We start from the raw sequence: 57,004 nt of genomic DNA, 5'->3' as shown, positions 1-57,004 counted from the left end.
TGGACGGTGTCGTCGAGGGCGCCGCGAACGTCACCCCGCTGGTGTTCGCCGAGGAGCAGGGCTCCTTCCTCGCCGGTGTCATCGCCGCCTACCAGTCGAAGACCTGCCACGTGGGCTTCGTCGGCGGCGTGAAGATCCCGCTGATCGGCAAGTTCGACGCGGGCTTCGAGCAGGGCGCCAAGACCGCCGCGCCGGACATCAAGATCGAGAAGAAGTACCTGACCCCGGCCGGTGACTTCACCGGGTTCCAGGACCCGACCAAGGGCCAGGAGGCCGCCAAGGGCCAGATCGATGCCGGCGCGGACGTGCTCTACCACGCCGCGGGTGCCTCCGGCAAGGGCGTCTTCTCGGCCGCGAAGGCGGCGAACGTCAAGGCGATCGGTGTCGACTCCGACCAGTACAACCAGGCCACCGTCGCCGAGTCCAAGGACGTGATCATCTCGTCCATGCTCAAGCGCGTCGACGTCGCCGTGTACGACTTCGTCAAGGCCGTCGCCAAGAACGACCTGGCCACCCTGCCGAAGGTCTTCGACCTCAAGGTCGACGGCGTCGGCTACGCCACCTCCGGTGGCAAGATCGACAACGACCTGAAGGCGGTCCTGGAGGGCTACAAGGCCCAGATCATCGAGGGCAAGATCAAGGTCTCGGACAAGCCGACGAGCTGATCCTCGCCGTGCGCATGGGCCTCGCGAGCACCCACTCGCGAGGCCCATTGCGTGGTTTTAGGAGCCTGAATGAGCACTAGCACCCCTGCCGCCACGCCCGCCGTCGTGCTGTCGGGCATCACGAAGCGGTTCCCCGGCGTGGTCGCCAACAGCGACGTGCACCTGACCGTGCGGGCCGGCGAAGTGCACGCGCTGTGCGGTGAGAACGGCGCGGGCAAGTCCACGCTGATGAAGATCCTGTACGGGATGCAGCAGCCCGACGAGGGCACGATCGAGGTCGACGGCAAGCCCGTCCGCTTCCGCAGCCCGGCGGACGCGATCAAGGCCGGCATCGGCATGGTGCACCAGCACTTCATGCTCGCCGACAACCTCACCGTGCAGGAGAACGTCGTCCTGGGCGCCGAATCCCTGCACGGCATCGGCGGCAAGGCCCGCAAGGTCATCCAGGGCCTCGCCGAGTCCACCGGGCTGACCGTCGACCCCGGCGTGCTGGTCGAGCGGCTCGGTGTCGCCGACCGGCAGCGCGTGGAGATCCTGAAGGTGCTCTACCGGGGCGCCAAGGTGATCATCCTGGACGAGCCGACGGCGGTGCTGGTGCCGCAGGAGGTCGACGAGCTGTTCGCCACCCTGCGCGGCATGCAGGAGCAGGGCTTCACGTTCCTGTTCATCTCGCACAAGCTGGACGAGGTGCGCGCGATCGCCGACTCCGTGACGGTGATCCGGCGCGGCACCACGGTCGGCACGGCCGACCCGAAGACGGTCAGCTCCCGCCAGCTCGCCGAGATGATGGTCGGCAGCGAGCTGCCCAGCCCGGAGACCCGCGAGTCCACGGTCACCGACAAGGTCGTGCTCCTGGTGGAGAACCTGGGCCTGGTCGCCGAAGAGGGCACCCGGCCGGTGCTCGACGGGATCGACCTGGTGGTGCGCTCCGGCGAGGTCGTCGGCATCGCCGGCGTCGAGGGCAACGGGCAGACCGAGCTGGTCGAGACGATCATGGGCATGCGCAAGGCGCACCACGGCCGCGTGCTGCTCGGCGACCGGGACCTGACGAAGCTGGGGACGCTGGCGCGGCGCGAGGCCGGCATCGGGTACGTGCCCGAGGACCGCCACCGGCAGGGCCTGCTGCTCACGCAACCGTTGTGGGCCAACCGGATTCTCGGCTACCAGACCCGCACGCCGGTGTCCAAGGGCCAGTGGCTGGACCTCCCGGGCGCGAAGAAGGACACCCAGCGGATCGTCGACGAGTTCGACGTCCGCACGCCCGGCATCGACGTGCCCGCCGCCGCGCTGTCCGGCGGCAACCAGCAGAAGCTCGTGGTGGGCCGGGAGCTGTCCGGTGACCCGGTGCTGCTCATCGCCTCGCACCCGACGCGCGGCGTGGACGTCGGCGCGCAGGCGCTGATCTGGGACGAGATCAAGCGCGCCCGGGCCCGCGGGCTCGCGGTGCTGCTGATCTCGGCGGACCTCGACGAGCTGATCGGCCTGTCGGACACCATCAAGGTCATGCTGCGCGGCCGGCTGGTCGCCGACGCCGACCCGAGCACGGTGACCCCGGAGGACCTCGGCAGCGCGATGACCGGCGCGGGCGCCACGAGCCCCGCGGTGGAAGCCGTGCCGGGCGCGGAAGTGGAAGGCGAGTAATGGGAATCCTGCGCGGCAAGCTGCTGCCGCCCGCCCTGGCGATCCTGTTCTCCGCACTGCTGTGCGGCGTCGCGCTGGTGGTGTCCGGCGCGAACCCGGCGGAGGCGTTCGGCGCCATGGTGTCCCAGGTCGGCGAGGGCACGACCGCCGTGGACATCATCAACAGCACCGGCACCTACTACATCGCGGCGCTCGCGGTGGCGATCGGGTTCCAGATGAACCTGTTCAACATCGGCGTCGAGGGCCAGTACCGGGTGGCCGCCGTGGTCGCGGCGGTGTTCGGCGGCTCGTTCGCCCTGCCGCCCGGCCTGCACGCCCTGGCGATCATCCTGGTGGCCGCGCTGGTCGGCGCGCTGTGGGCGGCGATCCCGGCGATCCTCAAGGTCACGCGCGGCGTGAACGAGGTCATCTCCACGATCATGATGAACGGCCTGGCGCTGGGCCTGGCCGCGTACCTGATCCGCGAGGACGTCTTCGGCGAGCTGCGCGGCAACAACATCCGCACGCCGGAGATCCACGAGAGCGGCTGGGTGCCGGGCATCTCGTTCGGCGCCTCGGGCACGGTGTTCGGCCTGGTGTTCCTGGCCGCGGCGCTGGGCATCGGGTACTGGGTGATGATGAACCGCACCCGGTTCGGCTTCGAGCTGAAGGCCTCCGGCGAGTCGTCGACGGCGGCGGCGGCCGGTGGCGTGTCGGCGAAGAAGATGGTGCTGATCGCCATGCTGCTCTCCGGCGGCATCGCGGGCCTGGTGTCGATGCCGGAGATCCTGGGCCGCGACCACACCTACAACCTGAACTTCCCGGCGGGCATCGGGTTCTCCGGCATCGCGATCGCGCTGCTGGGCCGCAACCACCCGGGCGGCATCGCGTTCGGCGCGCTGCTGTGGGCGTTCCTGGACAAGTCGGGCCTGGCGTTGGACAACGTCGGCGTGCCGAGGGAGATCGTGACGATCATGCAGGGTGCGATCGTGCTGTCGGTCGTCGTCGCGTACGAGGTGGTCCGCCGGTTCGAGCTGGCCGCCGAGCAGCGCCGGGTCGGCAAGGAGTTGGGGACGGTGGCGGCGTGAGCGACCTTGCGAGCGAACCATTGAACACAGTGCTTTGTGCTCTTGATCCGGCGAGCGTCAGCGAGGCGGCATCATGAGCACGTCCTTGATGAACCCGTCCGAGGCTCCGACCACAGTTCCGCCGCCGCGCAAGGCTCGGCGCCTCCCGGTGTGGGCCACGGCGATGATCGGTGTGGCGGGCGCGGTGGTTCTGCTGTCCACCACGTCCTACCTGACCGGTGTGCCGCAGTTGACGTCCACGGGCACCATCCAGACCGCGGTGCGGTTGGCGCTGCCGATCCTGTTGGCGGGCTTGGGTGGTCTGTGGGCGGAGCGCGCTGGTGTCGTGAACATCGGCCTCGAAGGCATGATGATCATGGGCACGTGGGGCGCCGCGTGGGCGGGCTACCAGTGGGGTCCGTGGGCCGCGCTGCTGTCGGCGGCCGTGTTCGGCGCGCTGGGCGGCCTGCTGCACGCCATCGCCACGGTCACGTTCGGCGTCAACCACATCGTGTCCGGTGTGGCCATCAACCTGCTCGGCGCGGGCCTGACCAAGTACCTGTCGACGCTGATCTTCTTCCCGCTGTCGCACAACCCGCGCGAGTCACCGGCCGTGCCGAAGTTCGACACCTACTCCGCCGCCGGGTTCTCCGACTGGCTGGGCGAGCTGGAGGCGGAGCAGCGGGTCGGCCTGTCCGACGTGGCGGGCATCCTGCGCGGCCTGGTGACCGGCGTGTCCCCGTTGACGATGCTCGCGGTGGCGCTGGTGATCGGCAGCTACCTGGTGCTGTGGAAGTCGCGGTTCGGCCTGCGGCTGCGGTCGTGCGGCGAGAACCCGGTGGCCGCGGAGTCGTTGGGCGTCAACGTCTACCTCTACAAGTACATCGGCGTCATCGGCTCCGGCGCGCTGGCCGGCATGGGCGGCGCGGCGCTGGTGCTCAACCCCGGCCAGCCCGGCTACCTCGAAGGCCAGACCAACGGCCGCGGCTTCATCGGCCTCGCGGCCATGATCTTCGGCAACTGGCGGCCGGGTGGTTTGTTGGGTGGCGCGGCCCTGTTCGGTTACGCGGACGGGTTGCAGTTGCGCAGCGGCGGCAAGACGTTCCTCGCGCTGATCTACGGCGCGGTGCTGCTGCTGGCCGTGATCGTGATCTGGCAGCTGATCCGGCGGCGCTGGTTCGCGGCGGCGGGCGGGGTGGTCTCGGCGATCGCGCTCTACGCGGTGTACTACAGCTTGGACGAGGTGCCCAGCGAGCTGACCACCTACGCGCCGCACCTGGTGACGTTGATCGTGCTCGCGGTCGCCTCACAACGATTGCGGATGCCCGCGGCGGACGGCGTGGTGTACCGCCGTGGTTGACGTCGACTGGGACGACCTGAGGTCACGGGCGGTCGCCGCCGCGCAGGCGGCGTACTGCCCGTACTCGGGCCTTCAGGTCGGATCGGCGGCCGTGTGCGACGACGGGCGCGTCGTCACCGGCTGCAACGTGGAGAACGCGTCCTACGGCGTCGGCCTGTGCGCCGAGTGCACGATGGCGGGCCAGTTGCAGCTGACCGGCGGCGGGAAGTTCGTCGCCGTGGCGTGCCGCAGCGGCACGGGCGAACTGCTCATGCCGTGCGGGCGCTGCCGCCAGGTGCTCTACGAACTGGGCGGCCCGGACTGCCTGGTGGACACGCCCTCGGGCGTGCTGCCGATGAGCCGCGTGCTGCCCGACGCCTTCGGACCAGGGGATCTGCCATGAGTTTTGCCGCGGTCGACGTCATCCGGGCCAAGCGGGACGGCGGTGCGCTGTCCGACGAGCAGATCGACTGGGTGGTCGACGCCTACACCCGCGGCCTGGTCGCCGACGAGCAGATGTCGGCGCTGGCCATGGCGATCTTCCTCAACGGCATGACGCCCGCCGAGACCGCGCGCTGGACCCGGGCGATGGTCCAGTCGGGTGTGCGCCTCTCGCTGGACGTCGGCCGGCCGACCGTGGACAAGCACTCCACGGGCGGTGTGGGCGACAAGATCACCCTGCCGCTGGCCCCGCTGGTCGCGGCGTGCGGTGCGGCCGTGCCCCAGCTGTCCGGCCGGGGTCTGGGGCACACCGGTGGCACGTTGGACAAGCTGGAGTCCATCCCGGGGTGGCGTGCGCAGTTGTCCGTGGACGAGGTGACCGCGCAGCTGCGGGACGTCGGCGCGGTGATCTGCGCGGCCACCGAGGGCCTGGCCCCGGCGGACAAGAAGCTCTACGCGCTGCGGGACGTGACGGGGACGGTCGAGGCCATCCCGCTGATCGCCAGCTCGATCATGTCCAAGAAGATCGCCGAGGGCGCCGAGGCGCTGGTGCTGGACGTGAAGGTCGGCTCCGGGGCGTTCATGAAGACCGAGGAGCAGGCGCGGGCGCTGGCCGAGGCGCTGGTGTCCATCGGCGTGCAGCACGACCTCGCCGTCTCCGCGGTGCTGACGGACATGTCGGTGCCGCTGGGGCGGGCCGTGGGCAACGCGGTCGAGGTCGCCGAGTCGGTGGACGTGCTGCGCGGCTCCGGTCCGGCCGACGTCGTGGAGCTGACGTTGGCGCTGGCGGCGGAGATGCTGGCGCGGGCCGGTGTTTCCGCTGATCCGGCGGCGGTGCTGGCCAGTGGTGAGGCGTACGAGGTGTGGTGCCGGATGATCCGGGCGCAGGGTGGCGACCCTGAGGCCCCGTTGCCCGTGGGTGCGCACAAGCACGTCGTGGAGGCGCCCGAGGACGGGTACCTGGTGTCGCTGGACGCGTATGCCGTTGGTGTGGCGGCTTGGCGGCTGGGCGCGGGGCGTGCGCGCAAGGAGGACGCGGTGCAGGCCGGTGCCGGGGTGTTGTGCCTGGCCAAGCCAGGCGACCGGGTGTCGAAGGGGCAGCCGTTGCTGGAGCTGCGGACGGACACGCCGGATGCTTTTGGAGCGGCGTTGGCGTCGTTGGAGGGTGGCTGGTCGATCGGCGAGTCGCCGGCTCCCGGGCGTCCCCTGGTGATCGACACCGTCCGGGGGTAGTCGGGGGCCCGCGACCGACCCGGCGACCTCGAACGCTGTGGCGAACCCGCATCCGGCCGAACGCCAGACGATCGGCAACCCGCTGACCGGCGAAGCGGTGCAGGTGCGGCCGGCCCTCACGACTCACCCGACCTCGCTACCGCCGCGACTGCTGCCGCCCTGACCAACCACCGCACACCCCTGCCACCGCCCGCTGCCGCGCCAGCCGCCGCCGCCCGCCGCTGCCGCTGGCCGCCTGCTGCCGCCGCTGCCGCTGGCCGCCCGCTACCGCCCGCCGTCCGCCGCCGCCGCGTTGTCACCGGTCGCCGGTTGGTTGCGGGTGGCGCGGGCGCGGTTGCGGGGGCGGGGGTTGCGGGGGTGCCGGTTGTTGCTCTTCGGTCGCTGGGCGCGCGGAATTGTCGGTGGTGCGTGGGACGATGGAAGCGGGGGCCGGAGGCCACGCCGTGACACGCGAAAGGCCCGGCTGCTCCCCTCCCAGGGATGCCGGGCCTTTCCTCGCGCCGCGGGCCGGTCAGGCGCCTTCGGCGGTCAGGTCGTCGTCGTCCACGTTGCGGTTGTCGGTCGGCTTCGGGCCGTTCTTGCGGGTGCGCCGCTGCGGGCGGGGCAGGGCGGTGGGCGGCGGGGGCGGGGTGGGGGAGCCGCCGCCGAGGATCAGCTCGGCGAAGGTCGCCATGGCCTCGTCCAGCTGGCCGCCGATGCGCAGCTCGGACTCCTGGTTGCTCTTGCGCACCATCTGCGCGAGCGAGTCCGAGTCCGGCCGCGCGGACAGGGTGCCCTCGACCTTCGCGATGCCCTGCTCCACCACGCCGGTCAGCTCGCCCAGGCGCGCGGCGAAGTCGTCCTCGACCGCGTCCAGGCGGGTGGTCATGGTGTCCAGGCGCGAGGTGACCTGCTCCAGGCGCTGCGCCAGCGCCTCCAGGCGGTCGGTCGCGTCGACCTGGTCGCGGGTCTCGTCCAGGGCCGCGTGCAGCGCCTCGCGGGCCTCGTCGAGCTTGCCGTGGACGGTGCTGCGGGTGTCGGCCAGCGACGCGGCGAGCGTGTCGCGGGTCTCCGCCACCGAACCGGCCAGCGTGTCGCGGGTCTCGGCCACCGAACCGGCCAGCGACTCGCGGGTCTCGGCCAGCGAGCCGGCCAGCGACTCGCGGGTCTCGGCCAGCGAGCCGGCGAGCTGCTCGCGGGTCTGCTGCAGCGAAGCGGTGAACGACTCGCGCGTCGAGTTCAGGTTGTCGCGGGTCTCGTCCAGGCGGCCCTGCAGCGCCGACGACGAGTCCGCGACGGAACGGGCCAGCGCCTCGCGGGTGCCGTCGAGGTGCTCGTGCACGCCCTCGTCCACCTCGTCCAGGCGACCGCGCAGCGCGACCTCCAGCGCCTCGATCCGCTCCCGCAGCGGACCGGTCACCGCGCCCGGCACGGCCTCGACCTTGCCGTCCTGCTTGTCCAGGTGCAGTTCGAGGTCGTCGAGCCGCTTGTGGATGTGCGAGAGCTTGTCCTCCAGGCCGTCCATGCGGCCCGCGACGCCCTCGAACCGGCCGGCGACGCCGTCGAGGCGACCGTCGAGCTGGGCGAACGGCTTGGCCAGCTTGTCGACCAGCCCGTCCACCGCGCGGCCGATGCCCTGGACGGCGTTGTCCTGCGCCTCCAGCTTGGCCAGCGCCTCGTCCAGGCGCTCGGCCAGCACGCTGACCTCGGTGCGGTCGGGCAGCTCCGACAGCCGCTTGCGAACGGAACCCAGCGACTCCAGCGGGGACATCCGCGCGTGGATCTCGTCCAGTGCATCGAAGATCTGCTGCTGTTCGCTCTCACGGATCTCCGCGGCGCGCGTCAGCATGTTGCGCATCCGATCGAAGGACATCGTGGAGTTGTTGTTCTCGTTCACGGCTTCGAATGCCTTCGTCCAGGGGAGGGGAGACCTCCGGGAGCCTAACCGCGTCGGGGGTCCCGGCTGTACCACCCCCCGGCCCGAAGTGCCCCCTCGACGCAAGTTCGTAGTCCGTTCGGGTGACGCGAGCCGACCCTACTCGAAGGTAACCCGCGGCGCACCCCTGAGCGCTGTCGGTGACCATCCGCCGTGTGAGTGACCCAAGCTGGGGGATCGGTCGCGGAAAGTTGTGCATCACGAGTGCACAACACCGCCGGAGCCATCCGAGAGAGTGGTTCTCGCCACGTGGGATGACTCCGGAGTGATCGTACCGGGCATGATCATCGCCACGGCGAACCGGTCACGGCGTGTCGCGGGTACGGTGACCGCCATGCCAACCCCGCTTTCCCCGGAGGCCCTGCGCCGCGCGCCGAAGGTCGTGCTGCACGACCACCTCGACGGCGGCCTGCGCCCCCAGACGGTGATCGAGCTGGCCGAGGCGTCCGGCCACCAGGGCCTGCCGACGACCGACCCGGTCGCGCTGGGCGACTGGTTCCGCGACAACGCCAACTCCGGCTCCCTGGTCCGCTACCTGGAGGGCTTCGCGCACACGTGCGGGGTCATGCAGGACGAAGAGGCCCTCGTCCGCGTCGCCGCCGAGGCCGCGCAGGACCTGGCCGAGGACGGCGTCGTCTACGCCGAGATCCGCTACGCGCCCGAGCTGTTCACCGAGAAGGGCCTGTCCCTGGAGCAGGCCGTCGAGGCCGTCCAGGAGGGCTTCCGCCAGGGCGAGGCCGCGACCGGCAACCGCATCCGCGTCGGCACCCTCCTGTGCGCGATGCGCCAGAACGACGGCTGGCAGCGCATCGCGGAGCTCGTCGTCCGCTACCGCGACCAGGGCGTCGTGGGCTTCGACATCGCGGGCCCGGAGCTGGGGTTCCCGGCCGACCGCGAACTCCCGGCGTTCGAGTGGCTGCGCGAGCAGAACGCCCACTTCACCATCCACGCCGGCGAGGCCGACGGCCCCGAGTCGATCTGGCGCGCGGTGCAGCACTGCGGCGCCGAGCGCCTGGGCCACGGCGTGCGCATCACCGAGGACATCAAGGACGACCAGGTCGGCCACCTCGCCGCGTACGTGCGCGACCGCCGCATCGCCCTGGAGATGTGCCCGACCTCCAACATCCAGACCGGCGCCGTGGCGTCGCTGGCGGAGCACCCGATCAAGCGCCTGTCGGACCTCGGTTTCCGGGTCACGGTGAACACCGACAACCGGCTGATGAGCGACTGCTCGATGTCCGGCGAGTTCGGCATGGTCGTCGACCAGTTCGGCTTCGACTGGAGCGACCTCCACCGCTTCACGGTGAACGCGGCGGATTCGCTGTTCCTGCCGCTGGACGAGCGCCGCGCGCTGATCGAGGACGTGATCAACCCGGGGTACGCCGCGCTCCAGCAGTGATCCGGGAAGTTCTTCGGGCGAAGGGCCGGACGCCGTGCGCGTCCGGCCCTTCGCTTTTCGGTCGAGCGCGTTGTGGCTGGTACCGGGACATCGGCGTCTTCGATCGTCGTATCGACGAAAGCGGCCGTCTCGGATCTTGTTGCCCCGCCTGCCCGGCAATACCTTCGGACCAGAACGTGATCACCCTCGCCGTGGGAATGGCGACGGAAATGTCATCGACTGGACCCGAGAAAGGAACGTCGTGGCGGACGTCGTGCTGCGCCCCGAATTGCACGTGGCCATCGTGGGCGCCGGGCCGAGAGGGCTTTCGGTCCTTGAACGACTATTGGTGCAGTTATCGGAGTCACCCGCGAGCGGACCCGTCCGCATCCACCTGTTCGAGCCCGGTGAGGCCGGCGCGGGGCGGATCTGGCGGACCACGCAGGCGCCCTGGTTCCTGATGAACACGGCGGCCGGTGAGGTTTCCGTGTTCTCGAACAGCGCCGACGGCGGGCCGACGCGTGCGGGGTACGGGCCGTCGTTCGCCGAGTGGCTCCGGGAGCACCCGCGTTGGTCGGGGATCGGGCCGAACGACTACGGGCCGCGTGCGGTGTACGGGGAGTACCTGCGGCACGCGTTCGAGGCGATGGCGGCGAACGCGCCGTTGGGTGTGACGGTTCGGCACGTGGCGGAGCGGGCGGTGCGGTTGACCCGGCAGAACGGGCGGACCGTGGTGACCGGGTCGGGTGGGACCGTTGTCACCGCCGACAAGGTCGTGTTGACCACCGGGCATCCGCGGGTGACGCCGGATGACGCGGAGAAGGCGTTGCTGACTTTCGCTCGCCAACGGGTCGGATTGGCTTACGTGCGCGGGGATTCGGCAGCGGATCTGCCGCTGTCGGCGATCGGGCCCGGCGAGCAGGTGGGCGTGGTCGGGCTGGGGTTGACGTTCTTCGACGTCATGGCGGAGCTGACCGAGGGCCGTGGTGGTCGGTTCGTCGAGCGGGACGGGCGGACGGAGTACGTGCCCAGCGGGGCGGAGCCGCACCTGGTGGCGGGGTCGCGCAGCGGGTTGGTGATGCTGGCGCGGGGGCGGAACCAGAAGTCGCCGACGTACCGGTACCGGCCGGTGTTCGTGACGGAGGAGGCGATCGTCGAGGCGCGGCGCCGGGCGCAGCGGACGACCGGGTCGGCTCAGCTGGACTTCGCGCGGGACGTGTTGCCGCTGCTGAAGCTCGAGGTCGAGCACGTCTACTACACCGCGCACGTGCGGCGGCGGTTGTCGGAGGAGGCGGCGCAGCGGTTCGCGGCGATCCACGCGAAGTCGACCGATCGTCGGGGGTTGTTGGAGGCGTGGGGGTTGGCGGACGTGCCGCCGCCGGACCTGGAGCGGTTGGCGCGGCCGTTCGGGGACCGGGAGTTCGACTCGCCGCGTGCGTTCCACGGGACGTTGCTGGACCTGCTGGAGCAGGACATCGCCGAAGCGCGGCAGGGCAACGTGGACAACCCGTTGAAGGCGTCGTTGGACATCCTGCGGGACACGCGGGCGGTGGTGCGGCAGGCGGTGGACTTCGCGGGGTTGCGGCCGGAGTCGCACCGGATGTTCCTGTCGTGGTTCAACCCGATCAACACGATGGTGTCGGCGGGTCCGCCGGCGGTCCGGGTGGCGCAGGCGTGCGCGTTGATCCGGGCCGGGTTGCTGACCGTGGTGGGGCCGGCGACGGAGGTGGTGGCGGACCACGCGGCGGGGGCGTTCGTGCTGCACTCGCCGTTCGTGCGGGGGTCGCGGCGGGAGGTGACCACGTTGGTGGACGCCCGGATCCCGCGTCCGCAGCTGGCGGCGACGGCGGATCCGTTGATCAGCCAGGCGTTGGCGGACGGGTTGATCACCGAGCTGGTGAACGTCGACAGCGCGACGGGGCAGCGGTTCCCGGCGGGGAGCATCGCGGTGACCCGCAAGCCGTTCCACGTGGTCGACGCCCTGGGCAACCCCGACCCGGACCTGTACGCGCTGGGGGTGCCGACGGAGAACACGCGGTGGTTCACCCAGATCGGCAACGGCCGGCCGGGTCCGATGACCGGGTTCCACCACGACGCCGACGCCATCGCCGCCGACGTGCTGCGCCACCGGCCGGCCGTCGCGCCGGTCGTCCTGTCCGCCCGGCCGCGTGCGGCCGTCGCGATCTGAACGGGGGTTGTGATGAACGCGAACACCGAGAAGTTCCGCGCGGCCAGGGATCTGCTGCTGGAGTTGCGCGACGACCCGGACCGGGCGCACGCGGAGTTCCGGTGGCCGGAGTTCACCGAGTTCAACTGGGCGCTGGACTGGTTCGACGCGGTCGCGCGGGGCAACGACCGGACCGCGCTGCACGTGGTGGGCGGCCGGGTCGAGGAGCGGGTGTCGTACGCGGAGCTGGCCGAGCGGTCGGACCGGCTGGCCAACGGGTTGCGGTCGGCGGGCGTGCGGCGCGGGGACGTGCTGCTGCTGATGCTGGACAACCAGCTCGCGGTGTGGGAGGCGTTGCTGGCCTCGATGAAGCTGGGTGTGGTGGTGGTGCCGACGTTCACCACGGTCGCGGCGGCGGACCTGGCCGACCGGGTGTCGCGGGCGGATGTGCGGCACGTGCTGACCACACCTGAGCTGACGGGCTCCTTTGACTGGCTGCCCGCGCACGTGACGCGGATCTGCGCGGGTTCGGTGCCGGGGTGGCTGGCGCTGGACGACCTGCGGTCGGCGCCGGCGGTGTTCCGGCCGGACGCGCCGACCCGCGCCGACGAGACGTTGTTCCTGTACTTCACCTCGGGCACGACCTCGCGGCCGAAGCTGGTGCGGCACACCCACGTCAGCTACCCGGTCGGGCACCTGTCGGGCATGTACTGGAACGGGGTGCGGCCCGGTGACGTGCACCTCAACGTGTCCGCGCCGGGGTGGGCCAAGCACGCGTGGAGTTCGTTCTTCGTGCCGCTCAACGCCGAGGCGACCGTGCTGAGCGTGACCACGCCCGGTGGTCGGGACCTGCTGGACCGGATGGTGGCGCACGGGGTGACGACGTTCTGCGCGCCGCCGACGGTGTGGCGGATGCTGATCCAGGAGGACCTGCGCCGGTGGCCGGTGCGGCTGCGCGAGGCCGGCAGCGTCGGCGAGCCGCTCAACCCCGAGGTGATCGACCAGGTCCGCGCGGCGTGGGGGGTGACCGTCCGGGACGGCTACGGCCAGACCGAGACCACCGCCCAGATCGGCAACAGCCCCGCCCTGCCGGTGCGACCGGGGTCGATGGGCAAACCGTTGCCGGGCTACGAGATCGTGCTGGTGGACCCGACCACGGGCGCGGTGGGCGACGAGGGCGAGGTGTGCGTCGACCTGTCGCGGCGGCCGGTGGGGGTGATGCCCGGGTACGTGGACGACGAGGAGAAGAACGCGCGGACGTTCGCGGGCGGGTACTACCACACCGGCGACATCGCGCGGCGGGACGCGGACGGGTACCTGCACTACGTGGGGCGGACCGACGACGTGTTCAAGTCCTACGACCACCGGATCTCGCCGTTCGAGCTGGAGAGCGTGCTGCTGGAGCACGAGTCCGTGGCGGAGGCGGCGGTGGTGCCGGCGCCGGACCCGGTGGGTTTGGTGGTGCCCAAGGCTTACGTGGCGCTGGTGGCCGGGGCGTCGGCGGACGAGGACACGGCGCGGCGGATCCTGGAGCACACGCGGGAGAACTTGGCGCCGCACCAGTGGATTCGGCGGTTGGAGTTCTTCGCGCTGCCCAAGACGACGTCGGGGAAGATCCGGCGGAACGAGCTGCGGGCTCGGGATGTCGAGCGGGCGGCGGGGGTGGCGTTCCCGGACGCTGTCGAGTACTTGGCCGACGAGCTGCTGGACGCGGCAATGCCGGCGGCACCCGGCATCGGCTGAGCCTGCGGTCGAGCTGGGCCAGGGGCGATCGGGATCGGCTGAGCCCGCCCCGGCGGCGCTTGGCTTCGGGATCGGGATGGGCTGAGCCCGCCCTGGCCGCGCAGGCATCGGGACAGCCGGCGGCTGAGCCAACCTCTTCGCCAGCCGGCGTCGGCGACGGCGGCCGAGCAACCCCGCTGGGCCGGCGTCGGCGGCACTGGCGTCCGCGTCGGCCCGTCCGGCGGCGGCACCGGCGTCCGCATCAGCCCCGCCCGGCGTCGCCACCACCGGCACCGGCGTCCGCACCAGCGTTGGCTTGGCGAAGGCGGCCCTGCTTCAAACCCTTCACCGCGCTGAAAATTATTCCTTCACGAAGCAAAAATTTTCCTGATTGGGGAGCAACGACATGCGCGACATCAAGATCTACTCGTCCCTGTTCACCGGCGGCCTGCACAACGGCCAGATCAAGTGGTCCGAGTACGTGCAGCCGGGACGCAACCAGGTGGACGTCGAGTGGCTCTACACCCAGGCCGAGACCGGGCCGTCCGGTGCGGAGGCGTACATCGCGCACTTCAAGCCGGGCTCGCACGGGGACCTGCACGAGCACCTCGGATACGAGCTGCTGCTGATCCTCGAAGGCGAGCTGCACAACGACAACGGTGACCGGTACCCCGCGGGCACGCTCTTCATCGAGAAGCCGGAGAGCGTGCACCAGGTGTCCTCGCCCAGCGGGTGCTTCGCGCTCGTGGTGCGGGAGAAGGGCACGCGGCCGGTCACCACGGCCGAACTCGAGACGATGACGACGGCGGCGGCGGGCAACTGACCGGGAACCGGCCGACAACCGGCCGAAACCGAACGAGAACCTGCCGAAACCGATCACCAAGCTGAGCCGAACGGGTGGCGGGGCCGTCCCGAAGGCGCGCCCCGCCACCCAACCCCCTTGTCGACCAACCCATCCCTCCGTCAGCATGTAATGGGTTGAAGCCATTACAGGAACCAGGAGCCGGTACCCGATGTCCCAGCAGACGCAGGACCGACCGCACCCCACCGCACCCCCGCCCGGCCGCGAAGTCCTCGTCGGCCGCACCGGCAAGCAGCACTCCCCCCGCTACCGCTGGGGCATCCTCGGCATCGGGATCTTCGCCCAGGCCGCCTTCAGCGCCGCCTTCCAGGGCATCCCCACCTCGGGCTCGATCCTCGCCGCCGCCTACGGCTACTCCCTGTCCGAACTCGGCCTCGTCCTCGCCGCCGTCACCGCCGGCATCTTCGTCACCGACGTGTTCTGGGGCATCCTGTCCGACCGCATCGGCGAGCGGAACGTCCTGATCATCGGCCTGGCCGGCACCACCGCCACCCTCGCCTACGTCACCGCGTTCCTCGTCCCCTCCGACGACGTCGCCCCCGCCGCCTGGGCACTCGCCGTCGTCCTCTTCCTGTCCGGCGCGCTCGGCGGCTGCGTCAACGGCGCCTCGGGACGAGCCGTCATGGGCTGGTTCCCGCCGGACAAGCGCGGCTTCGCGATCAGCCTCCGGGTCGCGGCCGTGCCCCTCGGCGGCGCGCTCGGCGCGGCGATCATGCCGCCGCTCGCGCTGGGCGCCGGGTTCCGCTGGGTCTTCCTCTTCCTCACCGCCTTCATGCTCGCCGCGACGATCGCCGTCGTCCTCTGGCTGGACGAGCCGCCCATCGCGCGCACCAAGGCCGCCGGCGGGATCGCCGCCACCACCCTGCCCAACCCCCTGGTCCGCTGGGACATCTGGCGCGTGGCCATCACCGCCTTCCTGCTCGACCTGCCCCAGTTCACCGTCCTGACCTTCGGCACCGTCTTCCTCACCACCGCCCTCGACCTCGACATCACCGCCGTCGTCATCGCGCTCGTCGTCGTCCAAGTCCTCGGCGGCGCGTCCCGCGTCCTGTCCGGCCGGTGGACCGACAAGAAGGGCGGCCGGTACCGGCGCACGCTCGTCCGCGTCTACAGCTGGCTGATCGCCGCCGCCTTCGCCGGCGTCGCGCTCTACCAGGTGGCGCCCGCGTGGCTGGTGGTCGGGCTGTTCGTCGCCGCCGGGTTCCTCGCCTGCGGCTGGCACGGCGTCCACTACGCCGAGATCGCCACCATGGCCGGCGCCGAGCGCTCCGGCACCGCGCTCGGCCTGGAGAACACGATGGTCTTCGGCGGCGCGTTCGTCACCCCGCTGCTCATCCCGATCGTCCTCGACGCCTCGTCGTGGCCGGTGGTGATGCTGCTGGTGGGCGCGCTGCCGGCGGTAGCCTCGGCGCTGCTGATGCCCCGGGAGCAGCCGGTCTGAGCCCGGTGGAGAACCCCGACGGCGCGCGGCGGACCAGGCCGCGCGCCACGGCCGTGGAGGAGCACCTGAACGCGACACCCGAGCACCCGAGCCTGGCGCTGGTGGCCACCGTGCGCAGCCGGCTCGGGCAGCCGCGCGACGAGCTGGGCGACGCGCCTTCGCTGACCGCCTGGCTGACGCGCCACGACCTGCCGCCCGCGACCGACCCCGACCCGGTCGACGTGGGCGAGTTCCGCGCGCTGCGCGAGGCGGCCTACCGGCTGCTGGCCGACGTCACCGCGGGCCGGGCGCCCGCCGACGCCGACGTCGAGCTGGTCAACCGGTGCGCCGCGCACGCCCCGCCCGCCGTGTCGCTGGTCGCCGAACCGGACGGCGTGCGGCGCGTGCGGGAGCGGCCGACCCCGGCGCAGGCGCTCGGACTGGTGGCCCGGGACCTGGTCGACCTGGTCGGCGGGCCGCGGCGGGACCGGCTGCACCAGTGCGAGGCGGAGGTGTGCGGGACGTTCTTCGTCGACACCTCCCGGGCGGGCCGGCGGCGCTGGTGCTCGTCGGCGACCTGCGGCAACCGCGTCCGGGTCGCCGCGCACCGCGACCGCGCGGCCGGACCGTGATCGACCGGAGGACCGCCGATGATCTACCTGCACACCTCCACCCTGGTCAGGCTGGCGCGGTGCGGTGACCCGCGGCCCGTGCTGCGCGACTGCCTGGTGGCCGTGAGCGAACTGAGCCGGGCCGAACTGGCCGGCGCGCAGCTGCCGCCCGAGGTGCGCCGCCGGGCGCACGCCGTGCTCGACGCGGTCGGCGTGCTGGAGGTCTCCGTCTCGGAGCTGATCCGCGAACTCGCCGAGTCGCGGCCCGAGGCGCTGGACGCCGACCAGGCCGTGCACCTGGCGACCGTGCTCAGCCTGGGCACCGGGGTCACCGCGTTCGCCTGCGACGACCCGGTCCTGGCCGCCGCGCTCACGGAGTGCGGCGTGCCGGCCGTGGTACCGCCGTTGGGGGTACCACGGTGACCGCGTGGAATGGCCTCAATTGCAGAATCGAATACCGATTCGGCATACCCTCGCAATCGGTGTCGATCACCCGAATGGCACACCCCAATTCAGTTGAAAGCTATACAATCGCGGCGGTCGAGGCGCGCGATCCGTCTTGTTTGACCTGAACGGAGCCTCCAGCTGGGGGAGTAACAATGGACATGAGGCAGTTGAATGCCTTTCGAACCGTTTCGCAAACGGGCAGCATCACCCGCGCGGCGGCTGTTCTCGGTTACTCGCAGTCCGCGGTCACCGCGCAGATCAAGAACCTCGAGGCGGCGGTGCGGACCCGTCTCTTCGAGCGCAGGCGGGAGGGCGTGCGGCTGACCGCCGAGGGCGAGCGGTTCCTGCCCTACGCCAACCGGCTGCTGCGCCTGTCGGAGGAGGCCCTGTCGGCGCTCGCGCCGGAAGCGCCGCCTGCCGGCCGCCTCACGATCGGCGCGAGCGAGTCCATCACCACCTACCGGCTGCCGGGGGTCATCCGCCACCTGCACGCCGCGTACCCGGAGGTGCGGCTCGCCCTGCGCACCTACCACGAGGGGCCGGCGCGGATGACGGAGGCGATGGAGCGCGGGGACATCGACCTCGCGCTCATCCACTTCGTCGACCCCGGGCCGACGGGCCGCCCGTCCCGTCGCCTGGCCTCGGAGGACCTGGCACTGGTCGCGACCCCGGACCACCCGCTGGCGGGCCGGGACGTCGTCGAGGCGGAGGACCTGTGCCGCGCGCGGACGCTGATCGTCCAGCCGACGTGCGTGTACGACACGGCGCTGCGGACCTCGTTGCCCGGCCCGCGGACCGTGGCGCCGTTGCAATTCGGCACCCTGGAGGCGGTGAAGATCGCCGCCCGGTCGGGGCTGGGCGTGGCGCTGCTGCCGCACGTGGCGGTCACCGACCTGCTGCACAGCGGTGAACTGGTCGAGCTGGCCTGGGCGCCGCCGGTGTCGGTGAGCAGCTACGTGCTGTGGGGCGAGGAGCGCGACGACTCGCGGCTGTTCACCGCGCTGGACCGGGTGCTGGACCGGGCCGTCGCCGAGTGGCGCCAACCGGTGCCCGCGATCAGCGAATGACGAAGGGCCTCCCGCCGGCCACGCGATGGGGCCGGCGGGAGGCCCTTCTCAAGGTGCCTCCAGCGAACGCGTCCAGCGGACGCGCAGGCGGTCTAGTGGACGCGCAGGCGGTCTTCGAAGGCCGCGACCAGCGCCCGCCAGGCCGCCACCTCCTTGTCGAACGGCGCGCTCGGCGCGAGCCGCGTCGGGTCCGGCTTGAGCACGTAGGACACCAACCAGCCCAGCGACTCGGACTGGTTGAGCGCCACCTTCACGGTGTCGTCGTGCGCCCAGTCGCCGGCGTCCTCCAGCAGCTCCACCGCCAGGTCGAGCTGGGTCGGGTCGACCGCGTCCGGGCCCTCGGCGATGTCCTCGTCCAGGCCGGTGAACACGTAGACGTTGTCCGGGTCGACCTCGACCTCCAGGTCGCCTCCGGTCGCCTTGACGACCAACTCGCCCCACGTGGACACCTCGGCCAGGTCGCTGTCGTCGGCCTCGACCACGAACCGGGACAGCGCGCGCGGCGAGCCGAACACGTCGATCTTGCCCTTGCGGCCCAGGAACAGCGGCTGGTCGTCGAGGTAGCAGCGCAGCGTGTAGTACTCGCCGGCACCGGTGATGATCTTGATCGGGTCGATGCCGACCTCGCCCCAGAACCCGATGGGCTCGTCGGCGTCCTCGTCGTCTTCGTCGTCCTCTTCGCCGTCGACGTCGACCGCGTTCTCCGCCTCGAACGCCGCCAGCTCCTCCTGCGCGACCTTCAACGCCGGCTCGTCCACGTCGGGCGTGGTGACGACCCCGTCGATCGCGTCGAGGACGTCGTCCCACTTCTCCGCGACGACCTCGGCCAGCTCCGTCCACAGCGCCTGGCCCTCGCGGCCGGTGAACGGCAGCGTGCCCTGCGGCAGCAGCGCGAAGCCCTCCGCCGAGTCCAGCACCTCGTGGACCTTCTCCAGGTCGCACACGTCCGCCAGGGACCGCACGATCGACACCACGTCGGCCAGCTCGCCGATGACCCAGGTGTCGGGTTCCTCGGCGACCAGCTCCGGCACGCCCACCAGGTCGAACTGGTGGTTGTCGTCGGGCGACAGCTCGCCGACGGACAGGCCCGGCACCACGTGCCACGCCGGGTGGTCGGTCAGGTCGTGCTCCTGCGCCGTGCGCACGAAGGCCGCGAGGTGCGCGGCGTCGGGGAAGGCGTAGAGGTCGTCCTCGTGCCCGAGGAAGGCCTCCCACTCCTCGCCCTCTTCCCGCCAGCGGGGAGCCCACAGGGTGACCACATCACCCTGGGTGAGTCCCAGCTCGATCGGGACGATGTCCTGAGCCATCCGACCTCCCGGTCACGCCATGCCCCTTTGCGATGCGGCCAAAGCCTACGGGGTCGAGATCCACCTACCGCCGTTGACCACGGAAAGGGTCGGCGAAGAAGTCGTCATCGTCGTCGTCCTCGGGCGGCGGCGCCGGTCGGGACCTCGGCGCACCGGTCCGCTGCCCGGCCCACGGCGGCGTCGGCCGACCCGGCTGCGGGGGCGCAGCCCGAGGCGGATCACCCGGAATTGTCGGTGTCGGGCGAGACGATGGTTCCGGGGGCCGGAGGCCGCCGCGCGGTGCAGAGCCCGGCTGGGGCGCGGACCCCGGCGTCGGCGGGCCGGCGTGCTGCTCGGCTTCGGCTCGGCGGGCGAAGGGGGATGGTCCGGCGAAGTCCTCGATGGCCATCGCCATGCTGTCGCCCAGCGACTTGGCCAGCTCGTTGTAGCTGGTCTGCACCGCGGCATCCACGGCGAGCCCCGCGGTCTCGGTCACCATCCCGCCCACCGCGTCCGGTCCCTGACCGAGGGCCGCCGGCTGGATGCGGACCGCCTTCAGCGCGCCCACCGCGGACGCCGTCACGGTCACCAGCCCGGACGGGTGGGTCGCCGTCCCGACCACCCGCGCCAGCACGTCGGTCAGCCGGTCGGCCGCCGAGATCCGCTCCTCCTGAACGCTCACCGCGGCCCCCGCAAGTACGTGTCACCGAAGTCGTCCTCGATGCCGCCCGCCGGGAAACCGATCTCGGTCAACGCCTTCGACGTCGCCGGGTCCGTCAACCGCGCCAGCGACTGGTGCATCCGCGCCGCCGCGTCGGCCGACGCCCGCGCCGCCACCCGCACGATCTCCGCGCCCAGCGCGTCCGCGCCCATGTTCAGCGCGCCGGGGGAGATGCGGATCTCCCGCGGCGGTGCGCCGGGTGCGGTCACGACGGTCACCGCGCCGTCCGAAGAGGACGCCCGGCCGAGCACCGGCCCGGTGCGCGCGATGTGCTGCGACACCTGTGCTTCCACGTCCGCGACCCGCCGGGCCGCGCGCTGCGTCTCGTCCACGTCCTCAGCCCGTCGGTCGGTAGAAGCCCATGAAGCCCATGCCGATGTTGTCCGTGCGGATCGGGTTCACCTGGACCGGGTCGCCCGCCTCCACCATCTGCCCGTTGCCGATCACCATCGCCACGTGCCCGTCCCACACGACGAGGTCGCCGGGCAGCAGCTGGCCCGGCGGCACGGACGCGCCCATCGCCTGCGAGGACGCGGGCCGGGGGATGTCGAACCCGGCCTGCCCGTACGCCCACTGGGTCAGGCCCGAGCAGTCGGTGCCCTGCGGCGGGTTCGCGCCGCCCCACACGTACGGGGTGCCCAGCGCGGACAGCGCGGCGCGCACGGCCCGCGCGGCGGTCTCGTTGGGCGCTTCGGCGCTGCTGCCGTCCGGCAGGTTCACGCCCACGCCGGTGCCGGGCTGCGGCGGGATCGCGACCGGCAGGCGCGGACCCGACGGGCCACCACCCCCACCGCCGCCTCCGCCACCACCGGAGCCGCCGCCACCGCCTCCTCCGCCACCGCCGCCGGGGCTGCCGGGCGAGGACGGGTCGCGCCCGCCGCCGTCGACCGACGACACCTTGGTGTCACCGCCGGAGTCGACGCCCAGCGGGTCGCCGAGGCCCTTGAAGTCGGGCTTGGGCAACGCCTTCAGCTGGTTGGCCACGTTCGTCAGCTCGGTGCGGACGCGGTCCAGCTCCTGCTTCGACCTGCCCTCGTACTCGCGCGCCTTGGCCACCACGTCCGCCGCGACCGCGAGCACCGCGCCGATCCCGCCGAACAGCGACGCGGCGACCGCGGCGGCCAGCCGGGGCTGCGCGTAGCCGGTGAAGTCGTCGATCAGGCCCTGGATGGTGCGCTTGCCGGCGTTGACCGCGTTCACCGCCGTGGTGGCCGCGTTCTGGGTCGCGGTGGCGTTGCGGGACAACAACTGCACGCCGCTGGAGAACGACGCCACGCGCCCCTGGAACGCGGTCGCCTTGTCCCCGTACCAGGTGCCGAGCACGGTGTTGGCGGCGCCGGTGTGCCGCCCGTCGACCTCGGCCAGCGCCGAGGCGGCCCGCCCGAAGGAGTCCGCGGCGCGGGTCGCGCCACCGGTGTCGCCCTCCAGCTTGGCCAGGTCGTCCTTCATGGGTTGGACCAGGGAAGCCAGGAACCCGGCTACGTCGAACATCGCTAGACCCGGTACGCGCGGTTGAGGGAAGCGCCCTGCTGCGCCTCCTGCTCGGTGTAGGCGGTGGCGGCCTTGGACACGGCGGTGGCGAACGCCGACAGCCCGCTGGACGCGGCGGCCACACCGTCCACTTGGGTCTGCGCGGCCTGCTGGAACGCCGCACCCAGACCGACCTCGTCGCCGATCTTGCCGAAGCTGCCCGCCGCGAGCGACGTGGTCCCGGCCAACGTGGACGTGCCGATCGCGCCGACCTCGCCCGCGAGGCCCGAAGCGGTGCCGCTGTAGGCCGTCAGCGCCGCGGTGTCGACGGCGAAACCCGAGTTCACCCAAGCCCCCCTCTGGTACTGCCTGACGCCCCGATCCTGCCCGATCCGCAAGCCTTTCGTACCTCGTTCGGGCAGATCCTCCCCTGATGGGCGGTACCCCACGAGCCGTCCTCACCTGATCATGGGTGTGTGGGAGCACTGCGCCATTGGGAGCGGATCGTGGCGTGGCTCGCCGACCACGCCCCCTCGACCGGTGCCGCGTTCATCGCCCCCGAGGACGCCGCCGCCGTCGAGGCGCTGGAGGCGGCGAGCGGCCTCGCGCCGCCCGAAGACCTCCGCGCTTGGTGGGCCGTGTGCGGCGGCACCGAGAACCTGGCGTTCGCCGAAGTGCTGCCGCCCTTCTACACCCCGCTCGGCCCGACGAACGCGTTGCGCTCGTGGCGGCTCAAAGAACGGTTCTGGCCGGTGGACCTGGACTCCGAGGCGGGCACCCCCACGGTCGGGTTCCACCCCAAGTGGCTGCCGATCGCGTTCGACGGCTGCGGCGACGCGCTCGCGCTGGACCTGCGCCCCGGCGTGCTGTCCGGGTGCGTGGTCGAGTGGGACCGCGAGCGCGGCGAGATGCTCAAGCCCGAGTGGACCAGCCTGGACGAGATGCTGGACCAGGTGGCGACGGCTCTGGAGCACCGCAGCCGGCTGGGCCACTGCGAACCGCTCGTCACCACCGACGGCCGGTTGGGCTGGCGGACGGACTGACGGCGCAGGCCACGTTCCGGTATCATGATGGTCACGGGTTTTCGCTGGTCAGGCGCTGTGGGGGCGGGTATGGCGGACGTGCACGACGTGGCCGCGGCGGTGTTGCACGCCACCGGCCCGGAGTCGCCGATGAAGCTCCAGAAGCTCCTGTACTACGCCCAGGCCTGGCACCTCGCCAAGTACGACGAACCCATGTTCACCGCGCGCATCGAGGCGTGGCGGCGCGGACCGGTCGTGCCCGAGGTGTACTACCGGCACCGCTTCCAGACCGAGGTCGGCGAGTGGGACGAAGGCGACCCGCGCGGCCTGTCGGAGCGGGAACGCGCGGTGGTGGAAGACGTGGTCGACCGCTACGGCAAGTTCAGCCGCCACGAGCTGAGCGACATGGCGCACGCCGAGGGACCGTGGCGCGAGGCGCGCGGCGACCTGCCCGAGTCCGAGCCCAGCAGCGCCCCGCTGTCGAACGAGGCCATGGCACGCTACTTCCGCCGGCTGTTCCGCGACCCCGAGCAAGCGTTTGCGGACGCGGTGGCCAGCGTGCGACTGGAGGGCTTGGACGTGCCGGCCGAGACCGAGCGCACGATGCGGGAGGTCGCGGCGGGCGAACTGGACATCGAGGACGCCATCGCTCGCGAAATCGAGGCCATCCGCCGCCGGTGACCTCGGACGACCCCTACACCGACCCGACCACCGGCGTTCTCCGCAACCACTTCGGCATCACCGACCGGCACGAGTGCGACCGGGCCGAGGCCCGGCTGAGCGCCCTGCGCCTGGGTGAACTGGCGATCACCCCGTTACCCGGGCTCTACGACCTGGCCCACCTGCGGAAGTTCCACCGGCACATCTTCGGCGACCTGTACCCGTGGGCGGGGGAGGTCCGGCGGGTGAACATCGCGAAGACGGTCACGTTCGCCGCGTGGCAGCAGATCGAGCCCTACGCGGACTGGCTGTTCGGCGAGCTGAAGAAGGAGCAGTACCTGCGGGAGTTGGCCGAGCAGGCCTTCCTCGACCGCTTCGCGCACTACTTCGCCGAGGTCAACGCCCTGCACCCGTTCAGAGAGGGCAACGGCCGCACGCAACGGGCGTTCTTCGGGCAGTTGGCGCTGGAGGCGGGGTGGGTCGTGGGTTTCGGCTCGCTGGAGGCGGAGGCGTTCACGTCGGCGTGCCGGGAGTCGATGAGCGGGTCGCTGGCACCGTTGCGGGGGTTGCTGGCGGCGGTCACCCACCCGGCATAGCCGCCATTTCCTCCCGGTCGCCCCTGGCTTTTTGCCGCGCAGCGGCTGCTTTTCGCTTTTCGCCGCGCTCCGCGCGGCGGGCCGGCTATCAGCCACAGGCGGGGCTTCGGTTCCCCCACCGTATGGCCTGCCCTTCGGGCAGGCCATACGGAGATGACACGAGCAAGAAGCCCGGGTTGAGTTGTGTCCCCCGGAGGACTGCCCACTCGGCGGCTTCGCCGCCGGGCGGCTGGGTGGCGGGTGGGGTGGGCGGTGGGGCGACGCGGGGCAGAATGATCGTCATGCCGAAGGTCTTCGTCGCCGGACCCGTGTCGTGGAACCGCCTGGTGAAACTCGACCGCCTGCCCGAGCCGCGCCCGCACACGGTCTTCGCGCGCGGCCACCGTGCCGTCCTTGGTGGCACGTCCGCCGGCAAAGCCCTGAACCTGGCCTACCTGGGCGCGGAGGTCACCCTGCGCACGGTCATCGGGGACGACGAGGAAGGCCGCCTGATCACCGAGGTGTTGACGGCGGCGGGGATCGAGCTGATCGCGGAGACCGCGCCGGCCAGTGAGCAGCACCTGAACCTGATGACCCCAGAGGGCGGTCGGCTGTCGATCTACCTCGAACTACCGTCCCTGACTGCCCCCGAGCACGACTCGCGTGCGCTCGCAGCCCTGGCCGCTGCTGACGCGGCCGTGATCGACCTGGCCGACCCGGCTCGCCCGTTCCTCGCGGCGGCCCGGGAGCGTGGCGTCCCGGTGTGGTGCGACGTGCACGACTACGACGGGAAGTCCGAGTTCCACCAGGACTTCGTGGACGGTGCCGACTTCTTGTTCATGAACGACGACGGCATGTCCGAGGCCGAACTGCTCGCGTTCCTGCGGAAGCACGGCCAGGCCGTGGCGACCCAGGGCGCGAAGGGTGCGACGGCGGTGGTGGACGGCGAGACCTACCACGTGGACGCCGTGCCGGTGCCCGAGATCGTCGACACCAACGGGGCCGGGGACGCCTTCTTCTCCGGCTACCTCGTCGCCCACCTCGCCGGCGCGGACACCCCGACGGCCCTCCGGGCGGGCGCGGAGCATGCCGCGCGCTGCCTGGCGTCCCCCGACCTCGCACCAGCGAAGCCGGGGGACTGAGCGATCACACCCCGATCGGGTGCCAGACGGTCTTCGACTCGACGAACGCGCGGATCCGGGACAGGTCCGGCTCGCGGGTGAAGTCCTCGGACGGGCGGGTCCGCAGGACGCGCTTCACGGTGCCCGCCGCCGACTGCTCCAAATCCGCTCGCAGCGCCTCGGGCGCACCGGTCAGGTCGAGGGCGTTCACGTCGGCGTGCGAGGCCAGCCACGGTGCGATCTCCGCGGTCCGCCCGGTCAGCACGTTGACCACCCCGCCGGGCAGGTCGGACGTCGCCAGCACCTCGGACAGGGTCACCGCGGGCAGCGGCCGGTCCTGCGAGGCCACCACGACCGCCGTGTTGCCCGCCGCGACCACCGGGGCGACCACGCTGATCAGGCCCAGCAGCGACGACTGCTGCGGCGCGAGCACCGCCACCACGCCGGTCGGCTCCGGCACGGAGAACGAGAAGTACGGCCCGGCCACCGGGTTCGACGCGCCCAGCACGGTGGCGATCTTGTCGGTCCACCCGGCGTACCAGACCCAGCGGTCGATCGCCGCGTCCACCAGCGCCTGCGCCTTCTTGACCGCCACGCCCTCGGCCGCGCCGACCTCGGCGACGAACTGCTCGCGCCGGCCCTCCAGCACCTCCGCCACCCGGTACAGCACCTGGCCGCGGTTGTACGCGGTCGCGCCGGACCAACCCGGGAACGCCTTGCGGGCGGCGGCGACCGCGTCCCGGGCGTCCTTGCGGGACCCCTGGGCCGCGTTGGCCAGGAAGGCGCCCTTGGTGTCGGTCACCGGGTACGACCGGCCCGACTCCGAGCGCGGGAACGCGCCGCCGATGTAGAGCTTGTAGGTCTTGGCCACGGAAATCCGCTCAGACATCGAGGTACGCCTCCAGCCCCGTGCGACCGCCCTCGCGGCCGAAGCCCGACTCCTGGTAGCCGCCGAACGGGGCGGTGGGGTCGAAGCGGTTGAACGTGTTGGCCCACACCACGCCGGCGCGCATCTTCTGCGCCGCCCACAGGATGCGCGAGCCCTTCTCGGTCCAGATGCCCGCGGACAGCCCGTACGGCGTGTTGTTCGCCTTGGCCACGGCCTCGTCCGGGGTGCGGAAGGTCAGCACCGACAGCACCGGCCCGAAGATCTCCTCGCGCGCGATCCGCATCGCCTGCGACACGTTGGAGAACACCGTCGGCGCGAAGTAGAAACCCTTGTCCGGCAACGGGCACGCGGACGTCCACCGCTCCGCGCCCTCGGCCTCGCCGGACGCGGTCAGCTCGTGGATCTTGGCCAGTTGCTCGCGCGAGTTGATCGCGCCGATGTCGGTGTTCTTGTCCAGCGGGTCGCCCACGCGCAGCGTCGACACCCGCACGCGCAGCTTCTCCAGCAGCTCGTCGGCGACGGACTCCTGGACCAGCAGGCGCGACCCGGCGCAGCACACGTGGCCCTGGTTGAAGAAGATGCCGTTGACGATGCCCTCGACGGCCTGGTCCAGCGGGGCGTCGTCGAACACGATGTTCGCGGCCTTGCCACCCAGTTCGAGGGTGATCTTCTTGTTGGCGCCCGCGAGCTGCCGCTGGATGATCTTGCCGACCTCGGTGGACCCGGTGAACGCCACCTTGTTCACGTCCGGGTGGTTCACCACGGCCGCGCCGACGTCACCCGCGCCCGGCAGGATGTTCACCACGCCCGGCGGCAGGTCCGCCTGCTGGATGATCTCCGCGAGCACCAGCGCGGTCAGCGGCGTCGTCTCGGCCGGCTTGAGCACGACCGTGTTGCCGCACGCCAGGGCGGGCGCGATCTTCCACGCGGCCATCAGCAGCGGGAAGTTCCACGGGATGACCTGGCCGGCCACGCCCAGCGGACGCGGGTCGGGGCCGAGTCCCGCGTAGGCCAGCTTGTCGGCCCAGCCGGCGTGGTAGAAGAAGTGCGCGGCGGCGGTCGGGACGTCGACGTCCCGCGACTCCTTGATCGGCTTGCCGTTGTCCAGCGATTCCAGGACGGCCAGCTCGCGCGCCCGCTCCTGGATCAGCCGGGCGATGCGGAAGATGTACTTGGCGCGCTCGGCGCCGGGCATCCTGCCCCAGACCCGGTCGTAGGCGCGGCGGGCGGCCTTGACGGCCTTGTCCACGTCGGCGGTCGAGGCCGTGGAGACCTCGGCCAGCACCTCCTCGGTGCCCGGGTTGACGGTCTTCAGCGGCTCACCGCCGCCCTCGACGAACTGCCCGTCGACGAACATCCGGTAGTTCGGCTTGAGGTTCGCGATGTCCCGCGACTCGGGCGCGGGCGCGTATTCCCACATGATCAGTCCACCGTCACGTAATCGGGGCCGCTGTAGTGGCCTTCCAACTGGGTGCGCCGCTGCATCAGCAGGTCGTTGAGCAGCGTGGACGCGCCGAACCGGAAGAGGTCGGGCGTCAGCCACTCGGGCCCGGCGACCTCGTGCACCGCCACCAGGTACTTGATCGCGTCCTTGGTGGCCCGGATGCCGCCGGCCGGCTTCACGCCGCGCAGCTGCCCGGTCTGGGTCCGCCAGTCCCGCACCGCCTGGAGCATCACGTGCGTCACCGGCAGGGTCGCGGCGGGCGTCACCTTGCCGGTGGAGGTCTTGATGAAGTCGCCGCCCGCGAGCAGCGCCAGCCAGGACGCGCGGCGGACGTTGTCGTAGGTGGCGAGTTCGCCGGTCTCCAGGATGACCTTGAGGTGCGCGTCCCCGCAGGCGTGCTTGACCTGCACGATCTCGTCGAACACCTGGCCGTAGCGGCCGGACAGGAACGCGCCCCGGTCGATCACCATGTCGATCTCGGTCGCACCCGCGTCGACGGCGAAGGCGGTGTCCTCCAGCTTGACCTTCAGCGAGGACCGGCCGGACGGGAACGCGGTCGCCACCGACGCCACGTTGATCCCCGTGCCCTGGAGTTCCTGGACGGCCGTGGCGACCATGTCCGGGTACACGCACACCGCCGCGACCTTCGGCACCTCGGGCCGCTCCGGGTCGGGCCGCCGCGCCTTGGCCGCGAGCGACCGCACCTTGCCGGGCGTGTCCGCGCCTTCGAGGGTGGTCAGGTCGACCATGGAGATCGCGGTGTCGATGGCCCACAGCTTCGCGGCCTTCTTGATGCTGCGCGTACCCAACCCGGCCGCGCGCTGTTCCACCCCGACCTGGTCGACCCCGGGCAATCCGTGCAGGAAGCGGCGCAGCGAGGCGTCGTCGCGCACCGCGTCCGCGAGCGCCGGCGGCAGCGACGGCGCAGTCGATGTGGCAGCCATGGCCCGAGTCTAAGCGGATTGGGACGCCCGTCCTAAGTGAAGCTGTTTCGGCTGGTCACAGTGCTAGGGCTGGCGGATGGCGGTGGTGGCGGGGTCTTCGAGGAGAGGCTCCGGGGCGGCCTGGGCGGCCGTGCCGGTCCGCTTCAGCTTCTGCCAGGGGAGCCGGGCGCCGGCGATGGCGGTCACCACCGACTGGATGACGACCAGGTACATGAGCTGCCGGTAGACCACCGGTTGCAGGAGCACCGCCCACAACGGGCGAAGGCGCTCATTGTCCAACCGGAAGGCGATGACGGCCGGGATCAGTTGCAGGATCAAAAAGCCGAACCAGGCCCACGCGCCCCGCGCCGGATCGGTGAACAGGCTCAGCACCGCGAACACGTCGATCGCCGGAGCCAGCACGGGCAGCACGACCTGGTACAACGCCAGGTAGGGCAAGCCCCGCCGACCCAACCGGCCACCCAAGCCCCGTTCGAACACCGCGCCCCGGTGCTTCCACATGGCCTGCAAAGTGCCGTAGCACCACCGGTAGCGCTGACGCCACAGCTGCCCCAACGACGCCGAAGCCTCGGTCCACGCCCGAGCCGACTCCTGGTTGGTCACCGCCCAATCGGCGCGTTCCAGGGCCATCGTCAGGTCGGTGTCCTCGGCCAGCGTGTCCTCGGGGACCCCGCCAACCTCTTGGAGCGCGCTCAACCTGAACCCACCCACGGCACCGGGCACGGTGGCATGCACTGCATGACGTCGTACATGCGGCGGTCGAGGTTGAAGCCGATGACGTACTCGATGTGCTGCCAACGTCCCAGCAGACCGCTCCGGTTGCCGACCTTGGCGTTGCCGGACACCGCGCCCACCCTCGGGTCGGCGAACGGCTGCACCAGCTCGTGGACGGTGTCGGGTTCGAGGACCGTGTCGCCGTCGACCATCACGACCAACTCGGTGCGGCAGTGCCGGAGACCGGTGTTCAGCGCCGCCGCCTTGCCCGCGTTGGGCTGCCGGATGAGCACCACGTGGGGCAGGTGGAGCGACCGCACGACTTCGCTGGTGCGGTCGGTCGAACCGTCGTCGACCACGATGACCCGCACGTCCGCCGTGCTGGCCAGGATCGTGCGCAGGGTCGCCTCGATGCCGGTTTCCTCGTTGTACGCGGGCACGATCACGGTCACCGGCTGCGGTGGCAGGGGCCTCGCGTGCCGGCCGGGTTTGCGCCGGGCGTGGATGCCGGTGGTGCCCAGCAGCAGCACCGCCCGCAGCAGGGCCAGGATCGCCGACACCACGACCAGCCAGCCCATCAGCTCGGTCGAGAACGCGGCCGCGCGCACCGCCAGCGACACCGCGACACCGGCGGACCGCTCCACCGGACCGGCCTCCTGCACCGCGTCCGTCAGGCCCAGCGCGTCGCCGGCGGTCCGGAACTGCCGGCCCTGCTCCTTCAGCGCCGGCAGCAGCCGCTCCAACGCGGTGACGGTCTGCGACCGGTCGCCGCCGCCGTCGTGCATCAGGACCACGGCCCCGCGGTCGTCCTTGGGGGTCGCGGCGGCGGCGATCGCGTCCGGGCCGGGGTTGCGCCAGTCCTCCGTGTCGAGGTCGGACAGCAGCACCAGGTGCCCGGACGCCACGACCCGCTCCACGGCCGCCAGGTCGTCGTCGTCCAGCGCGTCGGGCGTGGCCGAGTACGGCGGGCGGACCAGGGTGCTGGTGCGGCCGACGGCACCGGCCAGGGCGAGCCGGGTCTGGTCGAGTTCGAGGCTGGTGCGGGTCTCGCCGATCTGGCTCAGGTCGACGTGGGTGAACGTGTGCAGCCCGACCTCGTGCCCGTCCGCGACGATGCGTTCCAGCAGGTCCGGGTGTTGGGCGGCGGACACGCCGGTGACGAAGAAGGTGGCCTTGACGTCGTTGCGCCGCAACACGTCCAGCACCTGCGGCGTCCACCGCGGGTCCGGGCCGTCGTCGAAGGTCAGCACGACCGTCTTGTCCGGCACCGCGCGCGAGACCTGCCCGGCGTGCTCGGCGGGACCTGCGCCGCGGTCGTGGTGACCGCGGGCGTGCCCTCGGTGGTGGTCCGCACCGCGGTGGCCGGCGGGGTGGTGGGCGGGGGCGGGGACGCCGAAGACTAGCCCCTCACACGACCGGGTGAGAAGCCGGTCTCAATCCTCCAGCTCGTCCCGCTGGTGGCCCTTCAGCTTCTTCCGCTTGGGCCGCCGCACCTCGACACCGGCCATCATGGCCACGCCGGTGATGCGCACCTCGGGACCGCCCGGCACGGTCGGCGTCTTGTAGGTGGAGTCCTCGAACGCGCCCATGATCCCCGTGCCGTCGACCCGCACGGTGACGTCCTCGGGCACGAAGATCTCCACACCGGCCCAGAACGCGAACACGGTGATGGTGGTCTGCTGCTGCACGAACCGCGCCCGCGACAGGTCCAGCGCCACCCCGCCCATGATCGCCACCACGCTGTGCGACGCGGGCACCACCCAGTCGCCCTTGCGGTCGACGCCCGACCAGAACGCGATGGACGTGGACGGCCCGGACGTGCCCCCGATCCGGCCGGACGGCACCTGCTGCTGGTAGGGCTGCACCTGCTGGAGCGGCTGCGGCACGGCGATCCCGGGCATCCCCAGGTCGGCGGTGAGCGGCACCAGTTCGCCGTAGGTCTTGGCGGCGTAGGCCTGCCCGAGCCGCTCGTCCAGCTCGTGCAGGTCGAGCCGGCCCTCGCTGTGCGCCTTCTGGAGCACCTTGGCGACCTGCTCGCGGTCGGCGTCCGAGGCGCGCATCCGACTGGGGTCCGGCACCAACTCGTCACTCACCATGGTGAGTCTAGGAGTGCCACCACCGTTTGACGACCACACCGCCGATCAACGCGACCAGTCCGCCGGCGATCGTCGTGAACAGCCAATCGCCGAGCAGCCAACCGCTCAGCAGAACGGTCAGGGCGGTCAGGGCGATCCACGCGCCGACCAGCACCGCGCGGAACCCGACGGGGGGCGAGGTTCGCGGAGGGGCGGGCAGCGGGTGCAGGCCGGTCGCGTCGGCGGGGAACCGCGTCCAGATCTGGACGTCCGGCCCCTCGGGGAAGCTCCACGCCGTCGTCGAACCGCTCACGCGAGTACCCAGGTGCCCGTGCGCCACACGTTCGGGCCGGACGCCACCGACGCCGAGTCACCGCTGAACGAAGTCCTGGTGTGCCCGGGCCCGACGATCTTTCGGGTCGCGCGCCCACACCCAGACGTGGAACCGGGACGTCGCCCTCGCGGACCCTGGCCGCCAGTCGGCCGTCCGGGCTGAACGTGTGCGCACCGGCGTTCGGCGGACCGTCGAAGTTCCCCCAGCCCTTGGTGTTCCACATCCGCGAGCCCGAGGCCAACGCCCGGGAATCAGAGGTGAACGAGACGTTGTGACCGCCCTCGCCCAGCAGGGGCACGTGCTGGAAGGGCGGCAGCGGCGGCCGGAACGGCGTCGTGCGGGTCGCGAGTCGGGTGGCGTGGGTGGCGTGGGTGGCGAACGCGGTCGCGGCCTTGGTCAGCGGGGCCTTCATCGCGGTGGCCAGGCGGGCGTTCAGCGCGGCTCGGCGTGCTTCGTCCTCAGGGCTGACGGGGATGGGCATGACGGGAGGGGCGAGCACGCGCAGGGTTGTCGCCGCTGTCTCGTTGCCGTCCGCTGCCAGTTCCTCCAGCATGCGCATGCCCCACCGCTGGTAGACCGGGCCCGGGTTGCGCAGCAGGCGGCGGACTTCGTCGGGCGGCGGAGGGCGTTGAAGGCCGGGTCGCGGTAGGTGTCGGTGGCGATCAGCGCAGCCGTGCGGGACACGTCGACCCCCTCAGTGCGACACGGGCCGCAGGCCGGGGATCGGCGCACCGTCCCCCATCGGCCGGATGTGCTCGTAGTGCTCGTCCAGTTCCCCCACCTCGAACCGGCACAGCTTGACCGCCCACCACACCAGGTCCGACACGTCCCCACCGGTCCGGTAGGCCCCATCCGGGGTGACCGCCGCCCACCCGCGTGGACTGCTCATCAACGTGACGAGCAACTCCCCGCTGAGGGACCAGATCCGGGTCGTGCCGTCGTAGGAGCCGGTGACGACGTGCTGCCCGTCCGGCGCGTACTCGACCGTCCACACTGGACCGTCATGGCCTTCCAGCGTGGCGATCGTCTTGCCGTCGGTGGTCCAGATGCGGGCCGTACCGTCCTCGGAGGCGGTGGCCACGGTCCGGCTGTCCGGGGAGAAGGCCACCGCCCACACCTGCCTCGTGTGGCCCTCCAGGACCTTGAGCGGGCGCGAGGGTCGCCAGAGCGCGGCGAAGCCGTTGCGAGAACCGATCGCGAGGCGGCGGCCGTCCGGCGAGTAGACCACGTCGTTCACCGGGCCGAGCGATTCGCCGATCCGGTGGATCTGCTCGCCGCTCAACGTGTTCCACGTTCGCACTGTGCCGTCGTAGGAAGCGGTGGCCAGTTCGTTCTCGTCGGGTGCGAAGGACACCGCCGTCAGCCTGTCGGTGTGGCCCCTGATCATGGTGAACAGCCGGCCCCCGGTGCGCCAGACGGCCGCGGTGGTGTCGTCCCCTGCCGTGGCGAGGAGGTGGCCACTCGGCGAGAAGTCCACGTCGTTCACCGGGCCGTTGTGCGCGTGGATCAAGCGCTCACCGCCCGTCGACCAGATGCGCACCGTGCCGTTCCTGGAGGCTGCGGCGAGTCCCGAGCCGTTCGGCGAGTAGGCGAGTCGGGTCACCGGGTCGTCCTGGTCGCCGAGGTAGGAGGCGCCGGTCGTGGTCCAGATGTGCGCTCGGCCGTGGGACGCGGTCGCCAACTGCGTGCCGTCCGGGGAGAAGATCGCGCACTGCACCGGTCCCTCGCGGTCGGGCACCACCGAGACCTGCGTCCCCGCGACGGTGCTCCAGTTGCGCACCGTGCCGTCGGTGGACGTGGTGGTCAAGCGGCTGCCGCCGCGCAGGAACGCGGCGTCCCGGACCGGTCCGGTGTGCCCCTCGAACACCGCGAGCTGGGTCCCGTCGAGGTCCCACAGGCGGGCGGTGCCGTCTTCCGACGCGGTGGCCACCGAGCCGCCGTCCCGGGAGAAGGCGACGGCCCACAACGGCGCGGTGTGACCGCGGAACGTGGCGGCGGACCGGCCTTGGACCGTCCACAGGCGTGCGGTGCCGTCCGCGCCGGCCGTGACCAGGTGGGTCGAGTGCGGCGAGTAGGCCACGTCCCGCACCGGGCCCTGCGAGGTGGTGATCTTGCCGGCGACGTTGCCCGCGAGCGTCCACATGATCACCGTGCCGTCGGCCGAGGCCGTGGCGAGACGGCCCCCGCCGGGCGCGAAGTCGACCGCCCAGACCGGCCCGGTGTGCCCTTCCAAGGTGGCGTACGGCCGGCCGTCGAACCACATGCGGGTCGTGTGGTCTTCGCCCGCCGTCGCGAGGACCCGGCCGTCCGGGGACAGCGCCACCGCCCACACCGGCCCGGTGTGCCCGGTCATCGTGGCCTCGTGCTCCCCGGTGACCTGGTGGACCCGGGCCGTGCCGTCCGCGGACGCCGTGGCCACGCGGGTGCCGTCGGGCGAGAAGGCCACGTCCAGGACCCAGTCGGTGTGGCCGCGCAGCACTCGCAGCACCTTCAACGTGTCCACGTCGACCAGTTCCACCACCGACCCGCGGGTCACCGCGAGCAGGTCCCCCTCGGGCGAGTACGCGACCGCCTCCGCCCCGCCGGACGCCGCCGTCACGACCTCCGCCGGGTCCCGCCCGACCACCGCCGCGTCCGCCAGTTCGGGCTGGTCCGCCACCCCCCGCACGCCGATCAACGCCGCCCGCCGCCACGTGGTCCCGGTCAGCGCCGCGCCGGTCAGGTCACCGCCGGTCACCCGCACGCCGGTGAGGTTCGCGCCGGTCAGATCGGCCCCGGTCAGCTGGAGGTCGGTCCACCGCTGCCCGCGCAGGTCGCTCCAGCCCAGCTTCGCCTCGCGCAGGTCGAACCGGGCCAGGTCGTGGCCGCGCAGGTCCATCCCGCTCAGGTCGGTCCGCTCGGGGCCGCCCAGCCGGGCCAGCACCGCGGACGCGTTCTGCTTCACCGCCTCCGCCGCGTCGCCGGGCACCCCGCGCGCCCACGCCCGGGCCGCGTCGTGGCCGGCGAGGTCGCAGAAGAAGTCCACCATCAGCGGGGACATCACCCGGTTGGCGATGTCCGCCACGGCGTCCATGCGCTGTGCGGCGGCGTTCGCGACGAGCCACTCCATCACCGACTGGTGCACGAACCCGAACCCGTCGTCGGTGTGCACCAGCAGCGTCCCGGAGCCGACGGCGTGTTGGGCCTGCGCCAGCGAGTACCCGCCTTCGGTGAGCAGGGCCAGCGTTTCCGCCGCCGCCCCCAGGTCCGACTCGCGGATCGCGGACGCGGTGGTCGCCCACAACCGCAGCGCCAGGGTGGTGCAGACGTCCAGGCGCTCCCGCTCGGTCAGCGACGGCAGGCCCGACCGGTGGCGCTGCCGGTCGGTCTCCTTGACCAGCCAGTGGTCCACCAGTTCCCGGTACAGCTCCGCCGCGCTGATCCGCCCCTCCTGCCGCTCGACCTCCCGGAGCCGCTGCTCGTCCAGGTCGGCGATGAACGACAGCATGCGCGGGTTGCGGGACAGGCCGAGCAGGTCGCGGACGTCCCCGAGCAACGCGAACCGGGCGCGGGCGCGGTCGGCGTCGCCGCGGTAGTGGCGGGTGAGGAAGTCCAGGATCTGCTCGTCGGTGAAGTCCTCCAGCAGCGCCACCCGGCTCGACGTCATCGAGGTGACCTGCTCGCCCAGCACGTTGAGCACGTCGCTGGTCAGCCGGAAGTGCTGGGTGCGGCTGGTCAGCACGACCTTCGCCCGGTCGTCCACGCGTTGCAGCAGGACGCGCAGGTAGTCGGTGGCGTTGTCGTAGCCGACCCGCAGTTCCAGCTCGTCGAAGCCGTCGAACAGCAGCGCCACCCGGCCGCTGTCGATCATGTACTTGAGCTTGGGCGCGCTGATCTCCTCGACCCCGGCCCGGGACAGGTGCTGGACCAGCAGGGTGTCCAGCGACGGGGCCTTCTCCAGGCTGCGCAGCTCGATCAGCACGGGCGTGAGGCCGCGCAGCCGGGCGGGCAGCACGCGCGCCAACTGCCGCAGCAGGAACGACTTCCCGCGCCCGAAGTCGCCCAGCACCATGACGAACCGCGCCGAGTCCGCGGACAGCCACCGCACCACCCGGTCCAGCAGGTCGACCTGCTCCTCTCCCGCCCGCAACCGCCCCAGCTCGCGGTAGCGCTGCGGCACGTACAGCTCCGGCGGGTAGACCACGTCCTCGGCGAGCGCCCGCCGCTGCCGCTCCTCCAGCGCCCGCAGGTCCACCAGGCCCTGGTAGTCGATCCAGCTGCGGACCCGGATGCCCAGGCTCAACGCGTGCGCCACCACGTCCGCGGGCGCGGGCGGGCCGCCGTGGACCAGTTCCGAGCGGGTCTGCGGGGCCTGCTCGGCGAAGCGCAGGTGGATGTCCCGGAACCCGTCGAGCACTTCACGGGTCACCGCGCCCTCGGTCACGAACACCGGCCACTGCTCGACCCCGCCACCGGGCCGCCGCTCGGTGACCCGCAGGTAGGAGTTCTCCCGGTTCGGCGTCACGGTCGCGCCGGGCCGGTCCACCTTCGTCGCGTCGAGGACCCGCTCGAAGAACCCGTCCGCGTGCCGGACCTCGGTGCGCCGGCGTTGCCCCTCGGCGTTGCCGAAGGTCTTCTCGGCCGACGACCAGAACATGTCGGTTCGGTCGTGCCGGACCCAGCGGTCCTCCGCGACCAGCCTGGTCCGGCGGTCGACACCGGTCGAGTCGATCCGCATGACCTCGTAGGAGCCCGCGGCGAGCGAGCCGTCCAGCGTCACGTGCAGGCTGTGCCGGGGGAGGCCCAGCCGCGGCACAGCCCACCGGTCGGCCACGCCGATGCGGAACCAGCCCCGGTCCCGGTACTCGTCGAGCCCCCGGGACAGCCGGGTGACCTGCTCGTCGCCGAACTCCGGCCGCGCGTCGCCGAGGTGGCTGTCGGCCATGGTGGAGTTGAACCCGGCCACCGCGACCGCCAACTCCGGCACCGCGAACAGCGACCACGGCTCGTCGGCGGTGAACGCGACCGGCACGTCCCGGTAGAAGCGCTGGAAGGCCTCGGCGTACTGCTCCCACTTCGCCCAGTACGGCGGCAGCGGCTCGCGCTCCTCCGCCTCCATGCGCAGGAAGTACGCCTGACACGCCTTGCGGTTGACGTCGTGGGTGCCCGGCACGACCACCACCCGGTCGCGCGGCAGTTCGACCGCCTCGGCCAGCCCGTCCAGCCACGCGAACGCCTGCTCGAACTCGGTGCGCAACCCGTGCGCGGTGAGGTCCCCGGCGACGACCACGAGGTCCGGGCGCACGTCGGCCACGTCGTCGAACAGCCCGTCGACCGGCGGTTCGCCGCCGAACCGAGGCCCGGCCGGTTGCAGGACGGTCAGGTGCTCCAGCCCGTTCTCGACGTGCCACCGCCGGCGCCGGTCCAGCACCTCGGGCCACACCTGTCGCAACCGGTCCGCGCCCACGGCGTAGCTGTCGGCCGCGTTGCGCCCGGCGGTGGCGACGATCCCGATCACCCGGCCGCTCGCGACGTCCCACACCGGGCTGCCGCTGTAGCCGGGCTGGACCTGGATCGCGGACGCGGAGTCCAACTGCACCAGCCCGCCGTCCACCTCGCCGCGGACGACGGCGGTCACCCAGGACCCGTTGGGCCGCACCGGTTTCCCCGGGTAGCCGAAGATCCGGACCTCCTGCCCGATACCCGGCAGCGTGGTGATCAGCCGGGCGGGTTCGACCGGTGCCGGGTCGTCGAGCCGAAGCCCCGCGACGTCGTCACCCGGCGCACCTTCCCGCGCCGGCGGCGGCACCCACTGCTCGACCCGCGCCTCGAAAGTGCGCTCTCCGACCTGAACCTCGACCCGCTCGGGCCGTTCCGCGTCAAGCTTGTCCCGCCCGAGCGCGAGGTTGACGACGTGCGCACACGTGACGATCTCGCGCCCACCGACCAGCACCCCGAGCCCCACGATCCCGCCGCCACGGGTGAACCGGACGACGGAGGGCGGCAGCGAACCGGCGGACATCGCCTACCTGTACCACATCAGCCGACGAACCCCGGCCCACCGCCCTCCCGGGGCTTGGACACCCGCAGGTAGGACAGCTCCGCGAGGGCGTCACGGTCGCGGTCGGGTGCGCGACCCCGGGTCGCCTCCGGCCGGTCTCAGGGGAAGCCGAACACGTCCACCGGGCCGCCCGGCCGGGGCGGGGTGGCGATCAGGTGGGCCGGCTCGACCCCGTCCGGCGCGGCGGACGACAGCACCGCCAGGTCTCCGCCGGGGAGCCCTTCGCGCTGCGGGGGAGGGGTCCACGACGCCGCCTCGGCCACCGCCGCCGCACCGGGAACTCGACCCGCACGGTCACCGTCGGCCGGGTCTGCGCGTGCGGGTCGAGCCCGGCCGCGAGGTTGACCACGTGCGCGCAGGTGACCACGTGCGTGCGGCTCAGCACCACGCCCGCGCCGACGGTGTGCCCCGAGCCGTCCACGAACCGGGCCACGGAGGGCGGTGAGGAGCCGTCGGGCACCGCCTACCTGTACCACATACTGTCTGACCATGGACGTCCTCGTCGTCGATCACCCCCTGGCCAGGGCCCGGCTCACCACGATGCGCGACGCGCGCACCGACAACGCCGCCTTCCGCGCCGCCCTGCACGAACTCACCGTGATGCTGGTCTACGAGGCCACGCGGAACGCCCCGGTCGCCGAGGAGCGCGTCCACACCCCGGTCGCCCGCACCACCGGCTACCGCCTGGCCAACCCGCCGCTGCTGGTCCCGGTGCTGCGCGCGGGCCTCGGGATGGCCGACCAGGCCCACAAGCTCATCCCCGAGGCCCAGATGGGGTTCGTGGGCCTGGCCCGCGACGAGGAGACGTTGCAGCCGACCCCGTACATGGAGTCCCTGCCGGAGTCCCTGGCGGGTCGACCGGTGTTCGTCCTGGACCCGATGCTCGCGACCGGCGGTTCCATGGCCTACACGATCCGCCTGCTGACCGACCGGGGTGCGACGGACGTGACGGCGGTGTGCGCACTGGCCGCGCCCGAGGGCATCCAGCACCTGAAGGAGTCGGGCCTGCCGGTCCGCCTGGTGACCGCCAGCGTCGACGAACGCCTGAACGACTCCGGGTTCATCGTCCCCGGCTTGGGCGACGCCGGCGACCGCCAGTACGGCGCGGTCTGACCCGCGCTGGTCGCGCCCCTTCTAGTCGGGGCGCGACCAGTTCGGATTCAGGGCCGGAGTTCGGCGGCGTGGTCTGCGGCCCACTCGGTGAGCGTCCGGCCGCGCCGGCCCACGACCTCCTCGAACGTCGGCCACACCGCCGGCGGCTCCTCGTTGAACTGCGCGTGGTAACCGAGGATGTACTCCGCCACGTCGTACGGCAGGCCCACGTCCCGGATCAGCGAGGCCCGTGCCTGCCCGTAGGTCAGCGCCTCGAAGCGAATCTCCCGGCCCAGCCCCTTGCCGATCGCCGCCGCCTGCTGCCGGAGGGTCAGCAGTTCCGGTCCGCTCAACGGGTACGCCTTGCCCGCGTGGCCGTCCTCCAGCAGGGCCTTGACCGCCACCTCCGCGATGTCCGCCTCGTGCACGGGTGATCCGGGCGCGTCCGGGTAGGCGTGCCGGACGACGTTCTCCTCCTTGATGCTCCGCGCCCAGATGAGCTTGTTGGACATGAACTCGCCGGGCCGCACGTGCGTCCACTCCTTGCCGGACGCCTCGATCGCCTTCTCCACCGACTCGTGCAGTTCGTAGCTCCCCGGCCGTTGCGTGGTCACCGCGTCGCTGGACAGGAACACCACCCGCCGCAGGTCCCGGGCGCGGTCCAGCAGGGCGGTCGCCAGGCCGGCCGCGTCCTCGGACTCCAGCACGGCCAGCAGGAACACCGCCGTCATGCCGTCCAGCGGTAGTTCCTCCGGCCGGGCGAGGTCGCCTTTCACAGTCTCGACGCCGGCCGGGAAGCCCGCTTTGTCCGGGTTGCGGCTCAACGCCCGGAACTCGACCCCCTCCTTCGCCAGTTGCGCCACCACGTGCCTGCCGACGTTGCCCGTCGCGCCGGTCACCAGGATCGTCACCGTTCCCCCTCGTGGATCGGGTATTCAAGTTTGAACACGAGCACGCTAGCGCGCCCGACGCCCTTGGCGCACATGCAAACTTTTGCAACAACTGTGAACGGTGAGCCGAAGCGGAAGTGGTCGGGATGACCGGATTCGGCCGAACGGCCGTAGAGGTGGTCTAGACCTCAGTCCTACCGTGGTCTGGACCACACAACCGCCGCCTCCACCCGCGAGGAGAAGCATGTCGAGCAGGAGATGGGTGCTCCCCGCCCTCCTGGCGTCCGCGCTCACGGTGTCGCTCGCGCCGCACGCCGCGGCGCACGACCGGGACGGCGTGCGGACGGTCGGCTACTACACGAACTGGGCGGGCTACGGCCGGAACTTCCTGGTGAAGAACCTGGTCGACAACGGCACCGCGCCCAGGCTCACCCACCTGAACTACGCGTTCGGCTTCCTCGACGAGACCGGCAAGTGCGTCAGCTCCGACCCGTGGGCGGACTACCAGCGGCCGTTCTCCGCGGAGCAGAGCGTGAACGGCAAGGCCGACGAGGCCGGGCAGCCGCTGCTGGGGAACCTCAACCAGCTCAAGCAGCTCAAGGCGAAGTACCCGAAGCTGCGGGTCAACATCTCGCTCGGCGGCTGGACCGGATCGAAGCACTTCTCCGACGCGGCGCTCACGCCGGAATCCCGTGCGGCGCACGTGAAGTCGTGCATCGACCTGTGGCTCAAGGGCAACCTCGTCGGCGCCGCTCCCGGCGCGGCGGCGGGCGTGTTCGACGGCATCGACCTCGACTGGGAGTGGCCCGCGAGCCCCGGCGCGCCCGGCAACGTCGTCCGCCCCGAGGACCGCGAGAACTTCACGGCTTTGCTGGTGGAGTACCGCAAGCAGCTCACCGGCCTGAGCTGGCGGACGGGCAAGCGCTACGACCTGACCGCGTTCCTGCCCGCCGACCCGGCGCAGGCCGACCGCGGCTTCGAGATCCCGAAGGTGTTCTCGCTGCTGACGTTCGCGACCATCCAGGGCTACGACTACCACGGCGCGTGGGACCCGCTGACCAACCAGCAGTCCGCCCTGCGCACGCCCGCGGCCGACCCGACGACGCCGAAGTTCAGCACCCAGGTCGCGATCGACCACTACCTGCGGCGGGGTGCGCCGCGGAGCAAGACCGTGCTCGGCGTGCCGTTCTACAGCCGCGGCTGGACGGGTGTGCGCAACGAGAACAACGGCCTGTTCCAGCCCGCGACCGGTCCGGCGCCCGCGACTCATGAGGCCGGGTACGAGGACTACCGGATCCTCAAGGCGCAGCTGGGCAAGTTCACCGTGCACCGCGACCCGAAGGCCGGGCACGCGTGGCTGTTCGACGGCACGACGTTCTGGACGTGGGACGACCCGGTGGAGATGAAGCGCAAGGGTCGTTACGTGGCCGAACGCCGGCTGGGTGGCGCGATGATCTGGTCGCTGGACGGCGACACCGCCGACGGCGAACTCATCCGCGCCCTCCGAGACGGGCTGTCCTGACCGGGACGGCCCACCGGGGGGTCCGGGGAGGTTTCGCGGCGGCCTCCTCCCCGGACCCCACCCCTCTTCCCGCTCGTCCCGCACCCACCCCGCCCGCGCGCCCGGCGTTCGGCCCCCGCCCTCGCCCAGCGCAACCCGCGCGCCCGACACCCGCCCTCGCCCTTCGCGGCCCGCGCGTCGGAACTCGTCTTCCCTCAGAACCGCTTGCGCCAGCCGTCGATGTGGGCCCGGATCGCGCGCTCGTAGGCTGGGGCGATCTCCACGCCCGGCGGCAGGTTGCCGTTCAGCTCCAGGCTCACCAGGCCGTGCACCATGCCCCACATGGCCAGCGCGATGTGCTCCAGCGGTGCGTCCACGAACAGCCCCTGGTCCACCGCCCGGCCGACGTTGGCGACCAGCGGCGTGAACGTCTCGGCCGCGGCGGCGTTGGTTTCCTCCGACGGGGTGAAGTTCGGGACGACCTTGCTGAACATGACCAGGTAGAACTGGGGATCGGCGAGGGCGCTGTCCCGGTAGGTCAGGCCGATCCGGACGATGTCCTCGACGGGGTCGTCGGTTTCCGGCAGCGCCGCGAGCCGGTCGCCGAAGCGCCGGAAGGCCTCCTCGTAGAGGGCGTCCAGGAGTGCCGGTTTGCCGCCGAAAAGCGAGTACACCGCCGTGGTTGACGTGTTGACATCCGCCGCGAGCCTGCGCAAGCTCAAAGCGCCCGGTCCTTCGGTGGACAGCAGCTCGCCGGCCCGGTCCAGGAGGCGGACGCGGAGGGCGTCGTCGTGGGTCTTCGGTCGTGGCACCCCGACATTCTATCGCAACAGTGTTATAAAACCCGCTCTAGCCAGTGTGGTATCAGGTTGGTACCGTGCTGGACATGGCGATGACCCTGCGTCTGAGCGACGAGGAGAACCGGCGGCTCGACGAGCTCGCCGCGGCTGAGGGCCGGTCGAAGCAGGAGGTCGTGCGGCTGGCGCTGGCCGAGCGGTGGGCCAGGTTGCAGAAGGAGGAGCAGTTGTCCGAGGTCCTCGGGCGGGTGCTGCCGAAGTACCGGGGGTTGCTGGACCGGCTCGGGTCGGCCTGAACTTCCATTCATTCCCGATCGAGTGAAGTGCCCTGACGTTCGAACAAGTGTTCGATAGTCTGGGTTCATGCAGCTCAATCGACGCAACCCGCTTCGTTCCCCCGTCGTCCGGTGCGAACGCACCCGTCGCCGCCGGCCGCCCCGGTATGGTGCGCCGTTGAAGATCGGGCCGCGGTCGGCGTGCACCTCGGTGCGCCGCGCGGTCGACACCATCCCCGCCGCCACCGGTGCGGTCGGGTTACACGGACCTGAGGTGGTCGGAGGTGCCGGAGGCATCCCGGACGAGGCGTGGCCGCGCCGAAGTCCCCGCCGCTCAGGACAGGGAGCGCGTCAAGCAGTGGTCAACTACCTCGACGCCGGCGACTTGCTCGTGCTGGCGACCGCCGTCACCGGCGGAGATCTGGTCGTGCGCGACTTAGGTCTCCTCGATTCCGCAGCGCATCGGCCACGGGCCACGGTGCTCGGCGTCGAGGCTTACGACACGCTCTGGCTGAAAGCGTCGGCCCTGCTCGACTCGATCGTGCGCACCCGTCCACTCGCCGAGGGCAACTGGCGGCTGGGCTGGGTCGCGGCGGTGACGCTGTGCGACATCAACGGCTGGTGGATCGACGCGGAGGAGGACGAGGCCCTGGACCTGGTCCGCGCCCTGGGCCGGGAACAGATCGACGTCCCCGGCATGGCCGCCCACCTGGAGGCCTGGAGCATGCCCAAGGAGGACTGACCCACCTCGGGCGTCTGACACCACCCCGCCCACGCGCAGCCCGCGCGCGGGCTGGGTCAAACGCGCTCCGAGCCACGCCCGCCGCCACCAGCCAGCCGCCGATGCCGGCCGCTGCTTCAGCCGCTGGCGCAGGCGGCTGTCCGGCCGCTGCTGTGCCCCACCGCCAGCCGTACCTGCCCGCCGGTGCCTGCCGCAGGGGCGGGACCGCGCTCGCCTCCTCGCGCTCCCGTGCCCTTTCATGCCCGCGCGCTCGCTGGCCCTTCCCGCGCGCCTGCCCCCGCTCCCGCTCCCGCGCCTGGCCCCGCTCCCATTCCCGCGCCCGCCCCCGTGCCCCCGTGCCCCTTCATGCCCGCGCGTGCCCGCTCGCCCTTCCCGCGCGCCCGCGCCCGCTGCCGTGCCCCCGTGCCCCTTCATGCCCGCGCGTGCCCGCTCCCGCGATCCGTCACCGGCCCCCGCGCCAGCTGGCCGATCCCTCCCCACCTCACCTCGCCTCGACCCCGGAAGTCGTGGCGTGCCAACACCTTCGCGAGCGCTGCGGGGCCATCCTGCGTTGTCACTCACTCGGATGGTTCGGCGGCTCAACCCCCGTTCGCTGTGTTGCACTCGAACCTGTAGTCGGCCGGACACCGACAGCGGTGTCCCGATTCGAGGAGAACCGCGATGGCCCTCCACGCCCTCACCCACCCGATCGCCACCACCGAACAACGCACCGCCCTCACCGCCCTGATGGCCCCACCCGAAACCGCCGTCAGCGACGCCCCGCTGCACGAACCGCAAGCGGCCGGCGGTCTCCTGCTCGGACTGCTCATCTCGCCCCCCACACCGAAAGAGCCGAAGGACCGGTGACCACCCAAGCCAAAGGCACCCGCCGATGACGACCGGTGGCCGCCTCGCCGAGACCTCCCTGGCCGGCGCGGCCGACGTGCTCGCCGGCCAGGTGGTCCACGCGTTGCGCGGTCGGGAGCGGCCGGGGTTGGTGGAGCACGTCGACTCGTCCGCCGACCGCACGCTGGTCCTCGGCGCGGTCCGGTTGGTCGGCGCCGACCTGTTCGCGCCGCACCTGCTCGCGGGCCACCTGCTCGACCCGGGGGACGTCGAGGTCGTCTCCGACTCCTTCGCCTGCTTCCCCGTCGTCCGCACACCCGCCTCCCACGAACAGCACGTCACCGCCTGGCGCGACTGGGCGACCGCGACCGCCCTCCTCCGCCTGGCCGACCCCGACGAACCCGATCCCTGCCCACCGGGCTGCGCCGACGCCGTCCTGGGTGACCCGGACGAGTGGCAGACCTGGTCCGTGCACGTCGCCCAACTCGCGCCACTCGCCCTGCCCGACCTCGGCGGCCCGGTCGTGGAGGCGGTCTTCGACCACCCGACGGCGGTGGCCCGGGGCGTCACCCGGTCGGTGCTGCGCCGCGACTACGCGACCGCCGTCCGGCTGGCCCGCTGGATCGCCCTGCTGCACCACGAAAGCATCAAAACCCCGCTCGACCCGACGCTCCTCGCCCAACACCTCCACCTCTACGCGGGCACCGGAGCGCGCCTCGCCCTCGACCTCGCCATCACCCGAAGGCTGCTGGAGGCCGCGTGACCACCACCGCGGCCCACCACGCCCACAAGCTCGCCACCACCGCCCTCGACTGGCTGCACACCCACCGCCACCTCGGCGCGTTCCCACCCGACGCCACCGACATCGGCGACCCGGACCGCCACTACAAGCCCCTGGGCGAAACGGCCCTCGCCGCGTCCCTGGTGCTGCGCGAGGGCGTGGCCGGCCCCGCGTCCCTCGCCCAAGCCCGTGACCTGCTCGACTTCACCTGGTCCGAGTTCCGCGCGGGCGACCTGCTCTACGAACGCCAACTCCGGCACTGGCTGCTCACCGACCCGCTGGAGACCTACGCCCACTTCGCCCGCGCCGGCCTGCGCCACGACCGCCTGCACGCCCTGCTGGAGCACAGCGCCGCCGTGGACAACTCGACCGAAGTCCTCCCGAACCGCCGGCTCGCCGTGGCCAACGCGCACCGCACCACGGGCATCGGCCCAGACCCGGACTGGACCGCCCTGACCCGCGCCACCTGGCTCGGCCGCACCCCGCAGCCGTGGGCGATCGACTGGACCGCCGGCTACCACGTCACCCACACCGTCTTCCACCTCACCGACTGGGGCGCCCGCCCGCACGACCTGCCGCCCGACATCGCCGACCACCTGGCGACCTGGCTGCCGGTGTGGGTGGACGTCTGGGCCGAGGTGGGGCAGTGGGACCTCGTCGGCGAACTGCTGATCGTCGGCGCCTGCCTGCCCGAACCGCACCTCGACCCGGCCGAGTGGCACGCCCTCGCGAACGCCCAGCACGACGACGGCCTCCTGCCCCGCGACGGCGAACCGGTCTCCGACGACCCGGCCACCCGGTTCACCGACCACCAGCACCCGACGGTCGTCGCCGTGATCGCCGGGACGCTCGCCCTGTCCCGCCTCCTCGGCGCCTGATGGACGAACTCCTCGCCCCACTGCTGACCGCCGCACCCGGCGCGACCGGCGTCGCCGTGGCCGCCCGCCGCCAGTACGAGGACACCGTGCTGCTGTCCGGCACCACCGCACGCGGCGGCGACCCGCTCACCCCGGGCACCCGGTTCGAGATCGGGTCGTTGACCAAGACGTTCACCGCGCTCCTGCTGGCCCAGATGGTCGCGTCCGGCGAAGTCGCCCACGACGACGAAGTCCGCCGCTACCTGCCCGGGACGCCCACCCCGATCACCCTCGCCCAACTGGCCACCCACACCTCCGGCCTGCCGCGACTCCCGCCCGGACTGCTGCGCACCGCGCTGCCCAGGTGGTTCAGCACCCCGTACGCGGCGTTCGGCCCGGACGCCCTGCTGGCGGCCCTGCCCCGCACCAAGACGCGCACACCCCCGACCTACCGCTACTCGAACTACGGCGTCGCCGTGCTGGGCCTGGCACTGGCCCGCGCGGCCGGCGTCCCGTACCCGGACCTGCTGGCCGCTCGCGTCCTGCGCCCGCTCGGCCTGCACGACACCGACTGCACCGGAACCCGCCAGGCCACGGGCCACTGGCACCGCCGTCCGCGCCCGCCGTGGGCCATCCCGGGTCTCCCCGCGGCAGGCGCACTGCGCTCCACGGCCCCCGACCTGCTCCGCTACCTGACCGCCCTGCTCGACCCGGACGCCACCCCGCTGCCCGCCGCCCTGGCCGACGTCGCTCGCCCGCGCGTGGTCCGGCCGGGCACCACGGACGACGTGTGCCTGGTCTGGAACCGCCGCGCCCGACCCGGCCGCACGCTGCTCTTCCACGCGGGCGGCACGCGCGGGTTCACCGCCTTCGCCGGGTACAGCCCGGACACCGGCACCGCGCTGGTCGCGCTGGCCAACTCGGGTCCGGGCTTGCGCGCCCAGTTCGTGCAGCGCTCCTACGAGGCCCTCCGTGCGCTCGCGACAGCATGATCACTCCCTTGCGCCATAATTCTGGACATCTAATATCCAGATATGCGGATGGGCGAGGGCGTCGAGTGGGCGGTGCACTGCTGCCTCGACCTGGCGTGGGTCGGTGACCGGGCCGTCCCGGCGGCCCGCCTCGCGGCCTACTACGACCTCCCCGCCGCCTACCTCAACAAGCAGCTCCAAGCCCTGGCCCGGGCGGGCCTGCTCACCTCGACCCCCGGGCCGAGAGGCGGCTTCCGCCTGGCCAGGACCCCCGAGCGGATCACGCTCATGGACGTGGTCAGCGCCATCGAAGGCCCCGACCATGCCTTCCGCTGCACCGAGATCCGCCGCCGCGGCCCCGGCGCGAACCACGCCGACCACAGCCGGTGCGCCGTGGACCAGGCCATGGGCGTGGCGGAGCTGGCGTGGCGGAGGGAGCTGGCCGCGCAGACCGTCGCCGACGTGATGGCGACCGTCCAGCGCACCAACCCCGACGTGCCCGACCGCGTCCGCCGCTGGTTCACCACCTGACAGGAGACACCATGCGCATCACCAACCCCGAGGGCCTGCACGACCCGGTCCCGTTCGGCTACAGCCACGTCGTCGCGGCGCCGGCGACCGAGGTCGTGTTCATCGCGGGCCAGTACGCGTCCGGCCCGGACGGGCGCGTGGTGTCCGACGACTTCGCCGAGCAGGTCGCGAAGTCGCTGGAGAACCTGGGGACCGCGCTCGCCGCCGTGGGCCTGGGCTTCGGCGACGTCGTCCGCCTCGGCAGCCACGTCGTCGACCACGACGAGACCAAGCTGGCGATCTGGGCCAAGGCCGTCGCCGACATCTGGGGCACCCGCCCACCGGCACAAACCCTGGTCGGCGTGGCCGCCTTGGCGATGCCCGACATGAAGTTCGAGGTCGACGCCATCGCCGTGCGCCGCTGACCCGACTTGAACCAGTACCCGAATCGGGTTGACCTGGAGTGCACTCCAGCTCCTACGGTCGTGGGGTGACGTACTCGATCGCTCAAGCGGCCGAGCGCAGTGGGTTGTCGATCGACACGCTGCGCTACTACGAACGGATCGGCCTGGTGGACCCGCCCGCTCGGGACTCCGGGGGTCGACGCACCTACAGCGACGACGACCTGGGCTGGCTCATCTTCCTCACCCGTCTGCGCACCACCGGCATGCCCATCCGGATGATGCGCGAATACGCCCAGTTGCGGCACCGCGGCGCGGCCACCGCGGGCAGGCGCAAGCAGATGCTGTTCGAGCACCGCGCGTCCGTCCGCGAGCGCATCGCCGAACTCCAGTCGTGCCTCGACGTGCTGGACTACAAGATCGCCCACTACGAGCAGATCGAGCACACCTTCGTGGAAGGGATCACCGCGTGACGTTCCTGGGGACCTTGGAGGTCGGGCCGCAGGGCTTGGGCTGCATGGGGATGAGCCAGTCCTACGGCCCCGGCGACGAGGCCGAGTCGATCCGCACCGTCCACCGCGCGTTGGAGCTGGGTGTGACGCTGCTGGACACCGCGGACGTCTACGGCCCGTTCACCAACGAGGAACTCCTCGGGCGCGCCCTGCGGGACCGCCGCGACCAGGCGGTGCTGGCCACGAAGTTCTCCCTGGCCGACCCGGACCGCCGCCCGCGCGGCGACGCGGCCTACGTGCGGCAGGCGTGCGAGGCGTCCCTGCGGCGCCTGGGCGTCGACCACATCGACCTGTACTACCAGCACCGCGTGGACCCGACCGTTCCGATCGAGGAGACCGTCGGCGCGATGGCGGAGTTGGTGGCGGAGGGCAAGGTCCGGCACCTGGGCCTGTCCGAGGCGAGCGCGGCGACGATCCGGCGGGCGCACGCGGTGCACCCGATCACGGCGTTGCAGAGCGAGTGGTCGCTGTGGTCGCGGGACATCGAGGAGACGGCCGTCCCGACGTGCCGGGAGCTGGGCATCGGCATCGTCCCGTTCTCCCCGCTCGGCCGCGGCTTCCTGACCGGCCAGGTCAAGCGAGAAGACCTGGGCGACGACGACGCCCGCCGCACCATGCCCCGCTTCACCGCCGACAACTACGACCACAACCTCCGAATCGTCGAAGCCCTCCGCTCGCTGGCTGCGGATCGCGGCGTCACCCCCGGCCAACTGGCATTGGCGTGGGTGCACCACCAGGGCGACCACGTCGTCCCCATCCCGGGCACCAAACGCGTGAAGTACCTGGAGGAAAACGCCGCCGCGGCAAACATCACCCTGTCCGCCGACGACCTGAAGGCCATCGAGGCCGCCACCCCCGCTCCAGCGGGCGACCGCTACCCACCCGAAATGCTCCGCCTCTCCAACCGCTGACCCGAGGAAATGAACACCCGCCACCTGGGCACCCTGGAGGTCGGTGCCCAAGGCCTGCACACAAATTCGTCGGTCCCCCCTGGGACAATGGAGACGGGGGCCGGAGGCCACGCCCGCGCGAGCGGCGCGGGCGGCCGCGCTGGCGCGAGCGACGCCGGCGGACACGCAGGTGCGACTGGCACCGGCGGACATGGCGCGACGACCGGGGCCGGCGGCCATACAGGCGCGACCGCGGCCGGCGGCCATGCGAGCGGCGCGGGTGGCGCTGGCGGCGATGCGGGTGGCGCTGGTGGACATGTGGGCTGCGCTGGCGGTCACGCGGGTGGTGCCGGCGGTCATGCGACCGGGGCGGGTGGCCATGCGGGTGGCGCAGGCGGCTATGCGGGCGGGGCGGGCGGTCACGTGGGTGGCGCTGGCGGTTACGCGGGTGGCGCTGGCGGTTACGCGGGTGGCGCGGGCGGTTACGCGGGTGGCGCGGGCGGCTATGCGGGCGCGGCGACTGGCGGCGGCGCGACCGGGGGAGGCGGCCGACGGGAGGCGATCGGGGCGGGCAGCGACCCCGAGGCGGTCCGCACGCTCCACCGGGCGCTCGACCTCGGCGTGACCCTCCTCGACATCCCGCCCGCCGACCACGAACTCATCGCCCGCGACCTCCGCCCGACCGAACCCACCCACCCCGACCCCACCACCGAGGCACTCCGGGCCATCGCCGCCCGGCACGACGTCTCACCAGCCCAGGTCGCCCTCGCCCGGGTGCACCACCAGGGCGCGGTACCAATCCCCGCCACCAAGAGGGTCAAGTACCTGCACGCAAACCTCGCCGCCGCATCACTACAACCGACCCCGGAGCAGCTCGCCCTGATCCCCTAAAGCAACTCCTCCAAGAGCGCCCGACCGGCAGGCCAGGGAACCAGGCCCCTCGGCCACGGTCAGGTGCCCGACCGGCCCGACGTCGACCAGCTTGGCACCCCACGCATCCGCGAACTCCTGCGCACGCTCGGGCGTCATCCACCGATCCGTGCGACTCGCGGCCACGATCGTCGGGAACGGGAACGCGGAACGGGGGATCGGCGCGAACCCCCGGATCGCCGGATCCGGATTGCGCTCGACGTCGGCCGGCGTGACCAGCAACGCCCCCTTCACCGGCCGCCGCCCACCACCCGCGACCCAATGCGCGACGGTCAACGTGCCCAGGCTGTGCGCGACCAGCACCGGCGACGACGACTCGGCCAGCACCTCGTCCAACCGCTCCACCCACAGCTCCCGCTGCGGCGTGTCCCAGTCGTCCTGCACCACCCGTCGGGAGCCGGCCAGGTCGAGCCCCCACAGCTCCTGCCAGTCACCCGGGTCGGGCCCGAACCAGCCGTCCACGAAAACCACCGTCATGGGGCTCATTCCATCAGGGACGCGGCGACCGTCGCCCCCAACTCCCAGCACCGCTCCAACGCACCCTTGTCCGGCCCGCCCATCACCTCGACGGTCTCCACGACCGCCTTCCACCCCAGCCCACCGGTGATGTCCCGGATCGCCTTCACCGCGCCCTCGGTGCCCTGGTTGCCGTGCACGTACGCCCCGAACGGCCGCCCGCGCGTGGCGTCGAGGCACGGGTAGTACACGGTGTCGAAGAAGTGCTTCAACGCCCCGCTGATGTACCCGATGTTGGCCGGCGTGCCCAACACGAACCCGTCCGCCGCCAGCACATCCGAAACCCCCGCCGACAACGCCGGCACCCGCACCACCTCGACCCCGACGATCTCCGGATCGGTGGCCCCCTTCACCACGGCCTCGAACAGCTCCTGCATCCCCGGCGACGGCGTGTGGTGGACGATCAGCAACCTCGGCACCCGGCCAGCCTGCCGGCCCACGCTCCCGGGCGCCTCACCAGTCGTACTCGTAGCCCTCCGGACCGGGTTGTCGTCCACGCCGTGCTCCCGAACAGGGGTCGCCCGGACGTCGATGTCGAACAGCCGCTGGAGACCCGCCGGCACGGCCCGTCGTAGTCCACAGCCGGCACCGTCGTACCGACCCGATAGCGTGGGACGTGGAACCGACAACGGCGTCGCGCGTCTCCATAGGTGACCGGGAGGGAGAAATGGACACTCGTAGCATCGCCACGATGAGCCGGAACCGGAAGATCACGTGGGGTGGTGGGGTCGCGGTCGGGGTCGGGCTCATCGGGTTGCCGTTGGTGTTCATCGCGCTGTGGCCGGGGGTCGACCACAGCCCGTGGGACGTCAACACGATGATCCTCGCGCTCGGTGTCGCGCTGAGCACCGTCAGCTACATCGCCGGGCGGATCGCCGTCTCCGCGTTCACCCAGAACCGGGTCAGCCCGCCGACCAAGCGGCCGTACGTGGTGGCGGGCGTGTCCCTCGTCGTCGCGATCCTGTGCCTGCTGATCGCCCTTATGGTGTGAGCAGTTCCGAGACCCGGGCGCGCAACTCGGCCAAGCGGTCCGCACCGCGCGCCCGTGCCGCGGCCAAGTCGCCGGACACCGGTTCGACGACCTCCAGGTAGGCCTTCAGCTTCGGCTCCGTGCCGGACGGCCGCACGACCACCCGCACGCCCTCGGCGGTCAGCCGCACGACATCGGCGTCCGGCAGCAGGTCCTCGAACGCGAAACCCTCGGGCGGGTTCGCGCGCAAACGGGCCATCAGCGCGCCGATCCGGCTCAGGTCGGTGAACCGCAACGACACCTGGTCGGTCAGGTGCAGGCCGTGGTCGAGCGCGAGCTGGTCCAGCGCGTCCAACAGGGTCCGCCCGGACGACTTCAGCCCCGCCGCGAGGTCGCACGCCAGCACGGCCGCCGAGATGCCGTCCTTGTCGTTGACGTACTGCGGGTCGACGCAGTTGCCCAGCGCCTCCTCGTACGCGAACACCAGCCCTTCGCCCGCGCGCACCAGCCACTTGAAGCCGGTCAACGTCTCCGCGTACCGCGCGCCGTACGAGGCCGCGATCGACTTGAGCAGGGACGAGGACACGATCGTCGTGGCCACCAAGGGATCCGGGGTGTCCACAGTGGACAGGACGAGGGAGCCGAGCAGGACGCCGGTCTCGTCGCCGCGCAGCATCCGCCACGACCCGTCCCGCTCCCGCACGCCCAGGGCACACCGGTCGGCGTCCGGGTCCAGCGCGACGGCCAGGTCCGCGTCCTCCTCGGCGGCGAGCTTGAGCAGCTCGTCCGCCGCGCCCGGCTCCTCGGGGTTGGGGAACGCGACGGTCGGGAAGTCCGGGTCCGGCACGGCCTGCGACCGCACCACCCGCACGTCGGTGAACCCGGCGCGGCGCAGGGCCTCCACGGCGAACTGCCCGCCCACGCCGTGCATCGGGGTCAGCACGACCTTGACGTCCCGGGCCGTGCCGCGCGGCAGCGACGCGACCCGCTCCAGGTACTCGTCGACGTCCGCGTCCGAGACCGGCAGGTAGTCCTTCGACAACGGCACCGACACGGCCGCCGGCACCGCCGCGATCGCGGCCTCGATCTCGCGGTCGGCGGGCGGCACGATCTGGCCGCCGCCGGCGAGGTAGAGCTTGTAGCCGTTGTCCGCGGGCGGGTTGTGCGAGGCGGTGATCTGCACCCCGGCGACCGCGCCGTGCTTGCGCACCAGGAACGCCAGCACCGGCGTCGGCAGCGGCCCGGGCAGCACCCGCACCGTGAACCCGGCGCCCGCCAGCACACCCGCCGCGGCCTCGGCGAACTCCTCCGACCCGTGGCGGGCGTCCCGGCCGACGAACACCGTGCCGTCGTGCCCCTTCGCCCGCAGCCAGGCGGCGAGCCCGGCCGTGGTCCGGATCACCACCGCCCGGTTCATCCCGTTCGACCCGGCCCGCACGGGTCCGCGCAGACCGGCCGTGCCGAACGTGAGCGTCCCGGCCATCCGGTCGGCCAGGTCCTCGACCGCGCCCGGCTCGCCGCCCATCGCCCGCGCCAGCACGCCCTGGAGTTCGGCGCGCGTGTCGGGGGAGGGGTCGTCGGCGATCCACCGGAACGCGGCGTCGCGCAGCGCCGGGGTCAGCGTCATGCGTGGGCCACCAGCTCGCGCAGCAGCGTGCCCATCCGGCTGGCGGCGGCGGCGCCGGCCTCCAGCACTTCCTCGTGGTTCAGCGGCTCGCCGGTGATGCCCGCGGCGAGGTTCGTCACCAGCGACAACCCGAACACCTCCACGCCCTCGGCCCGCGCGGCGATGGCCTCCAGGACGGTGGACATGCCGACCAGGTCGGCCCCGAGCGTGCGCAGCATCCGGATCTCGGCCGGCGTCTCGAAGTGCGGACCCGGCAGGCCCGCGTAGACGCCCTCTTCCAGCGAGGGGTCGATCTCGCGGGCGATGTCCCGCAGGCGGGCGGAGTAGAGGTCGGTGAGGTCCACGAACCGGGCCCCGACCAGCGGTGACGCGGCGGTCAGGTTGAGGTGGTCGCTGATCAGCACGGGCTGCCCGACGAACATGCCCTCCCGCAACCCGCCGGCGGCGTTGGTGAGGATGACCGACCGGACACCGGCCGCGGCGGCGGTGCGCACGCCGTGGACGACCTTGCCGACGCCCTTGCCCTCGTAGCCGTGCGTGCGCCCGAGGAGGACGAGGACGTTCTTCTCACCGACCGGCACGGAGCGGACCGTGCCGCCGTGCCCGAACGCGGTCGGCTTCTCGAACCCGGGCAGGTCACCCATGGGCACCTCGGCGGCGGGCTCGCCGATGAGGTCGGCGGCCGGCCGCCACCCGGACCCGAGCACGACGGCGATGTCGTGCCGAGCCACCCCGGTCCTCTCGGCGAGCACGGCGGCGGCGTGCTGCTCCAGGGCGCTGTCTCCGGTGAGGTCTTCACTGATGGCGGTCACGCCGCGAGCCTAATAGCCCGCCACAGCACCTGCCGCCACACACCCGCGCACCCGGCTGGACCGGGGAGGGGGCTGATCGGAGGGCGACGATGGCTTCGTCCGCTCGCAGCGATGACATGTGCGGCGGGTTGGGCAACGACACCATGGGGCTTGGGCGGGGTGTGGCTGGGCCGGCTGGCGGCGCTGGGCTGGCGGGCGGCGGGTCGGCGGGCGGCGCCGGGTGGCGGGTGCGGCCGGGCTGGCAGGGCTCGGCTGGCGGCTGGCGGGTGGCTGGCTGGGCTGGGCGGCGGGTTGGCTGGCTGGGCTGGGCTGGGCGGCGGGTTGGCTGGCTGGGCTGGGCTGGGCGGCGGGTTGGCTGGCTGGGTTGGGCGGGCGGCGGGCGGCGGGTCGGCTGGCGGCGCTGTGGCCGGTGCGTGGCGGGTTCGGAAGCGGCGCTGGCTGGGCGCGCGGCGCCGGGTGGCCGGCGGGGTCGGGCCGGCGGGCGGCGGGTTGGTGGGCGGGCTGCGCGGGTGGCGGAGGCGGGCGAGGCTCGGCGGCGTGCGCGGCGGGCCAGCGGTGTCTGGGTTGGGCGGCGGGATGGCTGGGTGTGGGTTGGCCTGGAGGGCAGAAAATTTTACTTCAGTCAACTGAAAATTTTAGCTGCACGAACGTGTTCAACCCGCCGGCGGGGGGCGTTGGGCGGGGGGCGTAGGGCGGGGGCGCTGAGCGGGCGGTGTGGGGTGGGCGGTGTGGGGTGGGCGGTGTGGGGTGGGCGGTGCTGAGTGGGCGGTGCTGAGTGGGCGGTGCTGAGTGGGCGGTGCTGAGTGGGCGGTGCTGAGTGGGCGGTGTGGGGTGGGCGGTGTGGGGTGGGTGGCGCTGGGCGGGTGGCGTGCGGTGGGCGGTGTTGTGTGGGTGTGGGGTGTGGCTGGTGGGTGGTGGTGTGTGAGTGGGGGTGGGGTGGCGTGGGTCAGGAGGTCACGGTGAAGGTTTGGGCGATCGGGTTGAACAGGGTGTCCCGGCCCGTCTCCTCCTGCTCCGTCGGGAACACGACCTCCACCACCCACAGGTCCGTCCCCCGCGGCAACACCCGCGAGTACCGGGACCGCCGCAACGGCTCCTCCCGCCCCCCGGGCACGGTCGCCCGCTCCACCGTCCGGTAGCTGAACTGCACCGCCGGCTCCGGCCCCCCGACCGGCAACGGCTCCGCCTGTTCGATCACCTCGCCGAAGTACATGTCCTCCCCCCACCGCGACCGCACCAGCTCCAGGTAGTTCTCGATCTTCCGCCGCGGGTAGAAGTCCGGGAACCGCTGGACACTCACCTCGTAAACCCCGGTCGGTGCCACCAGGTGCACGACCGTGCTCGGCACCAGCCCCCTGTTCGTGCGCTGCTCCAGGAAACTCGTCCAGTCCGCCCCGACCTCGATCGTGAACTCCGCCCCCTGCTCGCCCTTCGCCGTCGCCGCCGACGCGGTGGTGGGCCGCAGCGACACCGTCGACGAGATCGCCGGCAGCGACGGCCCCGGCACCTCCGGCGGCGGCAGCAGCGACGCGCCGGCCAGGGTCCGCGTGATCGCGAACCCCGCACTGCCCCCGACCAGGAACAACACCACCGCGAACACCCCCACCACCCAGAACGGCGACGGCCTCGGCAGGGTGTGGGTGAACGGCAGGGGCCCGGGGTCGGCGGCCAACGGGGTGTCGCCGGGCACCGGGGTCTTCACCACCGGCGGGCGGACGATCTCCACCACCGGGCGGGTTTCGTCCGACGCCGGGAACACGTCGGTGCCCGGCTCCGGCAGCAACGGCCGCACGAAGCGGCGGACCTCGGACAACGGCATCCGCGCCGCCGGGTCCTTGGTCATCAAACCCGCCACCACGGGCGCCAACTCACCGCACACCGCCGCCGACGGGACCTCCCCGTGCACCACCTGGTTGATGGTCTGCAGCACGTTCGCGCCCTCGTACGGCTGCTGCCCGGTCATCGCCGCGAACAGCGAAGCACCCAACGACCACTGGTCCGCCGCCGGCGACACGGCACCCCCGGCCGCCACCTCCGGCGCGATGAACGCCGGCGTCCCCAGGGTGATCCCACGACTGGTCAAGGTGGCCTCGGCGACGTTGCGCGCGATGCCGAAGTCGGTGAGCTTCACCCGCCCGTCGTCGGCCACCAGCACGTTGCCCGGCTTCACGTCCCGGTGCGTGATCCCCGCCCGGTGCGCGGCCTCCAAAGCCGCAGCCACCGCATCGGCGACCACGGCACCCTGAACCGCCGAAAGCGGACCCCGCCGCCGCACCACATCCGCCAGCGATTCCGACGGCACCAGTTCCATCACCACGTACGGGTCGCCGTCGACCTGCTGAACGTCATAAAGCGTCACCACGTTCGGGTGAGCCAATTGCGCGACCGAGCGCGCCTCCCGCAGTGTGCGTTCCCGCAGCAACTCCGCCTCGGTCTCCGGGGTGCCCGGCGGCACCAGGACCTCCTTCACCGCGACGTCCCGGCGCAGCACCTCGTCGTGCGCGGCCCACACGGTGCCCATGGAGCCGCGGCCCAGGACGTGGTGCAGGCGGTAGCGGCCGGCGATCAGGCGCTCGGTTTCCACGAAGCACATTGTTCACCGCGCAAGACAGGCTCAAGGAGGCACTGGTAGACACGACTGCATCGGTCACGGCGGTGAACCTCACATAGCCGCCGAACTACTGCTGAGTAACACTGCGGAGCATGATGGAGCCGACTGGCGAACTGGCGCTGGCCGCCGAATTTTCTGCACCCGACCGGGAGCAGTGGCTGGAACTGGTCCAGGGCGTGCTCCGCAAGTCGGGCGCGGAGTTCGAGTCCCTGGTGACCACGACCTACGACGGCATCCGCCTCCAACCCCTCTACACCGCCGACGACACCGCGCCCGCCGCCGGTTTCCCCGGCCTGGCCCCGTTCACCCGGGGCGGCAAGCCGCAGGGCGCGGTCGAGGGCTGGGACGTCCGGCAGCTGCACCGGGTGGCCGACCGCAACGCGGTCATGGCCGACCTGGAGAACGGCGTCACGTCCCTCTGGCTCAAGACCCCGAAGGACGAGCTGGACGACGTCCTCGCCGAGGTCTACCTCGACCTCGCGCCGGTCGTCGTGGACGGTGGCGCGGACTTCCGGGCCACCGGCCTGGAGATGCTGCGGATCTGGGACCAGCGCCCGGTGCTGGCCAGTCAGGTCCGGGGCAACGTCGGCGCGGACCCGATCGGCGTCCAGGCCCGCACCGGTCAGCAAGCGGATCTGAAAGCCCTGAAGGACCTGGTCGAGAAGGCCGAGAACTTCCCCGAGCTGCGCGTGGTCGTGGTCGACGGCCTGCCGTTCCACGAGGCCGGCGGCTCGGACGCGCAGGAGCTTGGCGCTTCGCTCGCGGCGGGCGTGGCCTACCTGCGGGTGCTGACCGACCTCGGCCTCTCGCCGCAGAACGCCGTGCGGCTGCTGGAGTTCCGGTACGCGGCCACCGCCGACCAGTTCCTCACCATCGCCAAGTTCCGGGCCGCGCGCCGGCTGTGGGCGCGGGTCACCGAAGTCACGGGCGCGCCTGCCCCGCAGGTCCAGCACGCGGTCACCTCGCCGGCGATGATGACCCGCCGCGACCCGTGGGTGAACATGCTGCGCACCACGGTGGCCGCGTTCGGCGCGGGCGTGGGCGGCGCGGACTCGGTGACCGTGCTGCCGTTCGACCACGCGATCGGCCTGCCCGACGACTTCGCCCGCCGCATCGCCCGCAACACCCAGTCGCTGCTGCTGGAGGAGTCGCGGGTGGCGGGCGTGATCGACCCGGCCGGCGGCTCCTGGTACGTGGAGAAGCTGACCGACGACCTGGCGCACGCCGCCTGGGCGTGGTTCCGCG

At 72.1% G+C, this 57,004-nt stretch carries 53 protein-coding genes and 1 pseudogene (2 of these 54 running past the window's edge); 33 read left to right on the top strand and 21 right to left on the bottom strand.

Translation table 11 applies throughout. The features are described 5' to 3' along the window. The 6 genes from RIN75_RS14935 to RIN75_RS14910 form a co-directional block, all read left to right on the top strand. On the top strand, nucleotides 1–665 hold the 3' portion of the coding sequence (locus tag RIN75_RS14935; RefSeq protein WP_309112521.1) for a BMP family ABC transporter substrate-binding protein. 469 nt of this gene lie to the left of the window's left edge; the window shows 665 of its 1,134 coding nt (coding positions 470–1,134); its start codon lies beyond the left edge, outside the window; its stop codon occupies nucleotides 663–665. Nucleotides 666–734: 69 nt separating this feature from the next. Beyond that, complete coding sequence (locus RIN75_RS14930; protein WP_309112498.1) at nucleotides 735–2,306, top strand: ABC transporter ATP-binding protein; 1,572 nt, start codon at nucleotides 735–737, stop codon at nucleotides 2,304–2,306. After that, entirely contained in the window at nucleotides 2,306–3,373 is a 1,068-nt protein-coding gene (locus RIN75_RS14925) for an ABC transporter permease (protein ID WP_309112497.1), read from the top strand. Before RIN75_RS14930 ends, RIN75_RS14925 begins: the two co-directional genes overlap by 1 nt. 73 nt (nucleotides 3,374–3,446) lie before the next feature. Further along, a complete protein-coding gene (locus RIN75_RS14920) occupies nucleotides 3,447–4,712 on the top strand; it encodes an ABC transporter permease (RefSeq protein WP_309112496.1) in 1,266 nt (421 codons plus the stop codon). Beyond that, nucleotides 4,705–5,094, top strand: a complete 390-nt coding sequence (locus tag RIN75_RS14915) for a cytidine deaminase (protein WP_309112495.1) — start codon at nucleotides 4,705–4,707, stop codon at nucleotides 5,092–5,094. Before RIN75_RS14920 ends, RIN75_RS14915 begins: the two co-directional genes overlap by 8 nt. Beyond that, on the top strand, nucleotides 5,091–6,365 hold the full coding sequence (locus tag RIN75_RS14910; protein WP_309112494.1) for a thymidine phosphorylase: 1,275 nt from the start codon (nucleotides 5,091–5,093) through the stop codon (nucleotides 6,363–6,365). Before RIN75_RS14915 ends, RIN75_RS14910 begins: the two co-directional genes overlap by 4 nt. A gap of 511 nt (nucleotides 6,366–6,876) precedes the next feature. On the opposite strand, the gene RIN75_RS14905 is transcribed toward RIN75_RS14910, so the two are convergent. Further along, entirely contained in the window at nucleotides 6,877–8,241 is a 1,365-nt protein-coding gene (locus tag RIN75_RS14905) for a hypothetical protein (protein ID WP_309112493.1), read from the bottom strand. A gap of 373 nt (nucleotides 8,242–8,614) precedes the next feature. Between RIN75_RS14905 and RIN75_RS14900 the strand changes: the two genes are divergently transcribed. The 8 genes from RIN75_RS14900 to RIN75_RS14865 all read left to right on the top strand — a co-directional run bounded on the left by RIN75_RS14900 (nucleotide 8,615) and on the right by RIN75_RS14865 (nucleotide 17,954). After that, nucleotides 8,615–9,679, top strand: a complete 1,065-nt coding sequence (locus RIN75_RS14900; protein ID WP_309112492.1) for an adenosine deaminase — start codon at nucleotides 8,615–8,617, stop codon at nucleotides 9,677–9,679. A gap of 34 nt (nucleotides 9,680–9,713) precedes the next feature. Beyond that, complete coding sequence (locus RIN75_RS14895; RefSeq protein ID WP_309112491.1) at nucleotides 9,714–11,846, top strand: FAD/NAD(P)-binding protein; 2,133 nt, start codon at nucleotides 9,714–9,716, stop codon at nucleotides 11,844–11,846. A gap of 12 nt (nucleotides 11,847–11,858) precedes the next feature. Then, nucleotides 11,859–13,568 (top strand): AMP-binding protein, encoded by a 1,710-nt coding sequence (locus tag RIN75_RS14890; RefSeq protein ID WP_309112490.1) that lies wholly within the window; start codon nucleotides 11,859–11,861, stop codon nucleotides 13,566–13,568. Between the two features lie 385 nt (nucleotides 13,569–13,953). After that, on the top strand, nucleotides 13,954–14,370 hold the full coding sequence (locus RIN75_RS14885) for a cupin domain-containing protein (RefSeq protein ID WP_309112489.1): 417 nt from the start codon (nucleotides 13,954–13,956) through the stop codon (nucleotides 14,368–14,370). Between the two features lie 190 nt (nucleotides 14,371–14,560). Next, nucleotides 14,561–15,850: an MFS transporter gene (locus tag RIN75_RS14880; RefSeq protein WP_309112488.1), complete on the top strand. Its 1,290-nt coding sequence runs from the start codon at nucleotides 14,561–14,563 to the stop codon at nucleotides 15,848–15,850. A 5-nt stretch (nucleotides 15,851–15,855) separates the two neighbouring features. Then, nucleotides 15,856–16,461, top strand: coding sequence for an ABATE domain-containing protein (locus RIN75_RS14875; RefSeq protein ID WP_309112487.1), 606 nt, complete (start codon nucleotides 15,856–15,858; stop codon nucleotides 16,459–16,461). 18 nt (nucleotides 16,462–16,479) lie between these two features. Then, nucleotides 16,480–16,863, top strand: coding sequence for a hypothetical protein (locus RIN75_RS14870; RefSeq protein WP_309112486.1), 384 nt, complete (start codon nucleotides 16,480–16,482; stop codon nucleotides 16,861–16,863). Nucleotides 16,864–17,045: 182 nt separating this feature from the next. Beyond that, on the top strand, nucleotides 17,046–17,954 hold the full coding sequence (locus RIN75_RS14865) for a LysR family transcriptional regulator (protein ID WP_309112485.1): 909 nt from the start codon (nucleotides 17,046–17,048) through the stop codon (nucleotides 17,952–17,954). Nucleotides 17,955–18,046: 92 nt separating this feature from the next. Here RIN75_RS14865 and RIN75_RS14860 read toward each other — a convergent pair whose 3' ends face one another. From RIN75_RS14860 to RIN75_RS14840, 5 genes are all read right to left on the bottom strand, one after another. After that, nucleotides 18,047–19,261 (bottom strand): primosomal protein, encoded by a 1,215-nt coding sequence (locus RIN75_RS14860; RefSeq protein ID WP_309112484.1) that lies wholly within the window; start codon nucleotides 19,259–19,261, stop codon nucleotides 18,047–18,049. Between the two features lie 64 nt (nucleotides 19,262–19,325). Then, entirely contained in the window at nucleotides 19,326–19,922 is a 597-nt protein-coding gene (locus RIN75_RS14855; protein ID WP_309112483.1) for a YbaB/EbfC family nucleoid-associated protein, read from the bottom strand. Then, on the bottom strand, nucleotides 19,919–20,293 hold the full coding sequence (locus RIN75_RS14850; protein ID WP_309112482.1) for a hypothetical protein: 375 nt from the start codon (nucleotides 20,291–20,293) through the stop codon (nucleotides 19,919–19,921). The genes RIN75_RS14855 and RIN75_RS14850 overlap by 4 nt, the downstream gene beginning before the upstream one ends. Before the next feature lie 4 nt (nucleotides 20,294–20,297). Next, nucleotides 20,298–21,452 (bottom strand): C40 family peptidase, encoded by a 1,155-nt coding sequence (locus tag RIN75_RS14845; protein WP_309112481.1) that lies wholly within the window; start codon nucleotides 21,450–21,452, stop codon nucleotides 20,298–20,300. Between the two features lie 2 nt (nucleotides 21,453–21,454). Then, on the bottom strand, nucleotides 21,455–21,778 hold the full coding sequence (locus tag RIN75_RS14840) for a hypothetical protein (RefSeq protein WP_309112480.1): 324 nt from the start codon (nucleotides 21,776–21,778) through the stop codon (nucleotides 21,455–21,457). A gap of 129 nt (nucleotides 21,779–21,907) precedes the next feature. Here RIN75_RS14840 and RIN75_RS14835 point away from each other — a divergent pair, with 129 nt between their 5' ends. From RIN75_RS14835 to RIN75_RS14820, 4 genes are all read left to right on the top strand, one after another. Beyond that, nucleotides 21,908–22,474 carry an SMI1/KNR4 family protein gene (locus RIN75_RS14835; RefSeq protein ID WP_309112479.1) on the top strand — a complete coding sequence of 189 codons (567 nt, stop codon included), beginning with the start codon at nucleotides 21,908–21,910 and terminating at the stop codon, nucleotides 22,472–22,474. Nucleotides 22,475–22,543: 69 nt separating this feature from the next. Further along, nucleotides 22,544–23,134, top strand: a complete 591-nt coding sequence (locus tag RIN75_RS14830) for a type II toxin-antitoxin system antitoxin SocA domain-containing protein (RefSeq protein WP_309112478.1) — start codon at nucleotides 22,544–22,546, stop codon at nucleotides 23,132–23,134. After that, nucleotides 23,131–23,709 (top strand): Fic family protein, encoded by a 579-nt coding sequence (locus RIN75_RS14825; protein WP_309112477.1) that lies wholly within the window; start codon nucleotides 23,131–23,133, stop codon nucleotides 23,707–23,709. Before RIN75_RS14830 ends, RIN75_RS14825 begins: the two co-directional genes overlap by 4 nt. 281 nt (nucleotides 23,710–23,990) lie before the next feature. After that, nucleotides 23,991–24,830 carry a PfkB family carbohydrate kinase gene (locus tag RIN75_RS14820; RefSeq protein WP_309112476.1) on the top strand — a complete coding sequence of 280 codons (840 nt, stop codon included), beginning with the start codon at nucleotides 23,991–23,993 and terminating at the stop codon, nucleotides 24,828–24,830. Nucleotides 24,831–24,834: 4 nt separating this feature from the next. On the opposite strand, the gene RIN75_RS14815 is transcribed toward RIN75_RS14820, so the two are convergent. The 8 genes and pseudogenes from RIN75_RS14815 to RIN75_RS14780 all read right to left on the bottom strand — a co-directional run bounded on the left by RIN75_RS14815 (nucleotide 24,835) and on the right by RIN75_RS14780 (nucleotide 37,709). After that, a complete protein-coding gene (locus RIN75_RS14815) occupies nucleotides 24,835–25,698 on the bottom strand; it encodes an aldehyde dehydrogenase family protein (RefSeq protein ID WP_309112475.1) in 864 nt (287 codons plus the stop codon). Beyond that, nucleotides 25,691–27,124, bottom strand: a complete 1,434-nt coding sequence (locus RIN75_RS14810; RefSeq protein WP_309112520.1) for an aldehyde dehydrogenase family protein — start codon at nucleotides 27,122–27,124, stop codon at nucleotides 25,691–25,693. The genes RIN75_RS14815 and RIN75_RS14810 overlap by 8 nt, the downstream gene beginning before the upstream one ends. Then, complete coding sequence (gene deoC, locus RIN75_RS14805) at nucleotides 27,121–28,086, bottom strand: deoxyribose-phosphate aldolase (protein WP_309112474.1); 966 nt, start codon at nucleotides 28,084–28,086, stop codon at nucleotides 27,121–27,123. Before deoC ends, RIN75_RS14810 begins: the two co-directional genes overlap by 4 nt. Before the next feature lie 63 nt (nucleotides 28,087–28,149). After that, nucleotides 28,150–30,050, bottom strand: a pseudogene (locus tag RIN75_RS14800) (glycosyltransferase). 183 nt (nucleotides 30,051–30,233) lie between these two features. Then, the gene (locus RIN75_RS14795) at nucleotides 30,234–30,893 is read right to left on the bottom strand and encodes a DUF1707 domain-containing protein (protein WP_375295957.1); all 660 of its coding nucleotides are present in this window, start codon (nucleotides 30,891–30,893) and stop codon (nucleotides 30,234–30,236) included. Nucleotides 30,894–30,903: 10 nt separating this feature from the next. After that, a complete protein-coding gene (locus tag RIN75_RS14790) occupies nucleotides 30,904–31,188 on the bottom strand; it encodes a hypothetical protein (protein ID WP_309112472.1) in 285 nt (94 codons plus the stop codon). Nucleotides 31,189–31,903: 715 nt separating this feature from the next. Further along, a complete protein-coding gene (locus RIN75_RS14785) occupies nucleotides 31,904–37,210 on the bottom strand; it encodes a trypsin-like peptidase domain-containing protein (RefSeq protein WP_309112471.1) in 5,307 nt (1,768 codons plus the stop codon). A gap of 190 nt (nucleotides 37,211–37,400) precedes the next feature. Further along, nucleotides 37,401–37,709, bottom strand: coding sequence for a hypothetical protein (locus RIN75_RS14780; protein WP_309112470.1), 309 nt, complete (start codon nucleotides 37,707–37,709; stop codon nucleotides 37,401–37,403). Nucleotides 37,710–37,738: 29 nt separating this feature from the next. Here RIN75_RS14780 and upp point away from each other — a divergent pair, with 29 nt between their 5' ends. Beyond that, nucleotides 37,739–38,362: a uracil phosphoribosyltransferase gene (gene upp, locus RIN75_RS14775; protein ID WP_309112469.1), complete on the top strand. Its 624-nt coding sequence runs from the start codon at nucleotides 37,739–37,741 to the stop codon at nucleotides 38,360–38,362. A gap of 47 nt (nucleotides 38,363–38,409) precedes the next feature. Here the strand turns inward: upp and RIN75_RS14770 are convergent, their stop codons facing one another. Next, a complete protein-coding gene (locus RIN75_RS14770) occupies nucleotides 38,410–39,252 on the bottom strand; it encodes an NAD(P)H-binding protein (protein WP_309112468.1) in 843 nt (280 codons plus the stop codon). 223 nt (nucleotides 39,253–39,475) lie between these two features. Between RIN75_RS14770 and RIN75_RS14765 the strand changes: the two genes are divergently transcribed. Next, the gene (locus tag RIN75_RS14765) at nucleotides 39,476–40,753 is read left to right on the top strand and encodes a glycoside hydrolase family 18 protein (RefSeq protein WP_309112467.1); all 1,278 of its coding nucleotides are present in this window, start codon (nucleotides 39,476–39,478) and stop codon (nucleotides 40,751–40,753) included. Nucleotides 40,754–40,947: 194 nt separating this feature from the next. Here RIN75_RS14765 and RIN75_RS14760 read toward each other — a convergent pair whose 3' ends face one another. Next, nucleotides 40,948–41,544 (bottom strand): TetR/AcrR family transcriptional regulator, encoded by a 597-nt coding sequence (locus tag RIN75_RS14760; RefSeq protein ID WP_309112466.1) that lies wholly within the window; start codon nucleotides 41,542–41,544, stop codon nucleotides 40,948–40,950. 74 nt (nucleotides 41,545–41,618) lie between these two features. Here RIN75_RS14760 and RIN75_RS14755 point away from each other — a divergent pair, with 74 nt between their 5' ends. From RIN75_RS14755 to RIN75_RS14705, 11 genes are all read left to right on the top strand, one after another. Further along, a complete protein-coding gene (locus RIN75_RS14755; RefSeq protein WP_015105038.1) occupies nucleotides 41,619–41,825 on the top strand; it encodes a type II toxin-antitoxin system VapB family antitoxin in 207 nt (68 codons plus the stop codon). A 337-nt stretch (nucleotides 41,826–42,162) separates the two neighbouring features. Beyond that, on the top strand, nucleotides 42,163–42,546 hold the full coding sequence (locus RIN75_RS14750) for a Fic family protein (protein ID WP_309112465.1): 384 nt from the start codon (nucleotides 42,163–42,165) through the stop codon (nucleotides 42,544–42,546). A gap of 660 nt (nucleotides 42,547–43,206) precedes the next feature. Then, nucleotides 43,207–43,392: a hypothetical protein gene (locus RIN75_RS14745; protein WP_309112464.1), complete on the top strand. Its 186-nt coding sequence runs from the start codon at nucleotides 43,207–43,209 to the stop codon at nucleotides 43,390–43,392. Between the two features lie 25 nt (nucleotides 43,393–43,417). After that, nucleotides 43,418–44,134, top strand: coding sequence for a hypothetical protein (locus tag RIN75_RS14740; RefSeq protein ID WP_309112463.1), 717 nt, complete (start codon nucleotides 43,418–43,420; stop codon nucleotides 44,132–44,134). Further along, nucleotides 44,131–45,030, top strand: coding sequence for a DUF6895 family protein (locus RIN75_RS14735; protein WP_309112462.1), 900 nt, complete (start codon nucleotides 44,131–44,133; stop codon nucleotides 45,028–45,030). The genes RIN75_RS14740 and RIN75_RS14735 overlap by 4 nt, the downstream gene beginning before the upstream one ends. Beyond that, nucleotides 45,030–46,001: a serine hydrolase domain-containing protein gene (locus RIN75_RS14730; RefSeq protein WP_309112461.1), complete on the top strand. Its 972-nt coding sequence runs from the start codon at nucleotides 45,030–45,032 to the stop codon at nucleotides 45,999–46,001. Before RIN75_RS14735 ends, RIN75_RS14730 begins: the two co-directional genes overlap by 1 nt. Before the next feature lie 42 nt (nucleotides 46,002–46,043). Further along, nucleotides 46,044–46,511, top strand: a complete 468-nt coding sequence (locus RIN75_RS14725; RefSeq protein WP_309112460.1) for an Rrf2 family transcriptional regulator — start codon at nucleotides 46,044–46,046, stop codon at nucleotides 46,509–46,511. Nucleotides 46,512–46,522: 11 nt separating this feature from the next. Further along, entirely contained in the window at nucleotides 46,523–46,915 is a 393-nt protein-coding gene (locus RIN75_RS14720) for a Rid family hydrolase (protein WP_309112459.1), read from the top strand. A 65-nt stretch (nucleotides 46,916–46,980) separates the two neighbouring features. Beyond that, entirely contained in the window at nucleotides 46,981–47,364 is a 384-nt protein-coding gene (locus RIN75_RS14715) for a MerR family transcriptional regulator (protein ID WP_309112458.1), read from the top strand. Between the two features lie 44 nt (nucleotides 47,365–47,408). Next, nucleotides 47,409–48,314: an aldo/keto reductase gene (locus tag RIN75_RS14710; RefSeq protein WP_309112519.1), complete on the top strand. Its 906-nt coding sequence runs from the start codon at nucleotides 47,409–47,411 to the stop codon at nucleotides 48,312–48,314. Between the two features lie 402 nt (nucleotides 48,315–48,716). After that, nucleotides 48,717–49,184 (top strand): aldo/keto reductase, encoded by a 468-nt coding sequence (locus RIN75_RS14705; protein ID WP_309112457.1) that lies wholly within the window; start codon nucleotides 48,717–48,719, stop codon nucleotides 49,182–49,184. Here RIN75_RS14705 and RIN75_RS14700 read toward each other — a convergent pair. Then, complete coding sequence (locus RIN75_RS14700; RefSeq protein WP_309112456.1) at nucleotides 49,146–49,700, bottom strand: alpha/beta hydrolase; 555 nt, start codon at nucleotides 49,698–49,700, stop codon at nucleotides 49,146–49,148. The genes RIN75_RS14705 and RIN75_RS14700 overlap by 39 nt on opposite strands. A 5-nt stretch (nucleotides 49,701–49,705) precedes the next feature. Continuing rightward, the gene (locus RIN75_RS14695) at nucleotides 49,706–50,158 is read right to left on the bottom strand and encodes an NAD(P)H-dependent oxidoreductase (protein WP_309112455.1); all 453 of its coding nucleotides are present in this window, start codon (nucleotides 50,156–50,158) and stop codon (nucleotides 49,706–49,708) included. A gap of 272 nt (nucleotides 50,159–50,430) precedes the next feature. On the opposite strand from RIN75_RS14695, the gene RIN75_RS14690 reads away from it, so the two are divergent. Then, entirely contained in the window at nucleotides 50,431–50,730 is a 300-nt protein-coding gene (locus RIN75_RS14690) for a hypothetical protein (protein WP_309112454.1), read from the top strand. On the opposite strand, the gene RIN75_RS14685 is transcribed toward RIN75_RS14690, so the two are convergent. From RIN75_RS14685 to RIN75_RS14675, 3 genes are all read right to left on the bottom strand, one after another. Beyond that, nucleotides 50,720–52,336 carry a phospho-sugar mutase gene (locus tag RIN75_RS14685; RefSeq protein ID WP_309112453.1) on the bottom strand — a complete coding sequence of 539 codons (1,617 nt, stop codon included), beginning with the start codon at nucleotides 52,334–52,336 and terminating at the stop codon, nucleotides 50,720–50,722. The genes RIN75_RS14690 and RIN75_RS14685 overlap by 11 nt on opposite strands. After that, nucleotides 52,333–53,148 (bottom strand): purine-nucleoside phosphorylase, encoded by an 816-nt coding sequence (locus tag RIN75_RS14680; RefSeq protein ID WP_309112452.1) that lies wholly within the window; start codon nucleotides 53,146–53,148, stop codon nucleotides 52,333–52,335. Before RIN75_RS14680 ends, RIN75_RS14685 begins: the two co-directional genes overlap by 4 nt. Nucleotides 53,149–54,094: 946 nt before the next feature. Next, on the bottom strand, nucleotides 54,095–55,732 hold the full coding sequence (locus RIN75_RS14675; protein WP_375295956.1) for a serine/threonine-protein kinase: 1,638 nt from the start codon (nucleotides 55,730–55,732) through the stop codon (nucleotides 54,095–54,097). A gap of 122 nt (nucleotides 55,733–55,854) precedes the next feature. Here RIN75_RS14675 and RIN75_RS14670 point away from each other — a divergent pair, with 122 nt between their 5' ends. Then, on the top strand, nucleotides 55,855–57,004 hold the 5' portion of the coding sequence (locus RIN75_RS14670) for a methylmalonyl-CoA mutase family protein (protein WP_309112518.1). The gene runs 620 nt beyond the window's last position; only the first 1,150 of its 1,770 coding nucleotides appear in the window; it begins with the start codon at nucleotides 55,855–55,857; the stop codon falls past the right edge of the window.

This window comes from Saccharothrix sp. (assembly GCF_031180885.1).
In the GTDB taxonomy this organism is placed as follows: domain Bacteria; phylum Actinomycetota; class Actinomycetes; order Mycobacteriales; family Pseudonocardiaceae; genus Actinosynnema.
Note: the sequence above shows the minus strand (reverse complement) of the source record. Positions and strands in the feature narration are given on the sequence as shown.

Excerpts from the sequence above, each read along its gene's own strand:
- RIN75_RS14930 (WP_309112498.1), top strand. The coding sequence starts at position 735 with ATGAGCACTAGCACCCCTGCCGCCACGCCCGCCGTCGTGCTGTCGGGC.
- RIN75_RS14925 (WP_309112497.1), top strand. The coding sequence starts at position 2,306 with ATGGGAATCCTGCGCGGCAAGCTGCTGCCGCCCGCCCTGGCGATCCTG.
- RIN75_RS14920 (WP_309112496.1), top strand. The coding sequence starts at position 3,447 with ATGAGCACGTCCTTGATGAACCCGTCCGAGGCTCCGACCACAGTTCCG.
- RIN75_RS14910 (WP_309112494.1), top strand. The coding sequence starts at position 5,091 with ATGAGTTTTGCCGCGGTCGACGTCATCCGGGCCAAGCGGGACGGCGGT.
- RIN75_RS14900 (WP_309112492.1), top strand. The coding sequence starts at position 8,615 with ATGCCAACCCCGCTTTCCCCGGAGGCCCTGCGCCGCGCGCCGAAGGTC.
- RIN75_RS14890 (WP_309112490.1), top strand. The coding sequence starts at position 11,859 with ATGAACGCGAACACCGAGAAGTTCCGCGCGGCCAGGGATCTGCTGCTG.
- RIN75_RS14885 (WP_309112489.1), top strand. The coding sequence starts at position 13,954 with ATGCGCGACATCAAGATCTACTCGTCCCTGTTCACCGGCGGCCTGCAC.
- RIN75_RS14880 (WP_309112488.1), top strand. The coding sequence starts at position 14,561 with ATGTCCCAGCAGACGCAGGACCGACCGCACCCCACCGCACCCCCGCCC.
- RIN75_RS14870 (WP_309112486.1), top strand. The coding sequence starts at position 16,480 with ATGATCTACCTGCACACCTCCACCCTGGTCAGGCTGGCGCGGTGCGGT.
- RIN75_RS14865 (WP_309112485.1), top strand. The coding sequence starts at position 17,046 with ATGAGGCAGTTGAATGCCTTTCGAACCGTTTCGCAAACGGGCAGCATC.
- RIN75_RS14860 (WP_309112484.1), bottom strand. The coding sequence starts at position 19,261 with ATGGCTCAGGACATCGTCCCGATCGAGCTGGGACTCACCCAGGGTGAT.
- RIN75_RS14845 (WP_309112481.1), bottom strand. The coding sequence starts at position 21,452 with ATGTTCGACGTAGCCGGGTTCCTGGCTTCCCTGGTCCAACCCATGAAG.
- RIN75_RS14830 (WP_309112478.1), top strand. The coding sequence starts at position 22,544 with ATGGCGGACGTGCACGACGTGGCCGCGGCGGTGTTGCACGCCACCGGC.
- RIN75_RS14820 (WP_309112476.1), top strand. The coding sequence starts at position 23,991 with ATGCCGAAGGTCTTCGTCGCCGGACCCGTGTCGTGGAACCGCCTGGTG.
- RIN75_RS14815 (WP_309112475.1), bottom strand. The coding sequence starts at position 25,698 with ATGTCTGAGCGGATTTCCGTGGCCAAGACCTACAAGCTCTACATCGGC.
- deoC (WP_309112474.1), bottom strand. The coding sequence starts at position 28,086 with ATGGCTGCCACATCGACTGCGCCGTCGCTGCCGCCGGCGCTCGCGGAC.
- RIN75_RS14785 (WP_309112471.1), bottom strand. The coding sequence starts at position 37,210 with ATGTCCGCCGGTTCGCTGCCGCCCTCCGTCGTCCGGTTCACCCGTGGC.
- upp (WP_309112469.1), top strand. The coding sequence starts at position 37,739 with ATGGACGTCCTCGTCGTCGATCACCCCCTGGCCAGGGCCCGGCTCACC.
- RIN75_RS14765 (WP_309112467.1), top strand. The coding sequence starts at position 39,476 with ATGTCGAGCAGGAGATGGGTGCTCCCCGCCCTCCTGGCGTCCGCGCTC.
- RIN75_RS14755 (WP_015105038.1), top strand. The coding sequence starts at position 41,619 with ATGGCGATGACCCTGCGTCTGAGCGACGAGGAGAACCGGCGGCTCGAC.
- RIN75_RS14745 (WP_309112464.1), top strand. The coding sequence starts at position 43,207 with ATGGCCCTCCACGCCCTCACCCACCCGATCGCCACCACCGAACAACGC.
- RIN75_RS14740 (WP_309112463.1), top strand. The coding sequence starts at position 43,418 with ATGACGACCGGTGGCCGCCTCGCCGAGACCTCCCTGGCCGGCGCGGCC.
- RIN75_RS14730 (WP_309112461.1), top strand. The coding sequence starts at position 45,030 with ATGGACGAACTCCTCGCCCCACTGCTGACCGCCGCACCCGGCGCGACC.
- RIN75_RS14725 (WP_309112460.1), top strand. The coding sequence starts at position 46,044 with ATGCGGATGGGCGAGGGCGTCGAGTGGGCGGTGCACTGCTGCCTCGAC.
- RIN75_RS14720 (WP_309112459.1), top strand. The coding sequence starts at position 46,523 with ATGCGCATCACCAACCCCGAGGGCCTGCACGACCCGGTCCCGTTCGGC.
- RIN75_RS14710 (WP_309112519.1), top strand. The coding sequence starts at position 47,409 with ATGGGGATGAGCCAGTCCTACGGCCCCGGCGACGAGGCCGAGTCGATC.
- RIN75_RS14700 (WP_309112456.1), bottom strand. The coding sequence starts at position 49,700 with ATGACGGTGGTTTTCGTGGACGGCTGGTTCGGGCCCGACCCGGGTGAC.
- RIN75_RS14690 (WP_309112454.1), top strand. The coding sequence starts at position 50,431 with ATGAGCCGGAACCGGAAGATCACGTGGGGTGGTGGGGTCGCGGTCGGG.
- RIN75_RS14685 (WP_309112453.1), bottom strand. The coding sequence starts at position 52,336 with ATGACGCTGACCCCGGCGCTGCGCGACGCCGCGTTCCGGTGGATCGCC.